General features: G+C 59.5%; 60 protein-coding genes. 33 read left to right on the top strand and 27 right to left on the bottom strand.

Annotated elements, in window-relative coordinates; all coding sequences use genetic code 11:
- Positions 1-112 precede the first annotated feature (112 nt).
- Complete coding sequence (locus tag L1075_RS12935) at positions 113-436, top strand: ArsR/SmtB family transcription factor (RefSeq protein ID WP_075369236.1); 324 nt, start codon at positions 113-115, stop codon at positions 434-436.
- 17 nt (positions 437-453) lie between these two features.
- On the opposite strand, the gene sohB is transcribed toward L1075_RS12935, so the two are convergent.
- The gene (sohB, locus tag L1075_RS12930; RefSeq protein ID WP_246942219.1) at positions 454-1,506 is read right to left on the bottom strand and encodes a protease SohB; all 1,053 of its coding nucleotides are present in this window, start codon (positions 1,504-1,506) and stop codon (positions 454-456) included.
- 100 nt (positions 1,507-1,606) lie between these two features.
- Between sohB and L1075_RS12925 the strand changes: the two genes are divergently transcribed.
- Positions 1,607-1,924, top strand: a complete 318-nt coding sequence (locus L1075_RS12925) for an SCP2 sterol-binding domain-containing protein (RefSeq protein WP_040241261.1) — start codon at positions 1,607-1,609, stop codon at positions 1,922-1,924.
- Between the two features lie 27 nt (positions 1,925-1,951).
- Here the strand turns inward: L1075_RS12925 and nudC are convergent, their stop codons facing one another.
- Genes nudC through L1075_RS12905 form a run of 4 tightly spaced genes read right to left on the bottom strand, consistent with a single transcriptional unit; the run spans position 1,952 to position 4,792 of the window.
- Complete coding sequence (gene nudC / locus L1075_RS12920; RefSeq protein ID WP_040241264.1) at positions 1,952-2,746, bottom strand: NAD(+) diphosphatase; 795 nt, start codon at positions 2,744-2,746, stop codon at positions 1,952-1,954.
- Positions 2,743-3,498 (bottom strand): DNA polymerase III subunit epsilon, encoded by a 756-nt coding sequence (dnaQ, locus tag L1075_RS12915; protein ID WP_040241266.1) that lies wholly within the window; start codon positions 3,496-3,498, stop codon positions 2,743-2,745. Before dnaQ ends, nudC begins: the two co-directional genes overlap by 4 nt.
- Before the next feature lie 3 nt (positions 3,499-3,501).
- The gene (gene rnhA / locus L1075_RS12910; RefSeq protein ID WP_246942235.1) at positions 3,502-3,969 is read right to left on the bottom strand and encodes a ribonuclease HI; all 468 of its coding nucleotides are present in this window, start codon (positions 3,967-3,969) and stop codon (positions 3,502-3,504) included.
- A 19-nt stretch (positions 3,970-3,988) separates the two neighbouring features.
- On the bottom strand, positions 3,989-4,792 hold the full coding sequence (locus tag L1075_RS12905) for a methyltransferase domain-containing protein (protein WP_040241269.1): 804 nt from the start codon (positions 4,790-4,792) through the stop codon (positions 3,989-3,991).
- Between the two features lie 106 nt (positions 4,793-4,898).
- Between L1075_RS12905 and gloB the strand changes: the two genes are divergently transcribed.
- The 6 genes from gloB (at position 4,899) to L1075_RS12875 (ending at position 12,753) form a co-directional block, all read left to right on the top strand.
- Positions 4,899-5,666 carry a hydroxyacylglutathione hydrolase gene (gloB, locus tag L1075_RS12900; RefSeq protein ID WP_246895017.1) on the top strand — a complete coding sequence of 256 codons (768 nt, stop codon included), beginning with the start codon at positions 4,899-4,901 and terminating at the stop codon, positions 5,664-5,666.
- A gap of 48 nt (positions 5,667-5,714) precedes the next feature.
- Positions 5,715-7,046 carry a LysM peptidoglycan-binding domain-containing protein gene (locus tag L1075_RS12895; RefSeq protein ID WP_246942217.1) on the top strand — a complete coding sequence of 444 codons (1,332 nt, stop codon included), beginning with the start codon at positions 5,715-5,717 and terminating at the stop codon, positions 7,044-7,046.
- A gap of 105 nt (positions 7,047-7,151) precedes the next feature.
- Entirely contained in the window at positions 7,152-8,987 is a 1,836-nt protein-coding gene (locus L1075_RS12890) for an extracellular solute-binding protein (RefSeq protein WP_246942215.1), read from the top strand.
- Positions 8,988-8,997: 10 nt separating this feature from the next.
- A complete protein-coding gene (locus L1075_RS12885; protein WP_246942213.1) occupies positions 8,998-10,065 on the top strand; it encodes a microcin C ABC transporter permease YejB in 1,068 nt (355 codons plus the stop codon).
- Positions 10,065-11,168, top strand: a complete 1,104-nt coding sequence (locus L1075_RS12880; protein WP_246942211.1) for an ABC transporter permease — start codon at positions 10,065-10,067, stop codon at positions 11,166-11,168. Before L1075_RS12885 ends, L1075_RS12880 begins: the two co-directional genes overlap by 1 nt.
- Positions 11,158-12,753, top strand: a complete 1,596-nt coding sequence (locus L1075_RS12875) for an ABC transporter ATP-binding protein (RefSeq protein ID WP_246942209.1) — start codon at positions 11,158-11,160, stop codon at positions 12,751-12,753. Before L1075_RS12880 ends, L1075_RS12875 begins: the two co-directional genes overlap by 11 nt.
- Before the next feature lie 75 nt (positions 12,754-12,828).
- On the opposite strand, the gene rsuA is transcribed toward L1075_RS12875, so the two are convergent.
- Positions 12,829-13,536 (bottom strand): 16S rRNA pseudouridine(516) synthase RsuA, encoded by a 708-nt coding sequence (gene rsuA, locus L1075_RS12870; protein ID WP_246942207.1) that lies wholly within the window; start codon positions 13,534-13,536, stop codon positions 12,829-12,831.
- A 9-nt stretch (positions 13,537-13,545) separates the two neighbouring features.
- A complete protein-coding gene (locus L1075_RS12865) occupies positions 13,546-14,349 on the bottom strand; it encodes an amidohydrolase (RefSeq protein WP_246895012.1) in 804 nt (267 codons plus the stop codon).
- A gap of 121 nt (positions 14,350-14,470) precedes the next feature.
- Here L1075_RS12865 and rarD point away from each other — a divergent pair, with 121 nt between their 5' ends.
- A complete protein-coding gene (gene rarD / locus L1075_RS12860; RefSeq protein ID WP_246942205.1) occupies positions 14,471-15,418 on the top strand; it encodes an EamA family transporter RarD in 948 nt (315 codons plus the stop codon).
- A 94-nt stretch (positions 15,419-15,512) separates the two neighbouring features.
- On the top strand, positions 15,513-16,616 hold the full coding sequence (locus L1075_RS12855; RefSeq protein ID WP_246942203.1) for an NAD(P)/FAD-dependent oxidoreductase: 1,104 nt from the start codon (positions 15,513-15,515) through the stop codon (positions 16,614-16,616).
- Between the two features lie 103 nt (positions 16,617-16,719).
- On the opposite strand, the gene fliE is transcribed toward L1075_RS12855, so the two are convergent.
- Positions 16,720-17,043, bottom strand: coding sequence for a flagellar hook-basal body complex protein FliE (gene fliE, locus L1075_RS12850; RefSeq protein WP_178998800.1), 324 nt, complete (start codon positions 17,041-17,043; stop codon positions 16,720-16,722).
- Between the two features lie 280 nt (positions 17,044-17,323).
- Here fliE and fliF point away from each other — a divergent pair, with 280 nt between their 5' ends.
- From fliF to fliR, 14 genes are all read left to right on the top strand, one after another.
- Positions 17,324-18,412, top strand: a complete 1,089-nt coding sequence (gene fliF / locus L1075_RS12845) for a flagellar basal-body MS-ring/collar protein FliF (protein WP_246942201.1) — start codon at positions 17,324-17,326, stop codon at positions 18,410-18,412.
- Positions 18,321-19,127 carry a flagellar M-ring protein FliF C-terminal domain-containing protein gene (locus tag L1075_RS12840; RefSeq protein ID WP_246942233.1) on the top strand — a complete coding sequence of 269 codons (807 nt, stop codon included), beginning with the start codon at positions 18,321-18,323 and terminating at the stop codon, positions 19,125-19,127. The genes fliF and L1075_RS12840 overlap by 92 nt, the downstream gene beginning before the upstream one ends.
- The gene (gene fliG, locus L1075_RS12835) at positions 19,120-20,115 is read left to right on the top strand and encodes a flagellar motor switch protein FliG (protein ID WP_246942199.1); all 996 of its coding nucleotides are present in this window, start codon (positions 19,120-19,122) and stop codon (positions 20,113-20,115) included. The genes L1075_RS12840 and fliG overlap by 8 nt, the downstream gene beginning before the upstream one ends.
- Positions 20,108-20,878: a flagellar assembly protein FliH gene (locus L1075_RS12830; protein WP_246942197.1), complete on the top strand. Its 771-nt coding sequence runs from the start codon at positions 20,108-20,110 to the stop codon at positions 20,876-20,878. The genes fliG and L1075_RS12830 overlap by 8 nt, the downstream gene beginning before the upstream one ends.
- Positions 20,871-22,277, top strand: coding sequence for a flagellar protein export ATPase FliI (gene fliI, locus L1075_RS12825; protein WP_246895006.1), 1,407 nt, complete (start codon positions 20,871-20,873; stop codon positions 22,275-22,277). Before L1075_RS12830 ends, fliI begins: the two co-directional genes overlap by 8 nt.
- 34 nt (positions 22,278-22,311) lie before the next feature.
- Positions 22,312-22,809: a flagellar export protein FliJ gene (fliJ, locus tag L1075_RS12820; RefSeq protein WP_246895005.1), complete on the top strand. Its 498-nt coding sequence runs from the start codon at positions 22,312-22,314 to the stop codon at positions 22,807-22,809.
- A 12-nt stretch (positions 22,810-22,821) separates the two neighbouring features.
- Positions 22,822-24,204, top strand: a complete 1,383-nt coding sequence (locus L1075_RS12815; protein ID WP_246942195.1) for a flagellar hook-length control protein FliK — start codon at positions 22,822-22,824, stop codon at positions 24,202-24,204.
- A 156-nt stretch (positions 24,205-24,360) separates the two neighbouring features.
- A complete protein-coding gene (gene fliL / locus L1075_RS12810; protein WP_246942193.1) occupies positions 24,361-24,834 on the top strand; it encodes a flagellar basal body-associated protein FliL in 474 nt (157 codons plus the stop codon).
- Positions 24,835-24,840: 6 nt separating this feature from the next.
- A complete protein-coding gene (gene fliM, locus L1075_RS12805) occupies positions 24,841-25,857 on the top strand; it encodes a flagellar motor switch protein FliM (protein WP_246942191.1) in 1,017 nt (338 codons plus the stop codon).
- Positions 25,850-26,389, top strand: a complete 540-nt coding sequence (gene fliN / locus L1075_RS12800; protein WP_246942189.1) for a flagellar motor switch protein FliN — start codon at positions 25,850-25,852, stop codon at positions 26,387-26,389. Before fliM ends, fliN begins: the two co-directional genes overlap by 8 nt.
- On the top strand, positions 26,386-26,862 hold the full coding sequence (gene fliO, locus L1075_RS12795) for a flagellar biosynthetic protein FliO (RefSeq protein WP_246942187.1): 477 nt from the start codon (positions 26,386-26,388) through the stop codon (positions 26,860-26,862). Before fliN ends, fliO begins: the two co-directional genes overlap by 4 nt.
- A 38-nt stretch (positions 26,863-26,900) precedes the next feature.
- Positions 26,901-27,635: a flagellar type III secretion system pore protein FliP gene (gene fliP / locus L1075_RS12790; RefSeq protein ID WP_218921684.1), complete on the top strand. Its 735-nt coding sequence runs from the start codon at positions 26,901-26,903 to the stop codon at positions 27,633-27,635.
- A 64-nt stretch (positions 27,636-27,699) separates the two neighbouring features.
- On the top strand, positions 27,700-27,969 hold the full coding sequence (gene fliQ / locus L1075_RS12785; protein ID WP_040241314.1) for a flagellar biosynthesis protein FliQ: 270 nt from the start codon (positions 27,700-27,702) through the stop codon (positions 27,967-27,969).
- Positions 27,970-27,975: 6 nt separating this feature from the next.
- The gene (fliR, locus tag L1075_RS12780) at positions 27,976-28,761 is read left to right on the top strand and encodes a flagellar biosynthetic protein FliR (protein ID WP_246942185.1); all 786 of its coding nucleotides are present in this window, start codon (positions 27,976-27,978) and stop codon (positions 28,759-28,761) included.
- A gap of 92 nt (positions 28,762-28,853) precedes the next feature.
- Here fliR and flgL read toward each other — a convergent pair whose 3' ends face one another.
- The 11 genes from flgL to flgB all read right to left on the bottom strand — a co-directional run bounded on the left by flgL (position 28,854) and on the right by flgB (position 39,374).
- Positions 28,854-30,086, bottom strand: a complete 1,233-nt coding sequence (gene flgL, locus L1075_RS12775; RefSeq protein WP_246942183.1) for a flagellar hook-associated protein FlgL — start codon at positions 30,084-30,086, stop codon at positions 28,854-28,856.
- Positions 30,087-30,178: 92 nt separating this feature from the next.
- On the bottom strand, positions 30,179-31,828 hold the full coding sequence (flgK, locus tag L1075_RS12770; RefSeq protein ID WP_246942181.1) for a flagellar hook-associated protein FlgK: 1,650 nt from the start codon (positions 31,826-31,828) through the stop codon (positions 30,179-30,181).
- 119 nt (positions 31,829-31,947) lie between these two features.
- Entirely contained in the window at positions 31,948-33,036 is a 1,089-nt protein-coding gene (gene flgJ / locus L1075_RS12765; RefSeq protein WP_246942179.1) for a flagellar assembly peptidoglycan hydrolase FlgJ, read from the bottom strand.
- Positions 33,036-34,145: a flagellar basal body P-ring protein FlgI gene (locus L1075_RS12760; protein WP_098060054.1), complete on the bottom strand. Its 1,110-nt coding sequence runs from the start codon at positions 34,143-34,145 to the stop codon at positions 33,036-33,038. Before L1075_RS12760 ends, flgJ begins: the two co-directional genes overlap by 1 nt.
- 51 nt (positions 34,146-34,196) lie before the next feature.
- Complete coding sequence (locus L1075_RS12755; RefSeq protein ID WP_040241324.1) at positions 34,197-34,895, bottom strand: flagellar basal body L-ring protein FlgH; 699 nt, start codon at positions 34,893-34,895, stop codon at positions 34,197-34,199.
- 44 nt (positions 34,896-34,939) lie between these two features.
- The gene (gene flgG, locus L1075_RS12750; RefSeq protein WP_040241326.1) at positions 34,940-35,722 is read right to left on the bottom strand and encodes a flagellar basal-body rod protein FlgG; all 783 of its coding nucleotides are present in this window, start codon (positions 35,720-35,722) and stop codon (positions 34,940-34,942) included.
- A 55-nt stretch (positions 35,723-35,777) separates the two neighbouring features.
- A complete protein-coding gene (locus L1075_RS12745; protein ID WP_246942177.1) occupies positions 35,778-36,542 on the bottom strand; it encodes a flagellar basal body rod protein FlgF in 765 nt (254 codons plus the stop codon).
- Positions 36,543-36,605: 63 nt separating this feature from the next.
- Entirely contained in the window at positions 36,606-37,778 is a 1,173-nt protein-coding gene (locus L1075_RS12740; protein ID WP_246942175.1) for a flagellar hook protein FlgE, read from the bottom strand.
- Between the two features lie 37 nt (positions 37,779-37,815).
- Positions 37,816-38,523: a flagellar hook assembly protein FlgD gene (locus tag L1075_RS12735; RefSeq protein ID WP_246895667.1), complete on the bottom strand. Its 708-nt coding sequence runs from the start codon at positions 38,521-38,523 to the stop codon at positions 37,816-37,818.
- 11 nt (positions 38,524-38,534) lie between these two features.
- Positions 38,535-38,942 carry a flagellar basal body rod protein FlgC gene (gene flgC / locus L1075_RS12730; RefSeq protein ID WP_246895673.1) on the bottom strand — a complete coding sequence of 136 codons (408 nt, stop codon included), beginning with the start codon at positions 38,940-38,942 and terminating at the stop codon, positions 38,535-38,537.
- A gap of 9 nt (positions 38,943-38,951) precedes the next feature.
- The gene (gene flgB, locus L1075_RS12725) at positions 38,952-39,374 is read right to left on the bottom strand and encodes a flagellar basal body rod protein FlgB (RefSeq protein ID WP_246942173.1); all 423 of its coding nucleotides are present in this window, start codon (positions 39,372-39,374) and stop codon (positions 38,952-38,954) included.
- A 205-nt stretch (positions 39,375-39,579) separates the two neighbouring features.
- Here flgB and flgA point away from each other — a divergent pair, with 205 nt between their 5' ends.
- From flgA to L1075_RS12710, 3 genes are all read left to right on the top strand, one after another.
- Entirely contained in the window at positions 39,580-40,308 is a 729-nt protein-coding gene (gene flgA, locus L1075_RS12720) for a flagellar basal body P-ring formation chaperone FlgA (protein ID WP_052444944.1), read from the top strand.
- 138 nt (positions 40,309-40,446) lie between these two features.
- On the top strand, positions 40,447-40,737 hold the full coding sequence (gene flgM, locus L1075_RS12715) for a flagellar biosynthesis anti-sigma factor FlgM (protein ID WP_246942171.1): 291 nt from the start codon (positions 40,447-40,449) through the stop codon (positions 40,735-40,737).
- A gap of 65 nt (positions 40,738-40,802) precedes the next feature.
- Positions 40,803-41,255 carry a flagella synthesis protein FlgN gene (locus tag L1075_RS12710; RefSeq protein WP_246895664.1) on the top strand — a complete coding sequence of 151 codons (453 nt, stop codon included), beginning with the start codon at positions 40,803-40,805 and terminating at the stop codon, positions 41,253-41,255.
- A 665-nt stretch (positions 41,256-41,920) separates the two neighbouring features.
- Here the strand turns inward: L1075_RS12710 and L1075_RS12705 are convergent.
- The 6 genes from L1075_RS12705 to L1075_RS12680 form a co-directional block, all read right to left on the bottom strand.
- Positions 41,921-42,907 (bottom strand): adenosine deaminase, encoded by a 987-nt coding sequence (locus tag L1075_RS12705; protein WP_246942231.1) that lies wholly within the window; start codon positions 42,905-42,907, stop codon positions 41,921-41,923.
- A 210-nt stretch (positions 42,908-43,117) separates the two neighbouring features.
- On the bottom strand, positions 43,118-43,405 hold the full coding sequence (locus L1075_RS12700; RefSeq protein WP_217693993.1) for a HigA family addiction module antitoxin: 288 nt from the start codon (positions 43,403-43,405) through the stop codon (positions 43,118-43,120).
- Between the two features lie 188 nt (positions 43,406-43,593).
- A complete protein-coding gene (locus tag L1075_RS12695) occupies positions 43,594-44,895 on the bottom strand; it encodes a CsgG/HfaB family protein (RefSeq protein WP_246942169.1) in 1,302 nt (433 codons plus the stop codon).
- The gene (locus L1075_RS12690) at positions 44,895-46,382 is read right to left on the bottom strand and encodes a DUF6844 domain-containing protein (protein ID WP_246942168.1); all 1,488 of its coding nucleotides are present in this window, start codon (positions 46,380-46,382) and stop codon (positions 44,895-44,897) included. Before L1075_RS12690 ends, L1075_RS12695 begins: the two co-directional genes overlap by 1 nt.
- Before the next feature lie 13 nt (positions 46,383-46,395).
- A complete protein-coding gene (locus L1075_RS12685) occupies positions 46,396-48,078 on the bottom strand; it encodes a hypothetical protein (protein WP_246942166.1) in 1,683 nt (560 codons plus the stop codon).
- Between the two features lie 48 nt (positions 48,079-48,126).
- Entirely contained in the window at positions 48,127-49,188 is a 1,062-nt protein-coding gene (locus L1075_RS12680; protein ID WP_040241365.1) for an RNA-guided endonuclease InsQ/TnpB family protein, read from the bottom strand.
- Positions 49,189-49,209: 21 nt separating this feature from the next.
- Between L1075_RS12680 and tnpA the strand changes: the two genes are divergently transcribed.
- On the top strand, positions 49,210-49,626 hold the full coding sequence (gene tnpA / locus L1075_RS12675; protein WP_040241367.1) for an IS200/IS605 family transposase: 417 nt from the start codon (positions 49,210-49,212) through the stop codon (positions 49,624-49,626).
- 256 nt (positions 49,627-49,882) lie between these two features.
- On the top strand, positions 49,883-50,827 hold the full coding sequence (locus tag L1075_RS12670; protein ID WP_246942164.1) for an Rpn family recombination-promoting nuclease/putative transposase: 945 nt from the start codon (positions 49,883-49,885) through the stop codon (positions 50,825-50,827).
- 127 nt (positions 50,828-50,954) lie between these two features.
- Here L1075_RS12670 and L1075_RS12665 read toward each other — a convergent pair whose 3' ends face one another.
- Positions 50,955-51,188, bottom strand: coding sequence for a DUF2835 family protein (locus tag L1075_RS12665; RefSeq protein WP_040241370.1), 234 nt, complete (start codon positions 51,186-51,188; stop codon positions 50,955-50,957).
- A 209-nt stretch (positions 51,189-51,397) separates the two neighbouring features.
- Between L1075_RS12665 and L1075_RS12660 the strand changes: the two genes are divergently transcribed.
- The 4 genes from L1075_RS12660 to L1075_RS12645 all read left to right on the top strand — a co-directional run bounded on the left by L1075_RS12660 (position 51,398) and on the right by L1075_RS12645 (position 56,311).
- The gene (locus L1075_RS12660; RefSeq protein ID WP_246942162.1) at positions 51,398-52,489 is read left to right on the top strand and encodes a FliC/FljB family flagellin; all 1,092 of its coding nucleotides are present in this window, start codon (positions 51,398-51,400) and stop codon (positions 52,487-52,489) included.
- Between the two features lie 168 nt (positions 52,490-52,657).
- Positions 52,658-53,617 carry a hypothetical protein gene (locus L1075_RS12655; protein WP_246942160.1) on the top strand — a complete coding sequence of 320 codons (960 nt, stop codon included), beginning with the start codon at positions 52,658-52,660 and terminating at the stop codon, positions 53,615-53,617.
- Complete coding sequence (locus L1075_RS12650) at positions 53,610-54,800, top strand: tetratricopeptide repeat protein (RefSeq protein WP_246942158.1); 1,191 nt, start codon at positions 53,610-53,612, stop codon at positions 54,798-54,800. Before L1075_RS12655 ends, L1075_RS12650 begins: the two co-directional genes overlap by 8 nt.
- Before the next feature lie 29 nt (positions 54,801-54,829).
- Positions 54,830-56,311 carry an HAD-IIA family hydrolase gene (locus tag L1075_RS12645; RefSeq protein WP_246942156.1) on the top strand — a complete coding sequence of 494 codons (1,482 nt, stop codon included), beginning with the start codon at positions 54,830-54,832 and terminating at the stop codon, positions 56,309-56,311.
- A gap of 151 nt (positions 56,312-56,462) precedes the next feature.
- Here the strand turns inward: L1075_RS12645 and L1075_RS12640 are convergent.
- Positions 56,463-56,721 (bottom strand): integrase core domain-containing protein (locus tag L1075_RS12640; RefSeq protein WP_246942154.1); only part of this gene is annotated, 259 nt, incomplete at its 5' end.

The raw sequence follows: 56,721 nt of genomic DNA, 5'->3' as shown, positions 1-56,721 counted from the left end.
AGGTGAAAGGATACGCCGGACATAGACGGTCATTCGACACACGAGCATCCCTTTGCCGCGGGGCGCCTATCCCTCGCCCCTCGGCAGCCAATCCCAACGTAGGAGAGACAATATGCGCCCGCTCCAGCCTGCCTCCGCCCTGATCGACGCTGGTTACAGCGCCATCGACAAAGGCACGACGCTACTCAAGGCCATGGCCAACGAAAACCGCCTGCGCATCCTGTGCCTGCTCGACAACGCCGAGCTTTCGGTCACCGAACTAAATCGCAAGCTCAACCTCAGCCAGTCGGCGCTTTCGCAGCACCTGGCCATCCTGCGTCGTGAGAACCTGGTGGTCACACGCCGTGCCTCGCAGACCATCTACTATTCACTGGCAGGCGACGAGGCCCGCACTGTGATCGATTCACTGGTCGCGCTCTACGGCAAATCCCGCTGATAGGCCCTGGCAGCGGCTCAGCGCCGCTGCCAACCGCTAGCTTCCAAGCGCTCCATGACGCTATCCCCCAGACGCTCGATCCCCATCGAGGCCCCCACGCCGACACGCTGCAACAGCGAATGGTGCGGTTCCAGCCTCACATGTAGAACCTGCGCCTCCTTCATGCGCACCGCAAGATAACCGTCGCTAGTGGCGATCTCATCGATCAAGCCATCCTCGAGGGCCTGACGGCCATACCAGATTTCGCCGGTCGCCACCTTGTCGACGTCCAGCGCCGGACGCCGCTCGCCAACGTAGCGCTTGAAGAGATCGTGCGTTTCCTGCAAATCGTCAAGAAACTTGGCGCGTCCTTCGTCGGTATTTTCCCCGAGCACGGTCAAGGTCCGCTTGTAACGCCCCGCCGTGAGCAGCTCGACATCGATATCGTGTTTCTTGAGCAGGCGATGCACGTTGGGCACCTGCGCGACGACCCCGATCGATCCAATGACAGCGAACGGCGCCGCAATCAAACGATGCGCGCAGCACGCCATCATGTACCCCCCGCTGGCGGCGACCTTATCGACACACACAGTAAGATGCGCCCCGGCATCGCGCAGCCGGTCGAGTTGTGCAGCGGCAAGCCCATAGGCATGCACCAAGCCGCCGCCCGAGGTAAGACGCACGACCACTTCATCCTCGGCCTGCAATTCACCCAACAACAGTGAAACCTGCTCCGCCAGCTGCGGGGTACGCGATGCCTTGAGATCGCCATCGAAGTCGAGCACCCACACTCGCGATGGCACCTCGTCAGGTGCATCATCCTTTCCTTTGCGGCGTGCCTTTTCCTGCTTGCGCAACGCTTTTTGTGCACGGCGCCGCCGAGCGGGCGGCATCCCGGCCAGGCGCAGCGATTCACGCCGCTGCCGTTGGCGCTCATTCAATGCCACCACGCGCAAACGGTTATCATCGCCTTGCTGCCCACTGGCACGCTGCTTAATAGACACCACCAACACGATCAGCACACCCAGGGCGATCACCAGTGTCGCCAGCTTGGCGGCAAACAAGGCGTATTCCGCTATCCATTCAATCACGTCGCTACCTCATGCTTGGATGACAATCAATCCAGCTCTTGTATGAAACATTTGTTTGAAATAGGCTGGAGCTTCCATTAACACCATAGAGTGACCGATCATGGCCGACGCCAGCACCGTCATCGAAAAACTTCAGTCGCGCTTCGATCCTGCCGCCGCCCGGGGCATGAATGATATCTTCCAGTTCCACATCAGCGATGCCGATGACTACTACCTGCATATTCAGGACGGCACCTTGGACGTTCAGCAAGGCGAACACGACGACCCTTCCGTCAGCCTGACCACCGACACCGAGACTCTGAAAGGCGTGATGAGCGGCGAAATCAATGGCATGCAAGCCTTCATGAGCGGCAAGCTCAAGGCCGCCGGCAATGTCATGCTGGCCAGCAAGCTCACCAGCCTGTTCCCCAGCGGCTGACCCGCTCTTTTCTTTCGTCGTTACACCTCAGCGCATCGCCACCGCGCTGAGGTGCGTCTCGATCAACTGACGCGAAATCGAATGACTAGGGGGCAGTTCTGGCAAATGGCGTGGTGTGAACCAAGCGGCATCGGCAATCTCTACGCCATCGATGCGAATGCGTCGGCTAGCTGCCTCAGCAAAAAAACCCAGCATCAGTGAATGCGGAAACGGCCATGACTGGCTGCGAAAGAAGCTGACCCGCCCGATCTCGACCCCGACTTCCTCATGGACTTCACGCCGCACCGCGTTCTCGGCGGTTTCTCCCGGCTCTATGAACCCTGCCAGGGTGGAATAACGCCGGGCGGGAAAACGCGCGTTGCGCGCCAGCAACAGGTCTCGCCCATGGGTCACCAAAGTGATGATGCACGGCGAGATGCGCGGATAGCTGCGATGGCCGCACGCCTTGCACTGCATGGCAAACTCGTGCGATAGACGCTGCATCGGCGTTCCGCAGCGGCCGCAAAAGCGATGGTCACGCGCCCAGGCGTTGACTTGCAGCGCCGTGGCCAGCAGATCGCCCTGTGCGGCGGGCAAGCGCGCCAGCCAGTCACGCGCCGGGGGCCAGCCTGCCTCGCCGCTCTCATGCGCCATCGCGACTGGCAAGCCCTGCCACATTCCTAGCGGCATGGCTTGTTCCGGCCAAGCGCCGGGCGACTGTAGAATGCCCCCCTCTTCACCTGGGGCGATACCCGATTCGCCGAAACGAATCCAATATCCCCAGCGCGGCGTATCTGCGCCGGGCAGCTCCCTCACGAATGTCGGTGTCGAAGTGATCGTCATGACGACCCCTGCGACGCCTCGTCCAACGCGTCCCAATGACACTCACCCGCCGCCTGGCGAATGCCGTCGAGCTTGGCTCTATGCGCATTCAATTCCGCCTCGCTGGGCCGCGTCACCGCTAAAGTTACGCCTTCCCGCGCCACGCGGCGAATGCCGCTGACACTATTCGCTCCCTCCGCGTCATCGCCCCCTTCAACGCCGGCGAGTGAAAGCGCCGTTTGCCCCCCGGTCATCGCCAGGTAGACATCGGACAGGATTTCCGCATCGAGCAAGGCGCCGTGGAGTACTCGGCGGCCATTATCGATGGCGTAACGCTTGCACAGCGCGTCCAGGCTATTGCGCTGCCCTGGATGCAACTTACGCGCCATGGCGAGCGTATCGAGCACGCCGCAGTGCTCCGCGACCGGGCCCAGCCGCGGCCCACCACGTTTATTCTGCAGCAGGCCGAATTCATGATCGATGAAGCCGACGTCGAACGCTGCGTTGTGAATTACCAGTTCGCCGCCGCGAATGTATTCCCAGAAAGCATCGGCAACATCCGCGAACACGGGTTCGTCGGCAACGCGCTCATTGGTGATACCGTGTATTGCTACGGCCTCGGGATCGATATCGCGCTCGGGATTGATGTATTGGTGAAAGTTATTACCGGTCAACCGGCGATTGACTACCTCCACCGCCCCAATCTCGATCAGACGATGCCCATCCTTGGGATCGATGCCGGTCGTTTCGGTGTCCAGTACGATCTGACGCATTGCTTACTCTTCTCCTGCCATGGCCCGCCGCTGAGCCGCCTGTACATCGTCGGTGGCGGCGTTGGCGAGCGTATCGGCCAGTTCGTTACCTTCGTGGCCACTGTGTCCTTTTACCCAGCGCCATTCGATGCGATGACGCTGGGCTTCCTCAAGTAGTTCACGCCATAATTCGGCGTTTTTGACCGGCTTCTTGGCGGCGGTCTTCCAGCCACGCTTGATCCAGCCATGGACCCACTGGGTAATACCCTTTCTCAGATACTCGGAATCGGTCCATAGCGCCACCTCGCAGGGACGCGTCAAGATTCGTAGCGCCTGAATCGCGGCCATCAGTTCCATGCGATTGTTGGTGGTCTCGGCCTCGCCGCCATTAAGGGTTTTCTCGTGCTGGCCATAACGCAGCACCGCGCCCCAACCACCGGGCCCGGGATTACCGCGACAGGCGCCGTCGGTATAAATGGTCACGTGAGGCATATCGCCCACGGTGGGAGTATCAGTCAACCTCGGCCATCCTATCGTCGTGGGCGTGCGTGGCGCGGCCCGAGCGCCCGCCGTGATCGCGATGAAGCGCGGCGGGGCCGAGCCAGTTGCCCGCCATTGAATCGCGGCGCAGCAAGGTGCGCACCGGCTGTACGGGGATCTGCTTACGCCGGGCGACGATCAGATAACATCCCCCAAAGGGAAGATTATAGCGGCGCCCCAGCGTTTCGAGTCCCAAGTTGTGTATATGCCCGCCAGGCAGGCGAAAGCCGCAGTAGTCTACGCGGTCGATCTCGAAATCGACAAACGCCAGCCACTCCCGCAACCGGCCGCTGCGCCGCCATCGCCCCTTGCAGGGCCAACGACGCCGACTGGCGGGGGATAAATGCCCCAGGGCATCGGCGCCGAAGGGATTCCAGCCCATCACCACCAGCATGCCATCATCGCGCGTGACCCGTGCCGCCTCACGCACCAAGTGGTGTGCGTTGGGCATTACCTCCAACAGGTGGTGCACCAGCACGAGATCGAGGCTTTCATCGGGAAGCGGCAAGGTGCTTGGATCGCACACCAAGGTGGCATCATCCTGAGCCAAGGCGCGTGTCGGCGCCCAACTCATCGCATGGCGAATCGGGCACATGTCGGTCAGCCGCGACGCCATGCCGAGTTGCAAGCTGTGAGACCCGAAGCGCGACTCGCAGAGTGGTCCCAGGCAGGCACGCTGTGCCTGCCATAATGCAACGCCACCCTCGGAGCCCCAGAAGCGGCGCCCCTCGCGGACGGCCTGCGCCAACGTCATTGTCATATGCGAATTTGACACGACGGCCCATTCCCCCCCAAGGTTGTCGCATTTTACGCTGCCGTCCGCCATCGCGCATGGCGTGACGCTAGGCGTGTTTCCGACGTTTGCCGAGGTCTAGCGTATTATGTTGACCGTGATTCCAATTCCCGCGTTCCAGGATAACTATATCTGGCTGCTCCGCCAGGATGCCAGCGATAAGGTGGCGATCGTCGATCCCGGCGACGCGCAACCCGTCATCGAATACCTGGAACGCGAAAACTTGAACTTGGTGGCGATTTTGGTCACCCACCATCATCACGATCACACGGGCGGCATCGAAACACTGGTCAAACGTTACGCGCCACGCGTAATCGGCCCCGACAACGCGGCCATCCCTGCCGTTGAAGAAGTCGTTGGCGACGATGACGAATGCCGCGTGCAGGGACGGCGCTTCGAAGTCTTAGCAGTCCCCGGGCACACGCTCGACCATATCGCCTTCTACGCCCCCGGAACGCCAGGACTGCTGTTTTGCGGCGACGTGATGTTCTCGGCCGGTTGCGGGCGCTTGTTCGAAGGCGAGCCCGAGCAGATGCAGCGCTCGCTTGAGCGTCTCGCTGCATTGCCCGACGACACCATGGTGTTCGCGGGACACGAATATACGCTGGCCAACCTGCGCTTCTCTCAGGCTGCCGAGCCCGACAACCCCACGCGGGACGCCTACCTCGAGGAGTGCGAAAAAGCACGCCGGCTGGAGCGGCCCACGCTGCCCACCAACATCGGCTCCGAGCGCCAGATCAATCCCTTCTTGCGCATCGACCAACCCGGCCTGCTCAAGGCAGTAGCCGAACAAGGCAATGCCGACGACGCCAGTAGCGCCTTTGCCACGTTGCGCGCATGGAAAGACCGCTTCTAGCAACACCATGCCCAGTTGATGTCACCGCCCTAGAGAGGTTCGCTTCCCATGCACGTTCGATCGATCCGCCGCCAAGCTTTGGGCTTGGCGGGAGGTCTTTTTCTGATCCCCCTGTCACTACCCGCGCTAGCGGACAGTGGCTCACCGACCGGCGACGACACGGCTGCATCGGCGCACCATGCGACCTTCTGGCAAGCGCTAGAGCTTCAAAGCGCCACGCAAGCCGATGCCTGGGCGCGCCTTAAAAGCGGCTTCGGATTGCCCCACGACATTGAGAATCCGCGCGTCAAAGACTGGCTCGACTACTTTTCCGAGCATCCCGAATACGTCTCGTCCGTCGCCCAAAACGCGCGCCCCTGGCTACGCTGGGTCACCCGTCAGCTCGAAGCGCGCGACATGCCCACCGAGCTGGCACTGCTGCCATTCATCGAAAGCGCTTACGATCCTACCGCCGCCCATCCCGGCGGCGCCTCAGGACTCTGGCAATTCATGCCGGGCACTGGCGAGGCCATGGGCCTGACCGACACATGGTGGTATGACGGCCGTCGCGATGTCGTCGCCTCGACAGCCGCCGCTCTGGATTATCTGCAGACACTCGCCGACCAATGGTATGAGGGTAATCTCGAACTTGCCCTGGCGGCTTACAATGCTGGCGCGGGGACGGTCAACCGCGCACGTGAGCGGGCCGCCGCCCAAGGCAAGCCCATCGATTACTGGCATCTCTCGCTGCCCAGTCAAACCATGGACTATGTGCCCAAGCTGCTGGCGTTGGCCGCGGTGGTTTCCGATCCGCAGCGCTACGCGGTCACTTTACCCGACATTCCCGATCGCCCCGCCATTGCCCAAGTAAAAACCAAGGGCCAACTCGCGCTGACCGATGCCGCGCAGCTCGCCGGCGTTAGTGAAGCACGACTGCGCAAACTCAACCCGGCCTTTCGTCGCGAGGCGACACGCCCCGATCAAAACGCCAAATTGGTGATTCCCGCCGACAGCCGCAAGCGCTTTCTCGCCAAGCTCGACACGCTGCCTGCCGAGAAACGTCAGACCAAGGCGCATTACGTGGTCAAACGTGGCGACACCCTTTCCGGCATCGCCGCGCGTCATGACATTCCCATCAGCGTGCTACGTCAGCAGAACGCGATCAGCGGCGATTCATTGCGCATCGGGCAATCGCTGATGGTCCCAACCACCGGCCATTCCCCTAGCATGGCCAGTCACGACACCACACGCGAAGTGCGCGTCAAGCCGGGTGATAGCCTGTCGCGTATCGCGGCGCGCCATGACGTCAGCGTCGGCGATCTAGCACGCTGGAACCAGCTCGATCAAAGCGATTATCTACAACCCGGCCAACGTCTGACCTTGCGTCAGGCCGCTCGCTGAGCGCATTGAGCGATGCCCCTACTCAGCGCGACACCGCTAGGGTAGGCTAGCAAGCGGGCCGGTGCTTCACCGGCCCCTGCGCATCTTGCTTCAAGGAATCGGTTGATGCCCTCGTTCGTTCTCACCTTGCTGTTGGGTTCTTGCCTATGGGCGACCAGCCTCGCGGCACTGGCCGAGCCAGTCGCAGACGTGCCAACCGTCGCGGGGATCTCGCTCTACGACGCACCCGCCCTGCCCGATGATTTCTCGCATTTGCCCTACGCCAATCCGGATGCCCCCAAGGGTGGCGAAATGCGGCGCGCCGCACAGGGTAGCTTCGATTCGACCAACCCTTTCATCATCCAAGGCAACCCAGCCGACGGTCTGAACCACGTCTACGATACCTTGATGGAAGCCAGCGCCGATGAGCCCTTCACCATGTATGGGCTACTGGCAGGCGGCATCCGCCTCGATCCCGACCGCCACTGGATGGAAATCGATCTACGCTCGCAAGCACGCTTCCACGACGGCCACCCCGTGACGGCGGAAGACGTCGTGTTCAGCTTTCGCCTGCTACGCGACGAGGGGCAGCCGTTCTATCGCGCCTACTACGCCGATGTCGACAAGATCGAAGCGCTGGATGACGACACCGTGCGCTTCGAATTCAGCGATAACAATTCGCGTGAGTTGCCATTGATCCTCGGCCAGCTTCCGGTGCTACCCAAACACTATTGGGACTCGCGCGACTTCGCTGCGCCGACGCTGGACAAGCCGTTGGGGTCCGGCCCTTATGCGGTCGAGAGCCTCTCGCCAGGGCGCCGCATCGTCTATCAACGTGTCGAAGATTACTGGGGGCGCGACCTGCCCATCAACCGTGGGCGGCACAATATCGACCGTCTGGTCTACGACTACTATCGGGATCAGACCGTGGCGCTGGAGGCCTTCAAGGCCGGCAATCTCGATTTACGCCGAGAAAGCAGCGCCAAGAACTGGGCCACCGCTTACGACACCCCCGCTCGAGAGGAAGGCTTCATCAAACGCATGGTCGTCCCCGACGCTCAGCCCGCCGGCATGCAAGCCTTCGTCATGAACCTGCGGCGCGAGAAATTCCAGGACCGCCGCGTTCGCGAAGCGTTGACGCTGGCCACCGACTTCGACTGGCTCAACGAGCATCTTTTTTACGGCGCCTATGAGGAAACCGATAGCTACTTCGAAAGCTCCGAAATGGAAGCCAGCGGCCTACCCAGCGATGCCGAACGCGAGCTACTCGCGCCCTATCGCGATCGCCTGCCTCAGGATGTCTTCGACACGCCCCTCCCTGCTCCCCGGCCCGAAGGGCTGCGAGCACGCCTGAAAAAAGCGCTGGGACTGCTTCGCGACGCCGGGTATGAGGTTCGCGATGGGACGCTGGTCAACCGCAAGACCCAACAGCCGCTGCGCCTCGAATTCCTGCTCTACGATACTCAGTTCGAACGCGTGACCCTGCCGCTGATTCAAAACCTCGAGCGTCTCGGCATCGAGGCCAACCTGCGCGTGGTCGACGTCAATCAGTTCCTGACGCGCCAGCGCAACTTCGATTTCGACCTGATTCTCGGCAGTTTTCCACAGTCCGCCAATCCAGGTAACGAACAGCGCGAATTCTGGACCAGCGACTACGCCGACGCGCCACGCAGCCGCAACTTGATCGGCCTGCAGAACCCCGCCATCGACGGTCTGGTCGATAGTCTGATTCGTGCCGGCAGTCGGCAGGCACTGGACACCGCCGCGCGCGCCCTCGACCGAGTACTGCGCTGGGGTTTCTACGTCATTCCCCAATGGCACCTCGATGGCACTCGCGTGGCACTATGGGACAAGTTCGGCTATCCCCAGCCCTTCCCCGAATACACCTTCGATCTATCGAGCTGGTGGGTCGATCCACAGCGCGCGTCCCGGATAGAGCAACGCCAACGCGGCGAACGCTAAGGACAACATCGTGGCTAATTACATCCTACGCCGCCTGATGCTGATGATCCCCACCCTGCTGGGCATCTTGCTGCTCAACTTCATTATCGTGCAGGTGGCGCCGGGCGGTCCTATCGATCAGATGCTGGCTCGCTTCGAGGGCATGGACAGCAATGCCAGCACGCGCCTGGAAGGCGGCGGCGAGACAACCGGTGGCGATACCCGCAACGCACGCGGCATCGACCCACGCCTCGAAGCAGAACTGGAAAAGCAATTCGGTTTCGACAAGCCGCCTGTGGAACGGTTTTTCGGCATGCTGGCCGACTACGCCACCTTCGATCTCGGCGATAGCTTCTTTCGCGGGCGACCGGTGATCGACCTGATCGTTGAACGCCTGCCGGTGTCGATCTCGCTGGGACTCTGGACGACGTTGTTGGTGTATTCGATTTCGATACCACTCGGCATACGCAAGGCCCTGCGCCACGGCTCGCGCTTCGATGTCTGGACCTCGGGACTGATCATCGTAGGCTACGCCGTGCCGGGGTTCTTGTTCGCCATCTTCCTGATCGTGGTATTCGCCGGCGGCAGCTATCTGGACTGGTTTCCTCTGCGCGGGCTGACCTCGCCCGACTTCGCCGACCTTTCCTGGTGGGGCAAGATCCAGGATTATTTCTGGCACATCGCGCTGCCCGTGCTGGCCTCGGCCATCGGCAGTTTCGCCACGCTCACCATGCTGACCAAGAACAGCTTCCTCGACGAAATCCATAAACAATACGTGCTCACCGCACGCGCCAAGGGCGCCAGTGAGCACCGTGTGCTCTACGGGCACGTGTTCCGCAACGCCATGCTGATCATCATCGCAGGGCTCCCCTCAGCGCTGGTGGGCATTTTCTTTACCGGGTCGCTGTTGATCGAGGTGATCTTCTCGCTCGACGGCCTTGGATTACTTGGTTTCGAAGCCGTCATGCAGCGCGATTATCCGGTCATTTTCGGCACTCTGTATCTCTACACCTTGATCGGACTGGTGCTCAAGCTGATCTCGGATCTCACCTATGTGTGGGTCGACCCTCGCATCGACTTCGCGGCGCGGGAGGCATGATGACACTTCGCAAGCGCGCGCAACCGTCTCCCATCGCCCGCCGCCGCTGGCAGATCTTTCGCGGCAACCGGCGCGCCTGGTGGTCGTTGTGGGCCTTCGTCCTGCTGCTGATCGTCAGCCTGGGCGCGGAACTGGTCGCCAACGACAAGCCCATCGTCATGCACTACCAGGGCCAGTGGTACGCCCCGGTGGTATTCGATTACCCTGAAACCGAGTTCGGCGGTTTTCTCCCCACGACAGCCGACTACCGCGACCCTGTCGTCCGGGAAAGCATCTCCTCGCAGGGTTGGATGCTATGGCCCCCCGTGCCCTTCTCCTACGATACGCTGGATCGCGAGCTGACGGGGCCTGCACCCTCGCCGCCCTCGGTACGCCACTGGTTGGGAACCGACGACCACGGCCGCGACGTCTTCGCCCGTGTACTCTATGGCTTTCGTCTGTCGGTGGTCTTCGCCGTGGTGCTAACGGTGGGCTCCATGGCGCTCGGCGTCCTGTTCGGCGGCGTACAGGGCTATTTCGGTGGCAAGGTCGATTTGATCGGCCAGCGCATCATCGAGATTTGGTCGGGTATGCCAGTGCTATTCCTGCTGATCATCCTCGCCAGCCTGGTGCAGCCCAACCTGTGGTGGTTACTGGGCATCATGCTGCTGTTTTCCTGGCTGGGGTTGGTCGACATCGTGCGCGCCGAATTCCTGCGCGCGCGTAATCTCGAGTACGTGCGCGCGGCACGCGCCATGGGATTGCCCTCGCGCCTGATCATGTGGCGCCATGTGCTGCCCAATGCCATGGTCGCCACCCTGACCTTCATCCCGTTTCTGTTCACCGGGGCGATCACCACGCTCACCGCGCTGGATTTCCTGGGCTTCGGCCTACCGCCAGGCTCACCCTCGTTGGGCGAACTCGTCGCCCAGGGCAAGAACAACCTGCAGGCGCCCTGGCTTGGCATCACGGCCTTCCTGAGTCTTGGCATCATGCTTTCGCTGCTGGTCTTCATCGGCGAAGGGCTACGTGATGCCTTCGATCCGCGCCACGTTCCCAGCACCACCACATCGACTACCGCCGATACCGATGACCTACCCGGGAGAACCGCGCATGGCCAATGACGACGTCGTATTCGAACTCGATGCCCTGCGCATCGCCTTCGGCGACATGCGCGTCGTCGAGGGCCTGTCACTCACCATACGCCGTGGCGAAACCGCCGCGTTGGTCGGCGAATCGGGCTCCGGCAAGTCGGTATCCGCTCTCGGCGCGCTCGACCTGTTGCCGCCCAGCGCCAAGGTCGACGGCACGCGCCGGCTCCTGGGAGAATCGCTCGACGGTCTCCCAAAGGCGCGCTGGAATGCGCTGCGCGGCGGGCAGGTCGGCTTCGTGTTCCAGGAGCCCACGACCTCGCTCAACCCCTTGCACACGGTCGGCAAACAACTCGGCGAAACCTTGCGCCTACATCAAGGATTGCGTGGTCGCGCCGCCCGCCAGCGCGCCCGGGAACTGCTGGTGGAAGTACAACTGCCGCGCCCCGACGAAATGCTCGAGGCGCACCCTCACCAGCTCTCGGGTGGACAACGCCAACGCGTGGTGATCGCCATGGCCATTGCCAACGCACCGCAGCTTCTCATTGCCGATGAACCGACCACGGCGCTGGACGTCACCGTGCAGCAGGAAATTCTGGCCTTGCTGGCACGGTTACGCGACGCCAATGGCATGGCCATGCTGTTCATCACCCACGATCTCAATCTGGTGCGCCGGCATGCCGACAGCGTGCATGTCATGCAGCATGGACGGCTCGTCGAAAGTGGCAGCGTCACACGCGTCTTCGACGCCCCTCACGCGGCCTATACCCAACACCTGCTCGCCGCCAACCCCGATGGCCATGCCGCGCCGTTGCCGGCGGCACGCAAGATGCTGCTCGAAGCACGCCGCCTCGGCGTCTCCTTCACGCGGAGCAAGTCCTGGTTCGGGCGCCGTCCCGCCCCCTTCGTGGCCGTCCAACCGTTGGATATCACCCTGGCGTGCGGCGAAACCCTGGGCCTGGTCGGGGAATCCGGCTCCGGTAAGACCACCCTGGCATTAGCGCTTCTACGCCTGACCGCCGCCGACGGCGAGATTCTCTTCGATGGTGAGCGCCTGGATACATTACGCGGCAACGCGCTACGCCGCCGTCGGCGGCGTTTTCAAGTCGTCTTCCAGGATCCTTACGGCTCGCTCTCGCCACGCATGCCGGTCATGGATATCGTCAGCGAAGGGCTACGCTTCCATCACCCAGCTCTCAGCGACGAGGAGATCGAGCAGCGCGTCACCACCACCCTTGAAGAAGTTGGCCTGCCGGCGAATTGCGCAGCGCGCTATCCGCATGAGTTCTCGGGCGGCCAACGCCAGCGTATCGCCGTGGCGCGCGCCATCATTCTCGAACCCGATCTACTCGTACTAGACGAACCGACTTCAGCGCTCGACCGCAGCGTGCAGAAGCAGCTCATCAGCTTGCTGCGCGGCCTTCAGGCACGACGCGGGCTGAGTTATCTGTTCATCAGTCATGACCTCGCCGTGGTGCGCGCCATGGCGCACCGAATCGTGGTGCTCAAAGATGGTGAGATCGTCGAGCAAGGCGACTGCGAGACGCTACTCAGGCAGCCTCGAGAAGCATATACCAAGCGCCTTCTCGAGGCCTCTGGATTGCATTTCGGCACCTGACGAACTTTTTCAGAGGCCAGTTATGGGCTTGTCAGGTTAAGACGCGATAAGCGCATAACAAGATAACGGTATAAACTAGATGGAAGCGATTTCCGCCTCGGTAAGTTCCCGCCACTCTCCCGGCGCTAGCGCTGAGTCGAGGACGATATCGCCGATTCGTTCACGATGCAGCGCCACGACCTCGTTACCCAACGCCGCGAACATGCGCTTGATCTGATGGTAGCGGCCTTCTTGGATGACCAGGCGCGCCTGAACGAGTTCGCCTTCGTCCGGCGCCGACAGACGTTCGAGGTGCGCAGGCAATGTTGGCTTATCTTCCCTTTCCAGCATCAACCCCGCTGCCAGGAGGTCTTCCGCCCCGTCCATCAGTGGCTGGGCCAGCGTCACGAGGTAATGCTTGTCGCAGCGCCGTTTGGGGGATGTCAGTCGATGCGACCATTGGCCGTCCTCGGTGATCAACACGAGCCCGGTGGTGTCCACATCCAGGCGCCCTGCGATGTGCAGGCGCTCGCGCTTGGTGACATCCAGCAGTTCTACCACCGAGGGGTAGCGCCCCGGCCGTGTCGTGCACTCATAGCCCGTGGGCTTGTTGAGCATCAGGTACCGCACGCCCACCAAGGCCAATGGGGCCCCCATCCAGCGTACGTCTTGTTTGTCATCGAGTTTGAAGGCGGCATTTTTGATCACTTCGCCATCCACTTCGACCTCGCCGCGGTGCAGGGCTTTCTTGGCTAGCGAGCGCGTCAGCTCGGTACTTTCACTTAAAAAACGGTCGAGACGCATGCAGGAAATTCACTCCTCGACCTGGAAGCGATCGGCGTCCATCCAGGCCGGAAATTTGTCACGGAATGTACTCAGCGCCTGGCGATCCAGGTGGCCGGTACGCATGAAGGGTACGTCGCGCGGTTCGTCGATCAAGGGCTCACCCTTGAAGTCGACGAGCATCGAGTCGCCCGCGAACGCCAGCCCCTTGGCGTCTTCCCCCACACGGTTGACGCCGATCACATAGCAGAGGTTTTCGACGGCACGTGCCTGTAGCAGGGTCCGCCAAGGTTGACGGCGAGGCGCGGGCCAGTTGGCGACGCACAGCAACGCATCATACTCGAAATGTTCGCCCGGTGCGGGCTGCTGGCGCAGCCATACGGGAAACCGAAGGTCGTAGCAGACACTCAACAGGATTCGAAATCCCTTGAGCTCGACAATGACGCGCTCGCTGCCCATGCCATAGCGCTCGTGCTCGCCGGCCATGCGGAACAGGTGGCGCTTGTCGTAATACGTGATATCGCCATCCGGGCGCGCCCAGACGAGACGGTTGAAGTACTCTCCGTCTTCGACAACGGCCACGCTGCCGGTCACCACACAGCCACGCTGGCGGGCTTGTTCGACCATCCAGCCAACGGTGGCGCTCTGCGCCATGGGTTCGGCCATCTCGCGGGAGTTCATGGTGAACCCCGTGGCGAACATTTCCGGCAGCACGATCAAGTCCGTATCCTCGGACGAGAGCGTGCCCAGGCGCTCCTCGAGCAAGCGGCAATTGGCTTGGGGGTCTTCCCAGCGCAGGTCAGCCTGCACCAGCGTCGTACGCAATTCGCTCATCACATACCTCCCGGATTGAAGATTCAGTCTGAAGGCCAGCTCAGGGCAGCGGCAAGCCCCTTTCGTCCATGTTAGATTAGCGTTCGCCTGTTCGGCATCATCGCCCCACGTTGAGGTCCCCATGGCCCAAGAGAATGCCAGAGAAAGCGCCACGCAAGACACGTCTTCCGCATCGAAGACCGCCGCCGATAAAGACGCTGCCAAGGGCGTTGCATTCGGCGTGATCGCCTATACGCTATGGGGCTGCTTTCCACTTTTTTTCGCGCTTTTCGATGGTGTGCCCGCTTGGGAAATCCTGACCCACCGCATCCTCTGGGCGTGTCTGTTTCTGGTCCTCGTAGTCACCCTCCTGGGGCGCTGGCAACCCGTCAGGAGCGCCTTGCGCGCGCCACGCCTGCTAGTGCGGGTACTCGGCTGCGCCTTGCTCATCGGCTTCAACTGGGGGCTCTACATCTACGCCGTGGAGACCCACCACGTCCTCCAGGCCAGCCTCGGTTATTTCATGACGCCGCTGATCAACGTGGCGCTGGGCATGCTGGTATTGCGCGAGCGCATGTCACGCCTCCAGGGCGCCGCAGTGGCCATCGCCGTCGTCGCCATCGGCATTCAACTGGTGGGTCTCGGCGGCCTACCCTGGATCAGCATTTGTCTTGCTCTAAGCTTCGGCACCTATGGTCTGTTGCGCAAGCAAGTCAGCCTGGATGGGCTCTCGGGGCTGTTCGTCGAGACACTGATACTCTTGCCCCTCGGCTTACTTGCCGTGGCTTGGTTCGAGATGGCCGGTATATCCCATTTTGGTGGCACCGCCCACAACACCCTGCTATTGATCGCGAGCGGCGCCCTAACGGCCCTGCCGTTGCTGGCCTTCGCCGGGGCCGCGCGTCGTCTACGTCTGTCGACAGTGGGATTCTTGATGTACATCAACCCCACTCTGCAATTCTTGATCGCACTGCTGATCTTTCGCGAGCCATTAGGCACGCTGCAACTCATCACCTTCGTGCTCATCTGGTTCGGGCTGGCGCTGTATTCGCTTTCCGCTTGGCAAGGCAGGTACGCTGGCGCCAAGTAAGACAAGCGTCACGGCACCGACATCGTCTAGAGTGAGTGCATGACCGCCACGACGTGTCGCGCGGCGGCCGACTGGCCCGAGGAAACACGCCTTCATGACGACGCACCTGGTGCTGGTGGGTGCCGGTCACGCGCACCTCCACTTGCTGAAACATGCTACTGCATTACGTCGCGCCGGCTATCGCATCACACTCGTAGCCCCCACGCGCTTCTGGTATTCGGGCATGGCCGCACGACTACTCGGGGGCGCGCCGCGTGATGCCTGCAGCCTCGATATCGCCGCCCTCTCCGCACGCCATGGCATCGAGCATGTCACAGCGCCTTTCGTGGCACTCGACGTGCACACCAAGCATGTTTTCCTGGCTGACGGTCATCACATCGCATTCGACGTACTCTCACTCAATGTGGGCAGCGACGTCGTCCCGCCAACCCCGACCGGCTCGACCGTGCCTACCTGGGGCAACACACGTTACTGGCACGTCAAACCCATCGAGCGCCTCGACGCACTACGCCAGCATGTACTCGATGCCGCTCAGCAGCGCCGAGTTTTGCATATGGTCGTGGTCGGCGGCGGGCCTTCCGGCGTGGAAATGGCCGCCAACCTAGCGGGGTTGAGCAAACGCCTAGGGGCCAACGACAACGATATTCGCCTTGTCACGCGCCACCCACGCCTCATACCCAACGCTCCAGACGCCGCGTCGCGATGGGCCAGCCGTCAGCTCTCGCGCCTGGGCGTCGACTGGCATCCCAACGTGGCGTTCGACGGCGGCGCCGGCTGGCTCGACAGCCTCGATGTTTCACCCGACGACATCGTCCTCGCCACGGGATTGCGCCCCGCGTACTGCGTCGCCGACCTGCCACTGGCGCTCGACGACAACGGCATCCGCATCAAGGCGACACTACAAAGTGAGGAACACGCGACGATCTTCGCCGTCGGCGACTGCGCCTCGCTGATCGATCGCAGCCTTCCCAAGCGCGGTATCGAAGGCGTCCGCCAAGGCCCCGTGCTACTGCAGAATCTGATTGCCTTGCAGAATGGCGCACCATTAAGCGACTACCATCCACCGGCAACGGCATTGGCCATCATCGACATGCACGACAAGGGATTGGCACTTTACGGAGAACACTGGCGAGGGGGTCGCTTGGCCTTGCGGCTCAAGCGCTATATCGATGCGCGCTTCTTGCAGCGTTACCGCTAGATAAGGTGTTGTAGCGTTATCGATAGGGAGGCAGCGACTCGCAGAAAAGCCAAGACGCGTCGCACCGCCGGGGATGACGGTGCCTGAATGACACGCTAATGCGTCACACCTGCATATTCATGACATCCTTATAGGCAGTAACCACGCGATCGCGTACCTGCTTGCCCATCTCGAAGGCGATGCTGCCCTTTTGCATATCGACCATTACATCGTTGAGCTCCACGCCCGGCGCCCCCGCCTCAAAAGCTTCTGCCTGCGCATTGGCGGTTTGTTGCAAATGATTGATACGTGAAATCGCGCTATGCAATTCGCCGGTAAAACCACCGCCGCCGACCGACGTATTGACCTGGCTCCCAGGCGTCTGGCTCGCCTGATTGGCCATGGACTGCATTTGCTGAAGCGCCTGTGAAATGGCAGGTGCACTCATGAATTTTCTCCGCCGATCGAACAGCTCTGGAATACGTTGCTGAACCTTATCAGCAACCTGGCCTGCCTCATATCTGCAATTGGGACCTAAAACATCGGCTTTTCCACCCTTTAGGGTTTTCTTAGCTACACATAATGGCGGTCATCAAACATACGTCTCGTGACGGTATCGATCGCACCGTCACGAGACGTCAAACGATGCGCAGAATTCTGGAGTTGGACACCCCCATGCTTGCCGCTGGACCTTTTCAGTGCCTACCCCGGCGTTGCCGGAGGATGACATGAGCACAGCAGCATCCTCCTCGACCGAGGCCAACCAAGGTACGTCAGGACAACGTCAAGGCAACGCCGCCACGGGCAACGCCCAATCGTTTGTCGATCGACTGCGCAGTAATCCGCGCGTACCGCTGATTATCGCCGCCGCCGCGTGTGTCGCGATCATCGCCGCGCTTTTGATGTGGGCAAGCTCCCCTGATTACCGCGTACTTTACTCGACGCTCACCCAAGAAGATGGCGGAAAGATCGTCGCCGAGCTCGACAGCATGGGGGTGCCCTACGAGTTCAGCGAAAACGGTCAGGCACTGCTGGTGCCTGCCGACCGGGTCAACAAGCTGCGCATGCAGCTCGCCGAACAAGGCCTGCCGGAAGCCTCCGGCGTGGGCTACGAACTGATGGACGAGCAGTCGTTCGGCATCAGTCAGTTCACCGAGCATGTCAACTACCAGCGCGCCCTCGAAGGCGAGCTGTCGCGCACCATCGAGGACCTGGGCCCCGTTTCCAAAGCCCGCGTCCATCTCGCCATGGCCAAACCTTCAGTCTTCGTACGCGAAAGCGAACCGGCCAGCGCCTCGGTGATGCTCGACCTGCAACGCGGTCGCGTCCTGGGTGAAGGCCAGGTACAGGCGATCATGCACATGGTCTCGAGCAGCGTCTCCGAGCTGGCCACCGGCGATGTCGCCGTGGTCGACCAGGCGGGACGGCTACTCTCCCCGGCTAGCGATGGCAACGACGCGCTCAGCGGCACACAGCTGGATTACGTATCCCGCGTCGAGCGCAACTATGCCGAGCGCATCGAATCGATCCTGGCGCCCATCCTTGGCGCGCGGAACGTCAAGGCCGAAGTCTCCGCTCAGCTCGACTTCTCCAAGCGCGAAGGCACCAGCGAAACCTATTCCCCCAACCAACCGCCCAACGAAGCCGCCGTACGCAGCGAGCAATCGAGCATCACCTATAGCGGCGATTCCGACCTGGCCATGGGGATTCCTGGCGCGTTGAGCAATCAGCCTCCGGGAACGGCCGCCTCCCCCATCAACGCCCCCCCAGGAGGACGACGCGGGCGATGGCGAAGGCGACGACGCACAAGACGATAACGCTCAGGCCGAAGATGGCGACGCCGCCGCAACCCAGGCAAACGCCACCCTGGGGCGTACAAGCCGCGACAACACCATTAATTACGAGGTCGATCACCAGGTCGAACACGTGCAGCATCAGACCGGTGCCATCGAACGCCTCAATGCCGCCATCGTGGTCAACTACCGCGACGGTGTCGACGAGGACGGCAACCCGACGCGCGTGCCCTTGAGCGACGACGAAATCGCTAGCATCCGCAGCCTCGTACAACAGGCCATGGGCTTCTCGGAAGCACGTGGCGACCAGCTCGAGGTCGTCAACTCGCCCTTCGAAGATACCGACGAGCAGCGCCCCGAATCTCCATGGTGGGAATCCACCTTGCTGTGGTCGCTGGCCGCCACGTTGGGCAAATACCTGCTGATCGGCCTCGTCGCCCTATTCCTGTGGTTCAAGGTGCTGCGTCCGCTGGTTCAACGCCAGACCGAGCGCCCCGCCTTTACACCCGCCACGCCGAACGCCGCTGGCGCTGGTGCGGGCGGCGGTACCGACGCCTACGCGACTACTCAAGCCGAGACCGCTGGCGCCGAGGCAGAACCGCCGGCGCCGCCACAGAAGCGCCGCGAGCGGCGCTCGGCCAGTTATGAGCAAAACCTCCGAGACGTACGTGAGATCGCGCAGGAAGACCCGCGTCTCGTCGCCATGATCGTCAGAGGGTGGATGGGTTCCCATGACTAAGATGAGTGGCGCTCGCCGAAGCGCAATTCTGCTGCTCTCGTTGGACGAGGACAGCGCCGCCGAGGTCTTCAAGTACCTCAGCAACAAAGAGGTCCAGGAAATCAGCCTGGAGATGGCCTCCTTGAGCCAAATCTCGCACGAGGACATGGAAGAGGCCCTGCGCGAATTCCATGACGAGATAGACCAGTTCTCCGCCGTCAACCTGCACAGCAGCGAGCACATACGCACCGTGCTCACCAAGGCATTGGGCAGCGAGCGCGCCAATAGCGTGATCGAGGACATCCTCGAGACGACCGGCTCCGCCTCGGGCATCGACGCGCTGAACTTGATGGAAAGCACGACCGTGGCGGAGCTGATTCGCGATGAGCACCCGCAGATCATCGCCACCATCGTCATCCATCTCGACCGCAACCTGGCCGCCGACGTGCTCGAGCAGCTGGATGAGAAGCTGCGCAACGATGTCGTGCTGCGTATCGCCACCTTCAGCGGCGTGCAGCCAGCGGCATTGCAAGAGCTCACCGAAGTACTCGGCAGCATGCTCGACGGCCAGAACGTCAAGCGCAGCAAGATGGGGGGCGCGAGAACCGCCGCCGAGATCCTCAACCTGATGAACTCGTCTCAGGAAGAGCTGGTCATCGATGCCGTACGGGCGCACAACGACGACCTGGCACAGCGCATCATCGACGAGATGTTCCTGTTCGAGAATCTACTGGGTATCGACAACCGCGGTATTCAGCTCATCCTCAAGGAAGTCGATACCAACTCGCTGGTGGTGGCCCTCAAGGGGGCGCAGGAAGCCCTGGTCGACAAGATCACCCAGAACATGTCGCAACGTGCGGCCACCCTGCTGCGGGAAGATCTCGAAGCCCGCGGCCCGGTACGCGTGTCACAGGTGGAGGCCGAGCAGAAAGCGGTTCTCCAGATCGTTCGCCGCCTTGCCGACAACGGCGAGATCGTGCTGAGCGGAGGCGACGACAGTTATGTCTGACAAGCCGCTATCCGATGCCGTCATCCATACGCCCGACGAGCAACGCTGGCGCCCCTGGCGCATGGACGAGCTACCGCGTTCCGGTGGCGATGGCAGCGATCAGCTCGACCGTGCGCGACGCTTCGAACAACGCCGGCGAGAACAGCGTCAGCGTCTCATCGAAGAACGCCAGGCACTGCACCACAAGACCCGCGAAAGCGCCTATCGCGAAGGCTACGACGCCGGTTTCGAAGAAGGCCGTCAGGCCGGTTACGAAAAGGGGCTCCAAGAGGGTCGCGAGACAGGCGACCAGGAGGCCAAGCGCCAGCTCGACGACGCCCTCGCCCCGCTCGCTCGACTGGCCGGCGAGTTCCGCACCGCGCTGGATACAATGGACACCCAGCTCGCCGATCAACTCGTCGAACTGGCCATGCTTACCGGCAAGCATCTAGCCGATGAAGCATTGGTCGCCACGCCCGAACATGTCGTAACGCTCGTGCGCCAGCTACTCCACGAGGAGCCCGTGCTCGACGGCTCCACTCAGTTATGGCTACATCCCGACGACCTTGCTCTTGTCAACGACCATGTCGGCAACGAGCTCGAAGCGGCCCACTGGACGCTGCACGAAGATGCCTCGCTGCAACGTGGCGGTTGCCGTGCCGAAAGCGCCACCGGCGGGCTCGATGCCACGCTCGAGACTCGCTGGCAAACCGCGTTGAATCAACGTCGCCAGCGCCACGTCGCGCCTGCATCGACAACGGGGCCGGAGGCCAGTGATGACTGAGACGCACCTTGCCGACACGCACAACGAGACCTCCCACGGCGCCCATTGGGAGCGCGCCCTGGGTAAGGTCGCGCAGCGTATCGAGGGGCTGGATTCACGCCGCCCCTACGGCAAGATCGTGCGTGCCACCGGCCTGGTGCTCGAAGCGACCGGCCTGCGCCTGCCCCTGGGCAGTGCGTGCCTGGTGGAACTCGCCCAGCATGGACATACCGACTATGCCGAAGCCGAAGTGGTCGGCTTTGCCGGCGATCGGCTGTTCCTCATGCCACTTGGTGACACCCAAGGCTTGGTGCCAGGGGCACGTGTGCTGACGCTGGGCAGCAATCAGCGCGATGCCGCCAGCGCGCGCCGTTTTCCTCTCGGCGATGCACTCCTCGGACGCGTGCTGGACGGTAACGGCCGCGCGCTCGATGGCAAGGGCTCACTGGAAAACGCGCCCCATGCGCCTTTGAACACGCGCCCCATCAATCCGCTTGACCGGGCTCCCATCGAGTCCGTCATCGATGTCGGCATTCGCGCTATCAACGGCCTGTTGAGCGTCGGTCGTGGGCAACGCATGGGACTTTTCGCAGGCTCGGGGGTCGGCAAGAGTGTGTTGCTCGGCATGATGTCGCGCTACACCCAAGCCGATGTCATCGTCGTCGGTCTGATCGGCGAGCGTGGCCGCGAGGTCAAGGACTTCATCGAAAACATCCTTGGCACTGAGGGACGCGAGCGCGCCGTAGTCGTCGCTGCGCCTGCCGACGTCTCGCCGCTGCAGCGCTTGCAAGGCGCCGCCTACGCCACACGCATCGCCGAAGGCTTCCGCGACGAAGGGCGTAACGTCCTGTTGATCATGGACTCCCTGACACGTTACGCCATGGCCATGCGCGAGATCGCCCTCGCCGTGGGCGAACCACCCGCCACCAAAGGCTATCCGCCATCCGTCTTCGCGCGCTTACCCGGGCTCGTCGAGCGTGCCGGCAACGGCAAACCCGGCGGCGGATCGATCACCGCCTTCTATACCGTGCTGACCGAAGGCGACGATCAGCAGGATCCCATCGCCGATGCCGCACGCGCCATTCTCGATGGCCACGTCGTGCTCTCGCGGGATCTCGCAGAAAGCGGGCACTACCCCGCCATCGATATCGAAGCCTCGATCAGCCGCGCGATGACCGAAATCACCGAGGGCGCTCACCAGCGCCGAGCGAACCGCTTCAAGCAGCTTTTCTCGCGTTATCAACGCAATCGCGACCTGATCAGCGTCGGTGCTTACGCTGCGGGGCACGACCCGCAGCTCGACCGCGCCGTCGCGCTTTATCCGCGTCTCGAAGGTTTCCTCCAGCAGGGAATCTACGAACAAGCCGATGTCACTGCGACGCTGGACGCCCTGGCATCGCTATTTCCGGAGACGCGCTGATGTCATTCACTCTGCCTCGCGGTAAGGAGCTCTCATGAACGCACGCTCTCCGCTATCCACGCTCAAGGAACTGGCGCAGGAAACCTGCGACCAGGCGGCACAGTCGGTGGGGCATTCCCGTCGCAGTCTGCAGGAAACGCAACAGCGCCTGGACCAGCTCTTGAACTATCGACACGAGTATCGTCAGCGCCTCGATAAGAACATGGAAAAGGGCATCGAGCCCGCCAACTGGCACAATTACCAACAGTTTTTGGCCTCCCTCGATCAGGCCATCGCCAGCCAGCGCAAGGTGCTCAACGACCAACAACGCCAGCTCGATCGCCAGCAACAAGCGTGGCAAGGCGAGCGACGCAAGCTCAACACTTACGATACGCTGGTGTCACGCCGCGAACAGGTCGAACAGAAACGCGCCACACGGCGTGAGCAGCAGCTCTTCGATGAGATGTCGGCGCGCATGTCGCGTCGCCAAAAAAACGATCGTGGCCTCGACGTCACCTCGACGAACACCACGCATTCCAATAACCGCTTTTGACGAGGCATGCTCATGGATATTGCCCTGCTCACCAACCTTCAAGGCGGTAATCAAGCCTCCGCGACCAACCTTGGCAACGCGGGTGAGACGCGTGGCGGCAAGAATGCCGACGACAGCGCCTCACCGTTTGCGAGCCTCCTGGGCAAGGCGCGTGGCGGCTCGGATGCCAAGACCGATGCTGGTACCGAGTTACTGTCAAAAGACACCGCAAGCCAGGACGGCAACGACCTCGTCACGGCGCTCAACGAGCTGATGCAAGACAGCGATGACGCCAAGCTGCTCAGCGACTGGCTCGAAAGCGGGGACCCCAGCCAGCTAGAGGCCCTGACGCAACGACTGGCGGAGATACAGCAAGCATTGGGCGGCGATGCGCAACAGGGCGATTCGAAGCTCGCCGATGACGCTATGGCGGCACTACTTGCCGCGCAGCTGCCGATGAACGCTGCGGCCACTGGCACTGCTCAATCTCAGGGCAGTGCCGGCATGCTTGCCAGCCAAAGTGGCGATCTTTCGCTCAACGACATCCAGCAACGCATGCTGCTCATTCAGCAATCCTCCAGCGGCATGCAGGACGCCGCGGGCGATGCCCTCTCGCGCCAAGACCTCATGGCACGGCTGACCAATGCCACCACGAATGCGGGTACAGGCCAAGACACGCAGTCCCTCGCCCAACTGATGCAGAATGCACAGAGCGCCTCGTCACAAGGCAATGGCCAGGTCTCCCCGACGGCGGCCTTCAGTGCCACCCTCGTGCAACAGGCGCAGGCCGTCGCCGATGCACAACGTGGCGACACGCTGACCGGCCAGCAGGGCCTCGAGCGACAGGGCAGTGACTCATCGCTGTTCACCAATCTGGGCCACAACGCCGCCTCGGGTAATGCCACTTCCAGTGCCGCCGCCAATGCCAGTTCTGCGGCCAGCGCCGCCGGTGCATCCGCCACCGCAACACTCACGCCTCAGGTCGGCATGGCCGAATGGGGACAGTCACTCGGCCAGCAGGTCGTGCGCATGGCACAGCGCGGTGACCAACAAGTCGAATTGCGGCTGCACCCCGCTGAACTCGGTCCATTGAGCGTCTCACTCAAGATGGGCGATCAGCAACAGGCCAACCTGCAGTTCTTCTCCGCTCATGGTGCCGTGCGTCATGCCCTTGAAGCAGCGATCCCGCAATTGCGCGAAGCCCTTGCCGATAGCGGGATCTCCCTGGGCGAGACCTCCGTCGGTGAGCAGGATCAGTTCCAGCAGCAATCCGGCGAGCAACAAGGCCAACCCGGCTCTCGCGGTGACGCCCAAGGGGGACTGTTCGCTGCCGGTGACGCGAACGCTGACATGCCGAGTCTAACCGAGACGCCACTGCAATATATCGCGTCTTCGGGAATTAGCCTTTATGCCTGAGCCTAGCTGCCGATAACACGTGAGAGGCGTTCGTCGATGGACGTCTCGACAAAGCCCGAAGTGGCGTGCGTGAAGCTTTCTATTCGAGCAATCGAATAGCGCTTCCTATCGCCATACTCGGCCCACTCATCTACGCCGAAGCGAATGACATAAACGATGGCCAAAACCAACAAGCGCGGCAAGTCTCTATGGCTAATAGGACTCCTGATTGTCCTGTTCTCGGTCGGCAGCTCCATTGGTGTCTACCTGCTCATGGACTCGCGCCAGGAGGCATCGGCCAACGAGGAGCCGAGCGAGCCCGAGGAAGCACCAGCGCCGATTTTCGTCAAGATCGAACCGTTCACGGTCAACCTGCAAGATGACGAATACAGCGACCGTCTGCTCTATGTCGGACTCTCATTGAAGGTGGGCGACGACAAGACGAAAGAGGTTCTCGAGCAATACATGCCGGAGGTACGCAGTCGCTTGCTGATGCTGCTATCCAGCCAAGAAGCCGGGTCTCTCATCGAGCCACAGGGCAAGCAACACCTTGCCAATCAGATTCTGACGCTGTTCGACGAGCCGTTGGCCGAGCCGCAGCCGCCATTGGACGTCACCGGCGTGCTATTTTCCGAATTCATTGTGCAATAAGACGACATGTCCCAAGACGATCTGCTCTCGCAGGAAGAGATCGACGCGCTCCTAAAGGGCGTGAGCGGTGACGAGGATAGCGCGAACGAAGACGATGCTTCGCGCCAGGGAAAGGTGCGTCCGTTCGATCCCGCCAAGCAGCATCGCATTATACGCGAGCGGCTCCATGCGCTGGACATCATCAACGAACGCTTCGCCCGCCAGTTTCGCGTGGCGCTTTTCAACCTGATGCGGCGTAGCGCCGACATCACCGTGGAAAGCGTTCGCTATCAAAGCTATAGCGAATTCTCGCGCAACCTCCCGGTGCCCACGAACCTCAACCTGATCACCATGAAACCTTTGCGTGGCTCGGCGCTGGTGGTATTTCCGCCCAGCCTGGTCTTTATGGTGGTCGACAACTTGTTCGGCGGCGATGGACGCTTCCTCACCAAATCCGAGGGACGTGAGTTCACGCGCACCGAACAGCGCATCATCCACCGCATGCTCAAGCTGGCGCTGGATGGCTACAGCGAATCGTGGAAATCGGTCTATCCCCTGGATATCGAATACACACGCTCGGAACTGCAGGTGAAGTTCGCCAACATCACCAACTCGCCCAACGAGATCGTCGTCAACAGCACCTTCCGCGTTGAGGTCGGCAATCTCTCCAGCGAGTTCAACATCTGCATTCCCTACCCGATGATCGAGCCGATCCGCGACACGCTTGCCAGCCCTCTGCACGACACGCATCCCGACGAGGAGCAGCAGTGGGAGGCGCGTATGGCCCACGAGATTCGCCACTCGGACGTGGAGCTGACCGCCGATTTCGTCGACATTCCCTTGCGTCTGCGGGACATCACCGAGCTGTCGGTGGGTGACATCATCCCCATCGAATTGCCCGAGGCGGTGAATGTCAGCGTCGACGGTATTCCCGTGATGACGTGCGATTACGGCAGCCAAAAATCCCAACGCGCATTGCGCGTTCGGCACCTCATCGAACACGGCTCGAGCCAAGTTGCAGCGAAGGATCCGAAAGATGACTGATTCCAAGAACCCCGATCAGAAAGGCACCGAGGACGAGTGGGCCGACGCCATGGCAGAGCAAGATGCGTCCAAGGACACCGATGTGTCACAGGACACTGATGAAAGCGCCGCCGACGCGGAAGAAGACCTGTGGGCGGCAGCAATGGCCGAGCAGCAGTCGACCGAAGAAGAAAGCGCCGAAATCACATCGGGCGACAACGCATCACGCGCGCAAAACGCCGATCATGAAGTGTTCAAGCAGCTCGACGAGGGAGCAGCCGGCACGACGCCGCGCGATCTCGAGCTGATCATGGATATCCCGGTCAAACTCAGCGTGGAGCTAGGGCGTACGCGCATCACCATCAAGCAATTGCTCGAGCTCGCCCAGGGCTCGGTGATCGAGCTGGATGGCCTGGCCGGCGAACCCATGGACATTCTCATCAACGGCTATCTGATCGCGCAGGGGGAAGTCGTGGTCGTGGATGACAAGTACGGCATCCGTATCACCGAAATCATCACCCCCTCGGAACGCGTCAAAAAGCTGAACAAATGAGTGTCGCCGATAGCGCACGCGAGGCGGCCGTCTCGCTCGACGGTGGCGGTGACGCCGCCATGGGAATGGCTTGGGTAGGCAAGACCACCCTTTCTCTGGCGTTGATCGTCGCCATCATATTGCTATGTGCCTGGCTGCTGCGCCGACTGACACCGGGGCGTCTGCGCGCGTCCCAACACGTCAAAGTGGTGTCCAACACCGCCATCGGCCAACGCGAGCGCGTCACCGTCGTCGAGATCGACGGACGCTGGCTGGTACTGGGCGTCGGCGGCAACCAAGTCACATTGCTCAAGGATATGCCGGCCGCCAAGGCGAGCGACACACCGGAACCGACGTCCCCGGCATCGCTTAGCGGTAGCTTTGCCCAACGCTTTCGCCAAGCGCTGGCGCAGAATATCGGACGCAAATCGCCGGACTCATCCTCCTCGCGACCTCAGGACGGGGCTACTGCGGACAAGGAATCCGATCGATGAACGTCGCTGCCATGCTCAATCGGATAGACGTCGCCGTCATGCTGCGTCGTGGCCTGGCATTGCTGTTACTTGTCTGGCCCGCGCTGGGCTGGGGGCAGGAAATTCCGGGCATTGTCACCGAACCCACCGGCGACGGCGGTCAACGCTGGTCGTTGAGCCTGCAGACGTTGCTCCTGCTCAGCTCGCTGGCCTTCTTGCCCGCGCTGCTCCTGGGCATGACCTGCTTTACTCGCATCATCATCGTGTTGAGCCTGCTGCGTACCGCCATCGGCACCCAATCGACGCCGCCCAACCAGGTACTGCTGGGCCTGGCGTTGTTCATGACGTTTTTCATCATGTCGCCGGTCATCGACCGCGTGCATGAACAGGCTTGGGTGCCTTTCTCCGAGGACCAGATCAGCCTCGAACAAGCCATGAAGCAAGGCAGTCAGCCGTTTCGCGAGTTCATGTTCGCCCAGACGCGCGAAACCGACCTGGCGCTCTTCGCGCGCATGGCCGACGCCGATGAAATGCAGGGCCCCGAAGATGTCCCGATGCGCCTGCTGGTGCCTGCCTTCATGACCAGCGAACTCAAGACCGCGTTCCAGATCGGTTTCAGTATCTTCATTCCGTTTCTGATCATCGACCTGGTGGTCGCCAGTGTGTTGATGGCACTGGGGATGATGATGGTGCCACCGGCGACGATTTCTCTGCCCTTCAAGCTCATGCTATTCGTGCTCGTCGACGGCTGGAATTTGCTCATCGGCTCGCTGGCCCAAAGCTTCTATATGTAGGCCGATATACGGCATGAGCGTACACCGACGACGCCCTTGCCACCGATATTAAGGAGACGCTGCCATGACCCCCGAAATGGTCATGGGACTGGCGTACCAGGGCATGAAAGTCACGCTGATGCTCGCCGGTCCCCTACTGATGACGGCCCTGTTGATCGGCCTGTTGGTCAGCTTGTTTCAAGCGGCCACGCAGATCAACGAGATGACCTTGACCTTCATCCCCAAGATACTGGGCGTTTTCGGCGCCTTGGTCGTGGCAGGCCCGTGGCTGATCCAAACGATCGTCGACTTTACCCGCGAGCTATTTCAGAACCTACCCACGATGGTCAGCTAGACACCCATGGTTCAGGTAACGTTCGACCAATTGCATGAATGGCTGACGCTATTCTTTTGGCCGTTCGTGCGCATCCTGGCCTTCCTCTCGGCGACCCCGATCTGGAACCAGCACGGCGTACCGCGCCAGGTGTCGATCGTTCTAGGGGCACTGCTGGCGGTCGTCATCGCACCGACGCTACCCCCCATGCCCGACACGCCGATCTTCTCGGTGGCGGCGTTCGGCATTCTGATTCAAGAAATGCTGATCGGCGTCGCCATGGGAATGGTCATGCGCGTGACCATTGCAGTGGTGCAGGCCGCTGGCGAATTCATCGGTCTGCAGATGGGGCTGGCGTTTGCGACCTTCTTCACGCCGGGCGTGGGCAACAGCATGGTGCTGTCGCGCATCTTTCAGATGATCACTCTGCTCATGTTCCTGGCGCTCAACGGGCATTTGATGACGCTGGAGATACTCGCCAACTCTTTTCAGACCCTGCCAATCGGTGGCCCCAGAGTAGATGGCAGCGCTGGCGAACTCATCGCCTACTGGGGAAGTGAAATTTTCAAGTCCGGTGTGCTGCTGGCATTGCCTTTGATCGTTTCGCTACTGATCATCAACCTGACGCTTGGGGTGCTCAACCGCGCCTCGCCGCAGTTGTCGATCTTCTCGATAGGTTTCCCCATGACCCTGACCACCGGCCTCGTGCTGCTAATGACACTAATGCCGGACCTGCTGCGCTTTCTGGAGATCGTCTTCAGCGACAGTCTGCATATGATGCAGGAGGTGGTGCAGCGTCTAGCGGGTGGCTAGCTAGGGTTTGAACACCCTACTAAACGTAAAACGCCACGTCCGCAAGGACGTGGCGTTTTGCTCTCGCACGGTCTATGGCGTTCGACCGGTGCCTAGTTCAGATACTGAAACAAGGACATCTGCTGAATATCGGCGAACGACTTCTGTGACGCCTGCAGCCCTACCTGGCTGAGCATATAATCGGAGATCGCCGAATTGTAATCCAGATCGACTAGATCGGAGCGCGTCTGCTCATAGGCAATCTCACGGTTGCCACCGACATCGTCCAAGGCGTCCAACTCGTTCATGCGCGCGCCGACCGAAGCCCGTGTGGTCAGCACATTATCCAGCGAGGCATCCAACTTGCGGCTCGCGGTAGACAGAGTGTTGTCCAGTGCCGCCTGATCGGCGTCGGTCTCGACAGGCTGGCGCAAGGCGTTGATGGTATCACCGATGGTCTTGAACAGGCTGGCCTGCTGCTCATTCATATCGCCACCCGGTGTGACGGTCAACGAATCACCGTCTTCCGGCTTGCCTTCCAAGGTCAGTCGTACGCCATTCGATGTAATGGACTTACCCTCTTCGTAGGGGACGTCAACAGTATTGCCATCATCGTCGTACGCTTCATAGGTAATGTCATCACCATCGACACTGAAATTAATGGTGAAGGCTTCCCCATATCTATCTGCCTGGGGATCCACGACATCCGGCCCAGAGAAAGTCATGTTCCCCGTGTTGTCTTCACCGGCTTCGGCGATATATTCGCTTCCCGACGAGAACTTCATGAACACGTCGGAACCCGTATCACTGGTGTTCATCGAGCGCTCGGCATCGATCTTCTGTTTCTTGACGCCCTGATCGCCTTCATAGCTTATGGTATCGACGCCGTCGCCGCCATCAGTCCGCGAGAAGGCCTTGGCATTATCCTGATAACCGCTGAACAAGTAGGTGCCATTACCATCGGTGGTGTTGCCAAGCCCGATCAGCGTTTCATAGGCACCTTCGAGATCGGAGGCCAGCGACTCGCGGTCGGCGTCGCTCAAGGTACCGTTACCGGCTTGCACGACCAGTGACTTGGCCGAACCGATGGCATCGCTGACGCTATTAAGGACGCTCTCCTCTTGGCTAAGAGAGTTACGTGCACTCGTTCGACTACTTTCCTGCTGCTCATTGACGGCCAAAGACTGCGACACCCCCACCGCCCGCGAAGCTGCGCGCGGGTCGTCGGAAGGATTCACCACACTTTTCCAAGAGGCGATCTGCTGACCAACCTGCGTGAAATCGGCTTGCTGACGATTCATCGCCGAAACGCCTTGCTCGTACATCGTCACGGTGCTGATACGCATTTTTCTTACCTCGTCACCACGCTGTGCTCACCCAGCGTCGTATTGTCTTTGGAAACGAAATCCAACATTACTGCGCCGCTCGATCAGCGACATCAACGCAACTGCAGAACCGAATCGAGAACCTGGGAGCCCACGTCGATGACCCGCGCATTGGCCTGGTAATACTGCTGGTAACGGACCAGGTTGGCGTACTCTTCATCAAGGTTCACACCGGACTCGGACTGCTGATACTCGCGCAGTTGCTCGGTAAGCCCCGATTGCGCGTCCAGATTGACCTGCGTGATGTTGGTGGTATTACCCACGTCATTGACCAGGGAGGCGTAGGCGTCACTGACCGACGATGTTCCGCCGACGATCTTCTCGCTCTGCAAGTCGAGCAGCGCCAATGCGTTTTCGTTGTTGCCGCTCCCGACTTCGCCGTTGCTATCGTCACCATCCCCACTGCTCGAGGCGGCGATCTCCGAGCCTTCGCTGATCGCCACTTCGAAGTCCTGCGCGGCGGTGCGCGTGGGCTGTAGCATAAAGGTATCGCCTTCCTCCGGCGTACCGGTCACATTCAGGGCGACACCATCCACTGTCATCTCACCGGTATCCGGGTCCGGCAGCGTGCCGGTCTTGCCATCGGAAAGCCGCTCGTATTCGTACACACCGTCATCTTCGGTGGCGGTAATACGGTAATCGCTCGAGGTCAGCTTATTGACGTCGCCATATTCGGCAGTGATCTCGCCGTTACCGTCATTCTCGCTATTGCTCATCACGCGCGGCGAGCCAACATTGAAAAAGGCCTCGCCATCCTCACCGTTGAGATCGACACCTTGCTCATGCACGGCGTTGAATTCCGACCCCAACACCGCCGTCATGCGGCCCAGTTGGTTCTGCACGCTGTCCAGCGTTTCGCTGCGGAATGACAACAAGCCGCCCAGTTCGCCGTTCTCGAAGGCGCTATCATCGATCTGGTTGACGTTGCCCGCCGCGTCGCGATAACCGATCACCGTGCGCGACGGGTCTTCGCTGGAAGACACCGCTTCGAGGTCATAGCTCCGCGTGCCTGACACCAGCGGCTGGCCATTTTCCAGGTTGATGTTGTAGGTATCGCCATCCTGAACGTTCAGGTCCGCGCCCACTAATTCATTGAGATCGGACACCAGCTTGTCGCGCTTGTCGAGCAGCGTGTTGGGCTCTTCACCGGACTTGGCGCGCGCCTGGGTGATCTGGTCATTGAGCGAGGCGATCTGCGTAGCAGTGTTGTTGATGTCCGTCACCGTCCCTTCGAGCTGACCATTGAGGCTACTGCGCATGTCGCCTAGGTAAGAGTCGAAAGAACGAAACTGCGCCGCCATGGACGACGCCGTACCCAACACTCCTTCGCGGGCCGCGGGATCGGATGCCGCGCCGGAAAGATCGTCCAGGCTGGAGAAAAAGTCCTGCATCAGGGGCGCTAGCCCCGCATCGCTATCGGCCAGCAGGTTGTCGATCTGCGACACCTGGCTCTGATAGCTTTCCAGGGCGCTTGTCTGGCTGTTGGCGTCGTTGTACTGCTCGGTGATGTAGCTATTGAATTGGCGCTGCACTTCGTCGACCGAAACCCCGGTGCCCGTCGAGCCATTGCTATAACTTTCCCCGAGAATCGGCAACTGACGATTGTAGCCTTCGGTGTAGACGTTGCTCAGGTTGTTGCTGGTCGTCGACAACGCTGTCTGGGCCGCACTTAGGCCGCTCAGGCCGATCGAGAAAATGCTCATGACACGTTTTCCTGGCTAGGGGTACCGGGCCCTATCGAAGATGGCCGGCACGACGAATAGTGATTACTTGTTGTATCGGCAAGACCGCGCACGACTTGAGGAAAAATCCATGCGGAGGCTCAGAAAATGCCCGTGGGCATGCGCGACACGCCATAGGGATCGGCATTGTCAGCTTCTGCGTCGGCGCCAAAGGGCTCGGTGGCACGGGCCAACGTTGAGCCGCTCGCGAGGCCTTCATCGATCTGCGCCATCACATCGATCACCTTATCGGCGTAGTTCGGGTCGGTGGCATAGCCGCCGGACTGCAATGCGCGCGCCGCGTTTTCCGGTGTCGATGCGGTGACCACGCCGGCGTAACGCGGGTTGTTACCAATCAACTGGGCGTAATCCTTGAAGGCAGCCTCGAAGGAGTCGTAGACGCGGAAATCATCGCTTTGCTGGCGAGCCCGGCCATCGACATACTCCGTGGTCATGATACTCGTATCATCCCCGTCCCAGCCGTCGCTAGCCTTGATACCGAAGAGATTATGGCTGTTGCCGCCATCACGGGTGGGGATCTCACGCTCACCCCAGCCGGTTTCCAAAGCCGCTTGCGCCAGAATCAAGGACGCCGGCACGCCGCTCTCCTGGGCGGCCGCCTCGGCAGGCTCACGCAAGCGCGACAGGAATTCTTCGACATGCGGCGCCGCACGCGTCTCGCCCGTATTGGTTGCCGCCACCGATGGCCGTGTCTCACGACTTTCCGCCACTTCCGGCATCGTCGATCTTGCAGACGAGGTATCGGATGCCTGCGTCACAGCGTCATCCTTTGTATCTTTGGATACGACCGGATCGCTCAATACGCGCGGCGTGCCACGCGGGATACCGGCAATCAGATCGCTGCGCGTCACGTCGTCATCGCGACCGACAATGCCTCGACCCTGCAATTGCTCGACTAGCATGTCCGAGAGCCCAATGTCCCCCGAGAGCTTCTGTGCCCATTGCTTATCGAGCATCGAGGTATAGGTATCGGTCTCATTGCTGCTGAGCAGGTCGGACTGCGGAATCGCATCGCGCATGCTCTTGAGCATCATCTGCAGGAACACCGCCTCGAACTGATCCGCCGCCTGGGAAAGTCCCTTCTCGGGTGAATTGCTGGCCGTGTGCTTGAGCCGCGACAACGACTGCACATCGAGGGCGAACTGATTGCTGAGTCCATCGACACTCATCAGATGATCTCCAGTTCCGCGTTGAGCGCGCCCGCGGACTTCAACGCCTGCAGAATCGACATCAGATCCTGGGGTGAAGCGCCCAGCGCGTTGAGGGCATTGACGACATCCATGAGTTCGGCGCTGGTATTGACCATTTGCAGCGCCCCGCCTTCTTGCTGGATGGAAATGTCCGCATCCGGCACCACCACCGTATCGCCGTCGCTCAGGGGATTGGGCTGACTGACCTGAGGCGTGGAATCGATGGTCACCGAGAGATTGCCGTGCGCCACCGCCGCCCGGTCCAGCGTCACCTCACGATTGAGGACCACCGAGCCAGTACGCGAATTGACGATGACTTTGGCCGGGCCTGCATTGGGCGTAACGTCCAGGTTCTGGATGCGCGCCATGAAATTGACCCGCGAGTTGCTATCGCTAGGCGATTTCAAACGGATCAAGCGGCCATCCATCGCCGCGGCCACAGGCTCACCGAAGTCCTGGTTGATGGCCTCGACGACGCGCTGCGCCGTCGTGAAGTCAGACTCATTGAGGTAAAGGTCCAGCGTCCCATCACCGCGCCCCAAGCGCAGGGCCACTTCCTGCTCGACCGTGGCCCCACCGGGAATACGCCCGGCCGCCGTGTGGTTGACCTGAACACTATTGCCGGCCTGCTGAGCGCCCACGCCACCGACCAGCAAGTTGCCCTGTGCCATCGCGTAGACGTTGCCATCCACCCCACGCAGCGGCGTCATCAGTAGCGTGCCGCCACGCAAGCTGTCGGCGTTACCCATCGAGGAAACGGTGATATCCATTTCCTGGCCCTGACGCGCGAAGGGAGGCAACTGCGCCGTCACCATGACCGCGGCCACGTTACGCAACTGCATGTTGGTGCCTTCGGGAATACTCACGCCCAACTGCGACAGCATATTGATCAACGTCTGGCCCGTGAACGGCGTCTGCGTCGTCTGGTCACCCGTGCCGTCCAACCCCACGACCAGGCCATAACCCACCAACTGGTTCTCGCGCACCCCGGCGAAACTCGCCAGGTCACGAATGCGCTCGGCCTGTGCGGGAGCGGCGCAGACACCACACAACAACAGCACGCCCATCCAGCGCAGCAAACTTCTCATGGCGTATCTCATCCTCATCAGAAAGGCGTACTCATCAGAAAGGCGCACTCATCAGAAAGGCGCAATGTTCAGCCAGAGACGCTGGAGCCAACCCATGTGCTGCGCCTCGTTGATGTAGCCGTCACCCACGTATTCGATGCGTGCGTCGGCCACTTGCCCCGAGGGAACGGTATTCTGCGTCGTCACCGAGCGAGGGTCGACAACCCCAGAGAAGCGGATGTACTCGGTGCCCTGATTGATGGCGATACGCTTTTCCCCACGGATACTGAGATTCCCGTTAGGCAGAATATCCACCACCGTCGCTGTCAGGGTGCCGGTGAACGTATTGCTGGCACTCGCGCCGCCAGTACCCTCGAAGTCGTTTTCGCCCGAGACATCCATACCGTTATCCTCGAGGAAGCTCATCAGGTCGGGAATCGTCTCCAGATCCAACCCCATGCTGCCCTCGCGGTTGGCATTGGCCGAAGAATCCTTGCTGGCGCTGACATCTTCATTGATCGTAATCGTGATGATGTCGCCGATCTGACGCGGACGCCGATCCTGAAAGAGCGGCTGATACCCATAGCGCGCCTGATAGATCGCCCCGTTGGGCTGCGACATGGGCGATTCGGGATAGGTCACCGGGCCGGTATCGGGCACTACCGACTCATGCGGCAACTGCGCACAGCCGCTCATGATCAACAGCACGAGCAGGCATAGCACGCGCACCGACAGGCCCAACCCACTGCGTCCAGACATCAGTGCGCCCATGCTCTTCCCTCTTTCTACGTCCACTCCGGTCACGACGCGACTCCTCACAGCTGCGTCAGGCGCGACAGCATCTGATCGGACGTTTCCACCGCTTTGCTGTTGATTTCGTAGGCACGCTGGGTCTCGATCATGCTGACCATCTCCTCCACCACATTGACGTTGGAGGTTTCGACGTAGCCTTGATACAACCGGCCCGCGCCTTCCATGCCGGGAATCAAATCATTGCGCGGCCCGGAAGCATCGGTTTCCTGATAAAGGTTCTCGCCCATGCTCTGCAGGCCGGCGGGGTTGATGAACTTGGACACCATGAGCTGGCCCACTTCCTGCGACGCGGTATCGCCGGGCTGGGTCACGGAGACCACGCCATCCTGAGAAACCGACACCGACAGCGCGTTTTCCGGGATCACGATGGGCGGATCGAGCGGATAACCGCCGGCGGTGACCATCTGGCCGGTCTCATCGATCTGGAAACTGCCATCACGGGTATACGAAGTGCCACCATCGGGCATCTGTACCGCGAAGAAACCGTCGCCATTGATGGCCAGGTCCTTGGAATTATCGGTGTTCTGCAAGCCGCCCTGGGTATGCAAACGCTCGGTGGCGACCGGGCGCACCCCGGTCCCTACTTGCAAGCCGGAAGGCAGCGTATCTACCGCCGAGGCCTGCGCACCGGGCTGACGCACGTTCTGATAGAGCAGGTCCTCGAACACCGGCCGCGAGCGCTTGAAGCCATTGGTCGACACGTTGGAGAGGTTGTTGGAAATGACATCGAGCTTGACCTGTTGGGATTCAAGCCCCGTCTTGGCCGTCCACAGCGATCTAATCATGACTCTTACCTGTTAGAGGGCACCGCGGGGCGATGCCGGAAATTCGTTAGCGCGATTAGGCTTGAATCGACAACAAGCTATTGGCGCGTTGTGCGTTCTGGTCGGCGCTCTCGATCACCTTCATCTGCATGTCGTAGCGACGCGCGCCGTCGATCATGGCGACCATGGCATCGGTGGCGCTAACGTTACTGCCTTCCAGCACGCCGGATTGCAGACGCGCATCCTCGTTCTGAGGTTGCGGTGCCGCTATGTCGGCATCTTCTCCCGGCGGCAGGCGGAACCAGCCATCGTCGCCACGCGTCAATGCCTGCTGGTCCGGCGTGACCAGCTTCAAACGCCCCACCTGCGCGATTTCATCGGGGTTGGCACCGGCCTCGATCACGCTGATCGAACCATCCGAGCCAATCGAGAAATCCGCATCCGGCGGCACCACGACCGGGGCATTGTTGTCGCCCATGACGGGTTCGCCCTTGACGGTCAACATGCCATCCGCATTGACCTGCAGATCGCCACGCTTCGTGTAGGCCTCGCCGCCTTGCGGATCCTGAATGGCAAGGAAGGCATCTTCCTGCATGGCGACATCCAGACGCCGCCCCGTCGCATTCATATTGCCCGGTGAAAAATCCGTGCCCGGCGTCGTCGCCGCTACCGTGGTACGTGTCGCCAGACGGCCGTCGCCTTCCACCGGCACCGCGCGCATCGCGTCGAGTTCAGCGCGAAACCCCGGTGTCGAGACGTTGGAAAGATTGTGACTGACCACCGCCTGCTGATTCATCGATTGGCTGGCGCCGCTACCGGCGGTATAGATAATCCGATCCATGCTGATCGTCCTGCTCGACTCACAACGAATGAAGCCGGCCGAAACGGCCGGCCGGCTTAGGCGTTAACGCAAGTTGGTGACCGTTTCCAGAATATCGGACTGGGTCTGGATGGCGTTGTTGTTGGCCTGGAAGTTGCGCTGGGCGATGATCATGTCGACCAGCTCCTGCGTCAGGTCCACGTTGGAGGCTTCCACCGTGCCCGACTCCAGGCTCCCGATCTGCCCGGTACCGGCCTGGCCCAGCAATGCCGCGCCAGACTCCTGGGTCGCCGTCCACAGGTTGTCGCCCTCCGGCGTCAGCCCGGCAGGATTGCGGAAGTTGGCCATACCGATGGTGCCGACTTCGCCACTATTGCCATTGGAGTAGTTGGCCAGGATCTCACCGTTCTCGGTGATATCCACGCCCACGAAGGTGCCCGAGGCATTACCGTCCTGAGCAAAAGTTCTCAGCTCAAACTCAGCGCCATACTGGGTAGTTCCCGCCAAATCAACTTCGAAATCAAAGGGATTAGCTGATCCATTCCCTAAATCACCAAAGTCAAAGTTGAAAGCTGTCTGATCACCATCAGGGATCTGCCCATTGGTATTAAAGCTGATAGTTTCCCCCGTGCCAGCAGCCATCTCACCATCGAGCGCAGCTCGCACGTTCCACGTATTAGCCCCTGTCTTGGAGTAGTAAAGGCTCATATCGTGCGCGACACCCAATGAGTCGTACACGGTGCCGGCATTGGTAACGTAAGAGTAAGAGTCGCTATCATCTTGAGAAAAAGGGACCGTAGCACGGTCAATTTCGTCTGCTTCGGCATTCAAGTTAAATTGCGTGTCGACCCCAACCGTCTCTTGAGCCCCCTGACTAAACTCCGTTACCTGCAGCGGCTCGCCTTGCTGGTCCGTCAGGCGCGCGCCCTGGGCATTCTCGAAGTAACCGTCGGCGCTCATGGTGAGCTGGCCATTGCGCGAATACGCCATTTGCTCGTTCTGCGAAAACTGGAAGAAGCCATCGCCGGCGATGGCCAAGTCGAGGCTACGCCCGGTGGTTTCGAGACTGCCGGTACCGAAGTTCTGCACCGTGTCCGCGACGCGCGTCCCCAACCCTTGGCTGTTGGCGTAGATATCGGCGAACTGTACCGAGGAACTTTTGTAGCCCACGGTCTGCGAGTTGGCAATGTTATTGCCGATGGTGTCCAACTGCGACGAGGCCGCGTTGACCCCGCTCAATGATTGTGAAAAGCCCATTTTCCCTTCCCCGCGTTAATTTGGATTCAAATCGTGATCAAAGAATCTGACGTATGTCTTCTAAGGCGACACTATCGGAGGTGCCCAAATCGAGGGTCGGACCGTTCTCACCCGAGGTCACGCCTTGTACCAAGGCATAATTGAGCGGTGTGACGGGAACCTCTTCGCCGCCGACCTTGGCCGTCATCTCGACGTTATAGGCGCCCTCGGCCACGGCATTGCCATCCAGGCCCGTGCCCGGCCAGTCGAAGGCCTGCACGCCCGCCGGTACGTTTTCCTCGACACTCTTATGGACGACCTGGCCAGAGCCATTGGTGATGGTAATCTCGAGCTCATCGGCGCCCGTGGCCAGCTCGGCGCCCAGCGGGGTGGCCACGACGCTACCATCTTCGCCTTCACCCACGCGCACGGTGCTGCCCGGCACCATCACGCCCTGGCCGATCAGCGACGAAGCCTGCAGCGTTTTGCCGGCATCGATCTGATTGTTGATCTCACCCAGCGAGTCGTTGAGTTCCTGAATACCGCTGACGGTGTTGATCTGTGCCAACTGCGCCGTCATGTCCGAATTGTCCATCGGCTTCGTCGGATCTTGGTTTTGCAGCTGAGTGATCAACAGCGTCATGAAGCGTTCGTTGAGATCTCCCGAAGACTCCGTGCCGGTAGTACGCGTTTCATTCGCGGCGTTGGCATTGGGCGTACCGTTGATCGAGGCAAGCGTATTGCTGCCGATAACCGAACTAGCCATTTTTCTCTCCGTTAACCTTGTCCGATGGTGAGCGTCTGACTCATCAGCGACTTACTGGTATTCATGACCTCGACGTTGGCCTGGTAGGAACGCGACGCCGCGATCATGTCGACCATTTCATCGACCGGGTTGACGTTCGGCATGGCCACGTAGCCCTCTTCATTCGCCAAGGGATGCTCGGGGCGATACTCCATACGCGGTGGTGAATCGTCCTCGACCACCTCGGTCGCGCGCACGCCGCCCACCTCGCTGCCGCCCTGAGACTGCGCCTGAAACATGACGTGCTTGGCGCGATAGGGCTCGCCATCGGGGCCGGCCACACTATCGGCGTTAGCCATGTTGCTGGCGGTGGCATTCATGCGCTGTGACTGCGCACTCATCGCCGAGGAGGAAATATCGAAAATGCTGAACATGGACATAGCGATCATTTACCTTTCAGGCTGCATGGCACCTTTGATGCCCTGGATTTTGCTAGTCAAAATCGTCGTATTGGCCTGATAGCGCAGCGCGTTGTCGGCGAACGCGGCGCGCTCGCGATCCATATCAACGGTGTTGCCATCCAGGCTCGGCTGCTCGGGAACGCGGTACAGCAGATCGTGGACACCGCCACCGCCCGACGCCTGCGCGGGTATGTGACGCGCGGAGGTCGTGGTAAGCGACAAGCCACCCTCCCGGCCGCTCCCTCCGGATTCCATGGCGCGGTCCAGTTCCGCCGAGAAGTCGAAATCACGTGCCTTGTAATTCGGCGTATCGGCATTGGCGATATTGTTGGCCAATACCTTCTGACGCTCGTGGCGAAGGCTAAGCGCCTCCTGGTGGTGATCCAGGTAGCCTGAAAGCTTGTCGATCATGCCCTGTGTCCCTGTCATCGCGTTCGTTTCGCGGTTCGTTCCCCTTCGCTAGACATGGGGAAATTTGCACGATGCAGAATAGCCGCGCCGCCGTCACTGCAAACGACTAAACAAGCCGACATTTGAGCGCCATTTCCACCTTTGCCTGACGCTGACTCCCACTAGAATCAGGTCATCGACCTCGGCACTCATTCAGGCTCACTCAATGCAGCGCATCCTCAACGCAATTCGGGCATTCAGTCTCGCGCGGCGACCCAGGCTCGTGGCGGTCGGGCTCGTGCTGGGCCTGCTTGCAATAGCGGCAACGCCCACAGCGTTGGCTGCGTCGGATGACGCCATCGCCCAGGTCACCCGACACTTCCTGATGAGTCAGGCCGCGTCCCTGGGAGACGATGTCGGCGTCGAGCTTAAAAGCGACACCTCGCGTCTTCCTGAATGCCGCTCGCCGCAGCCGTTCCTACCTCGCGATGGCGTCCCACAAGGCCGCGTCATGGTCGGCATACGTTGCAGCAACGATGAACAGGTGCGTTACGTGCAAGCGACCGTCTCGGCCAGCGTGCGCTTTTTAGTGGCAGCCACGGCCATCAAACGCGGTGAACAACTGAGCGCCGATATGCTCGACTGGGAACGCGCCGATGTCTCGCGCCGCCCTCGCAACGCGCTTGATGACCCGAGCCAGGCCATTGGCAAAGTCATCACCCAGCGGCTCACCAAAGGCATGGCGTTGCGCGGCGACAGGCTTCGCCAGCCCTATCTCGTCCATCGCGGCGAATCCGTGACGCTCATCGCAGGCGGTGAGGACTTTACGGTGACGCGCGAAGGCGAGGCATTGAACAATGGCGGCAAAGGCGACTCGGTCCGCGCTCGCATGCCGGATGGGAAAGTACTTCGAGGCCAGGTGGATGCACGGGGAAGACTCGCGGTCCGTTACTGATAGACACGTCAACAGACGCTACAATACTGGCAGCGTGGCAGTGGCTCACCTCATTCAAAAAGGTGCGGTCAGTGCCCTACAGTTTTTATTAACGTGGCCGATAAAGGGTACAAGCCCGCGCTGCAAGAGAGCCCAATTGTGAAAATTTCCAACTTACATCCGCCGACTCAGGCCGCCCAGAGTGAGCAGAGTGACGCCGCCCAGCGTACACGCCGTGGCGATGACACCGCGCAAGCCGATTCGCCGGCCAGCATCACCACGCTGAGTCAGAGCAATGAAGCCGACACCAGCCAGGACATCGACACTGCTCGTGTCGACGAGATCCGCCAGGCCATCAGCGATGGTCAGATGGAACTCGACACCGGCAAGATCGCCGATGGCTTGATCGATAGTGTCCGCGATATGCTCGGCGACACGTCGGCCCGCTAATCTCGGTTCGACTACACGCCGGCCTGATACCCGGCACAAAACCAAAGGATGGATGGGACGCCATTATGTCGCTCGCCGAAACCCTGGACCGCCAACTCGACGCCATGCAGCGCTTCGTCACCTTGCTGCGCGAAGAGCGGCAATCCTTGTCCCAGGGCGAGGTCGATGGTCCCGAGCTGGAACGCCTCGCCGAGGCGAAGTCCCAAGTCGCCGCCGAGTTGGAAACGCTCGACGCCGAACGCCGCCGCCTGTTGCATGAACAAGGCCACGGCGAAAGCCGCCAAAGCGCCGAACGCGCCGCCACCGAGGTAGCGCGACAAGACAGCTGGCATCAGCTGCGCAGTACCGGTGAAGAGGCGCGTCAGCTCAACCGCATCAACGGCTTGCTGGCCATGAACCGCATGGAACAGAACCAGCGCATGCTCAACTTCCTGAAAGAAGCCGCTGGCAGCACGATGTACGAAGCCGATGGACGCTCACGGCACAAAGGCCTCAACCGCATCAGCTCGCGGGTATAACACGCGCATCGACTCAGCCTATTGTCCAAGCACGCCCCTCTTCAAACGCTGTAGCAGCCTCTCCCCTCGCCTTGCATACAGGCATGAGAAACCTACCGAAATGAACCATACTAATGGCATGCTCAACGCCCCAGGGGAGTCATGCCATGGACCTCATCGCCGTTGCTCTCAGCCTGCTACTGATCCGTCTTGCGCTACCCACTGACGCCCCAACGCCCGCGCGCGCTCAAATGCCACCATTGCATCGGCCGCGACATACCACGCACTACCAGCGCCGACCGCCCACGCCACCACCACGTTGTCTTCACCGCTGCAATACAGCTACTTACAAGGATTAACGTAGATTAATGGCACTAATTCATCGCTATGGTAAAGCCTATATCCGGGTAATATACGCAGTGAGACGAAGCTGCATCCCAATGGCCTCATCTCTGCGTACAAAGCTTTGCCCCATCCATTTGGATGGGGCTTTTTTCGGTTCATCGCACTTTGCTGGGAAATGCGGCACAGATCATCGCGAACAAGTTCGCTCCCACAACCCCCTGCCGGTTAGCTTGTCCTTGTGGGAGGGAATTTATTCCCGATAGCGGTGAGCATGGTGGGGCCTTACCGTTTCACGCTGGTCTGCGAAGAACCTTTTCGTTAAAGACGTTTGTTATTAGAAATCAAGCCAGCCGTTCCAGCAGCGCCTCGCGCCTTTCTTCAGCCATGAAAGCGGCTTGCAAAGCGTTGCGAGTCATATCGATGAAGTCGTCCCGCGTCCAGCCGAAGGCCTCGTGACAGGCGACGTAGTTATCCAGCATCCCGCCGCCGAAATAGGCGGGATCGTCGGAATTGAGGGTAACGTTGAGCCCCGCCTCACGCAGAGCGGGCAGCGGATGTTCGGCTAGCGAGTCGGTTACCTTGAGCTTGACATTGGAAAGCGGACACACGGTCAACGGTATGCGGGCGTCGCTCAATCGTGCGACCAGTTCGGGGTCTTCCAGGCAGCGTACACCGTGATCGATTCGGCATACCTCGAGCGCCTCCCAGGCTTCGCGGATATACGCGGCAGGCCCCTCTTCCCCAGCATGCGCCACGCCGGGAATGCCCAGCGCCCGCGCCCGCGCGAACACCTCGGCGAAACGCCCCGGCGGATGATCGCGCTCGGCGCTATCGAGCCCCACCGCGTCGATCGCCGAGTGCCAAGGCGTCGCCTGCTCGAACACCTCCAGCGCTTCGGCGGGGTCACGGTCACGCAGAAAGCTCATGATCAGTGCCGAGGAAATCCCGTAACGCGACTCGGCCTCGCGGCATGCCGCCAGCAACCCCTCAAACGGCGCCTCGAGCGGCACGCCGCGCACCAAATGCGCCTGCGGGTCGAACGACAGCTCGACATGCGCCACACCGTCTTCCCGCGCGCGGGCAAAATACGCCATCGCCAGATCATAGAAATCATCCTGCGTATGCAACACGCCCATGCCCTGATAATACAAACCGAGGAACGACGGCAGATCCTCAAAATCGTACGCCGCGCGCACCGCCTCCACAGAGTCGTACGGCAGCGTTACGCCATTGCGCTCCGCCAGAGCGAACATCAGCTCCGGCTCCAGCGTGCCTTCGATATGCAGATGCAGCTCCGCCTTGGGCAGTGCGCGCAGCCACGTCGTCATCGCCGTCTCGCTCGTCGTCATCGCGTCTTCCACCTCATGCTGTCCGTTCGGTCAAGGATGCATCAAGGATTAGCTGGATGCCAATGACACCATTCATGGCTGACGGCACCTCATCACCTGAAACGACGCTCTGCTAAGAGCCGACAGACGACACTCGCCTAGGCGTTGGCAAGACCGCTTAAATGTCTAGCTTCACGCCTACCCCGCGACTTACGCGGTCTGAGCGAATCTTTCGATGTGGTTTTTTTCTTTCGCTTTCGCCTCGGCGAGATCATGGGCGGCCTGCATGCGCAGCCAATGCGCCGCCTCACCGATCCCGCCAGACTCAAGGCGAACGGCGAAATCTGGAGAAATGGCAGCGTGCTCGTTCAATACTCGAGACACCGAGTTGCGAGACATGCCCAACTTTTCCGCTAGCTCGGTCACACTCATATTCAGGGCCGGAACGATACGACGCCGCAGCATCCTACCCGGGTGCGGAGGGTTCTTCATCGACATGGCATAAGCCTCATATTCAGTTACAGCCGTTAGTATTAGATATCAATATCAGCAATTCTTAACAAGTGCACGTTGGCATATGTTTCGAAGGCGGCCTACATGTTCCATTACGACAATCCTTATGCCTGGCATAAAAAAACCGAGGCAATGCCTCGGTTTAAGTACTGCTGATGATCGTTCGTTCCCGCTCAGCACGGGTCCATCGGCAGGCACACTCGTTCACGCGTACCGCGCTGGGCCGCGCGCTCCGACTCTCTTGCTTCCTTTCCAGTGGCGGTGCGGCGTAGCACTTGGCCATCACCTTCGACTTGGCCGTTGATGATGCGTGCATATGCGATCTTATCCGTGACCCGGGTGATCTCGACGTCCGCCGTCCAGTTCTCGCGCGGGCCCAGACTTTCGCCGTGATAAGGATCGGTGTAACGCTTGCCGATGTCGAACACGCCGAAGCGCTGCCCGGCCTGGACGATGGCGCCGCCCTGGTTGAGCACGATCTCATCGCCTCTGCTTTCCACGACACGCAGCGGGTAGATCACGTTCAACGCGCGGAAGGTCAGCTCGCTCCCCAAGGCATCGAACACCTGCTGCGTGAAGTCCCCCGAACTCGACGCGATGCCCAGATCATCCAGCGAGACATTCAGCGTCTCGCTCCACATGACTTGGCCTGTCGCCGGCACGACGACCCGCGCTTCCAGCGTCGCAGCGCCGGTGGCTTCTTGAGAAGGTTCGCCGGAAACCGGGTTGGTCACCGTTTTCAGCGCCATGTCCATGCCCGTCAGGCGGCTCGTGACCAAATAGTCCGCGCCCAGGTTGCGTCCCAACATGGCTTTTTGCTCAAGCGGGACTTGCCCCGAGGCCACGAAACGCTGCTCGGCCGCGATGGCGTCGCGCATGTCACGATCCAGCACGGAGAAGCGCCGCGAGCCGACGAACGCCCGCACCAGAGACTGCGTCAGTCGCCGCGACGCATCTCCCGGCGCCAGGCGCTCACCGGTCAGACGCAACCGGTCCGCGTCGATCTCCACCGGGTAAACGGCCAAGCGCTGGCGATTGGACTGCGCCGCCGAGCCGGGCGCACGGTAGACCGGCACCTTCACACGAAGATGCGCCATTTGCCCGCCACCCATGGCCGGCGACACGCCCAGCACCTCATAGCCGCTGATCAGCCCCTGGCTTTCCACGCGGGTGCCGCTGTCGTAGCGCGACGACTGCTCGACGGTAGTCGAATGCCCCTGCTCGTCACGCACCGAGGTACGCTGCATGGAGCGACGAATCTCGCGGCTGGCGTCGACTTTAGCGCCGTGCACCTGACGCACGGCCTCGCCCAAGGCATTGAAAATCGCCTCGTCACGCGTGGCCCCCGTTGATTTCGCCTCAACCTGGCGTATCTCGACGCCGCCCCACGCCGGCGCGGCAAGCATCGCCCACGCCAGCGCGCCAGCGACGATCAGCAGCCACACGCGCCATGCGCTTCTCTGTGCGTGCGCCATTACCATTCCCCGAACGAGCCAGTGGAACGCGAACTCTCGGGCGTCGTCGTACTATCTTCCGAAGACGCGCCAGACGTGGACGCCGCGCCATCGCTACCCGGGTTGTTACGTGCTTCCATGCGCGCCTCGGCACTCGCCGCCGTGCCCGGCGACCAGTATTTGACGTAACCCAGATACGGATGCCCGGTCTGCGGATCGGGAGTGCTCCATTGGCCGATGGTCTGCACGCCTTTCAAGTTGGCCTGCGATTCCGAACGCATGACATTGCGCACCATGCGGCCGATGCCTTCTTGGGTCAGAATGCGCGACGTGCCATCGCCACGCGTTTCACGCACCTGCTCGCGTAGCTTGCGCTTGCTGCTTTCCTTCTGGCCCTGCACTGTCATCGTCGCGAACTGCGCCAGCCAGCCATCCGCCATCAGCTTGGCGCTCTGGCGTGCTGCCTCCATCTCGGCGTTGATCTCGTACTCTTGCATGGTGCCGCGCACCAGCGCTGGCGCACTCATGCCAAACGACATCAACCCAAAACGCCCCTCCTTGACCACCGGCTGAACGCCGAACAGCCCCAGCATCGGCGTGCCGGCATCCAGCATGGGGCGCAAATCCTCCATCACCGAAGCCACCGGCAACGCCTGGGCCGGCGCGCCGCCGCCGTTACGCAGCTGGCGACCCAACTCGCTGAAGCGGGGCGACTGCACCACGACGATACTCACCGAGCCGTTGTTCACCGGGCCATCGCCCCCGGTTTCTTCCACCAACCCGAACACGCCGACGCCCGAGAGCTGACCCATTGCCTGCCAGGTCGTGCTGGTCACGAACTCGTCATACAGCAGTTGCTTGCGCTCGGCGATATTGAGCTGAGGTAGCTGACTGGCATCGCCGCCCAGCTCCTCGATGACCTTGTTGAGTGCCTGTACCGAGCTCTCGGCCAGGCGACTCGCCACGGCCTCGCCCAAGGCATCCAGGCCGGTGGTATCTTTGACTTCCTCGGGCAGGCCATCTTTCATGAAGCGGTCCGCCATGGTCTTGCCGACGTTCACGGCATCCTGCGAGACCAGCTCCCCCATCGCCTTGAGGAAGGCTTCTTCGGTGGCGATCAAGCGCGCCTGGCTAAATTCGATGGTCGACGGATCCGCCGCGATGCTCTCCGTCGCCACGACTAGATTGCCACCACTCGGATTGCCTGCATGCGGCCCTTGCTGCCAGCCCCGCTGCTCGAGAAAACGCTGGATCAACTCGCCGCTGTTCGACACCTCTTTCACCGCCATGAACGGCGATGGCGACTCTTCCTGTGAAGCGGGGGCGGAGGAATCTGGGGCGGAAGAATCTGAGGTCGAGGGTGTCGTGTTGGACGCCGCATCAGAACCGGCATCGCCCGACTGCGCGAACGCGCTCATCGGCGCCAGCGCCAGGCAGGCCAAACCAATGGCGGCGACAAGCGGCTTGTACGACCCTTTATACGGTGACGTAGACGACAACATGCTCATGAGAAGGCTCCTTTTACCATGCCACCGAGGCATCGGAGCCCCGCTTGATGACTTGCGTTTCGTTTTCCCACAGCGCTAAGCCGCTACTCAGGTCGGTCAATGTCAGCTGCATGTAATACTCCACCTGCTGCTCATCCGCCACGCGGCGATTGCGCTGGAGAATCTTGCCGGAAAGACTCAGGTCCGGCGCTTGCAAGGTGCCCTTCTTTTCTACTCCGCGCTGGTCGAACTCCTCGGAATCCCGCAATGTGCGCGTGAGCTGGTTCATCTCATCCTCGGGCCCGTCGATGCCCACCGCCGTGGTCGTCACCACACGGCCGGAGCGCAGCAACTGCACGCGAATCTTCTTCACCAGTTGGTCGGTATCCAGACGCTGCATGGTGTCATTGACGATGCGGCTCACCACCAGCACATAACGCCCGCCCGGCAGGTTCAGATCACCCAGCGGCCCCGACGGTGTCTCGAGCGTCAACTCGCCCGAGGCAGGCCGCGCGAAACGCGCCACTTCCCAATGATCCGGTGTCGCCTGCCAGCTACGCAGGTCGGCTTGCGTGGTCATCGCCGTGAGCACCGCCGAGCCAAGCTGGCCAGCCACGCCCAGGCGTTCGGTCGCCTCGTTCTGCATCAGCGCCTTCACCACCGCCGAGGCTACCGAGCGCCCCAGAATGGCGGGAAAGCGTGACTGCATTTCGGTCTGTACGACCTTGCCCATCGAGGCGAACGTCTCGGGGGCGTAACGCTGCCCCTGGGCATCGACCAACGACAGCGCATCGCCCACCGCGTGGCGATCGGCATAGTCGGGCAAGGCGATGCCTGTATAGGCGGGTGCTTGGGTATTGCCATGAAAAAGCAGCAACGGCACATCGAGGCGCTTTTCCTCGGCGACCGGGCCCAGGCCATTTTCATAGACCACCCAGACCCGCTGCCCCATGCGCTCACGGCTTGTCTCGCCACTGCCAATCGCCTGCGCTAGTTCGGCATCCGCGGCGAGCGGCTCACTCTCAGGGGACATCGCCGCCACGCGCGAAAGCGAGGTCGCGGCGCGGTCGATGTCACCGCTTTCACCACTGGCGAGGAAGTACAAGCCATGCAGATAGGTGGCCGAGGGCACGATGAATTCAGGGTAAACACCCCACTGCGAGGGGGCCCCGTATTGCTGGGCGACGCTCTCATGCAGCGCGTCGCTATCGAGGCTTTGCTGAATGGCTTGCTGCTCGCGGTTAGCATCGGCTTCCGCTTGCTCCTTGAGCGCCGCCTTTTGCTCGGCGATCTCCTCAGCAAAAGCAGCCACCGCCCGCCGCGTGCGATCATCGGCACGGTTGAACTCAACCCGCGCACTGGCATCGTTACCTAGCTGCAAGAACGCCAGGCCTTTATAGGTATTCACCAGCACCGCCTCGGCAAGCATCGGCCGGTAATCTCGCTGGGCATCATTGACCAGCACCGCCAAGGCGTTCTCCGCCCCCTTCTCGGCCAAGTTGTCGGTGTCGTTGAGCTTCATGCCCGCTTCGGCCTGATCGTAGAGATCGATGGCCATTTGCGGCTCCCCCGCCAGGCGATAGGCCTCCGCCTGGTGCAGTAGCTCCAGTACCTGCTCTTCCTTGTCGGGCTCGCCGGGCATCAAGGAAGACGGCGCCATCGCCTCGATCGCTGCCTGATAATCCCCCGCCACATAAGACGTATTGAACGCCTCCATCTGATTGCGATGCTTGTACGAGGCGCACCCCTTGACGTCCTCCCCGCCCTAAAGGACGGGGATTCCAACTTCTTGAGGGCAACGTCCTGCCCCGAGACTGAGGATATTCCGGGCCGCGTTAACGTCCCGGTCGTGTAGCGCACCACACTCCACGCACATCCAGTCTCTTACTCGCAGCCCATTTACACCCTGTGGCCCACTGAGCGAGCCGCACGATGAACAGGTACGGGTGGTGTATGCCTCGCGAACCTCTCGAAAGACGATGCTTGCGTGATCGCACTTGTATTCCAACATCGTCTTCAGTTGGCCCCATCCGGCATCCAATACCGACTTGGCCATGCGGGTCTTCGCGAGCTTGGTGGGCGAGACATCGCCCACCACTATTTCGCCGTGCTGGTCGACCAGCCGGCGGGAGAACTTATGTAGCGCATCCTTGCGCCGATTCTTAATCTTGGCGTGGATCGCCTTCACACGCCGCTTGTTGCGTGCCCGTTGAGCCGTGGTCAGCTTGTCTTCAAGATCATGGTAGAAGCGGCCACTCTTTAGCCGCTTGCCATCACTACAGGTCGCCACGTCCTTCAGGCCCAAGTCGATTCCGACAGCCCCTTGGCCGACGGACGGCTGTACATCGACCTCGACCACTACATTGAAATACCAGCGACCGCGCGCGTCTTCGCTGAAGCTGCCGGAACGGAACGCATACTTCGACAGGCCGAAGCTGTCCCAAACCTTGAAGTAGCTGCCGTTGTGGAACACCTGACCGCTTTTCCACTTGGCTGCACCTGACTTGAAGGGTACCCAACCGAGCGAACGGCGCACGCCACGGGACTTCCTCCACGCCAAGCGGGACTTGCGAAACTGCTTGCGGCGGGTCGCGTACTCCCTGCCAACCTCCTGCACCGTATGGCTGTGAAGGCCAAGCTCCTTGGCGACTCCGTTGGTGTACTTTTGGATGTCGTACGCAGACAAGAAGACCCTTCGCTCTCGGATCGACCGCGAGCTTAGTTCGTTCACGTAGTTCCAGACGAAGTTCACGCTACGCGCCATGCGGTTAAGCTCGGCGGCGTGCTTATCCTTCACTCGAACCTTGAGGGTCTTGGTCTGTTTCATGACCTAGAATATACTTGGTCTATGGATAACCAACAACCCTACAGAACCGGCAGACACTGCGTTTTCATGCTCCACGCACACTTGGTCTTTGTTACCAAGTATAGGGGCAGGCTCTTTGGTGCCGAGCATCTTGAATCCCTTGAGGGGCTGTTCCGCCGCGTATGTACCGACTTCGAGGCGGAACTGGTGGAGTTCAACGGTGAAGATGATCACGTCCACCTGCTGGTGAATTACCCACCCAAGGTGGCGTTGTCTCGCTTAGTAAACAGCTTGAAAGGGGTATCTAGCCGAAGACTCAAGCTGATGCACCCTGAGCTAGTGAAACCGGCGTACCAGAAGAATGCCCTGTGGAGCCCGAGCTACTTCGCCGGGAGTGTTGGCGGTGCCCCGATCTCGGTGGTCCGCCAATATATCGAGCAGCAGAACTGCCCGCATTGAGGGCCGCTTTGCGGCCCGCGCTATCCTTCCCCGCACTAAAAGTACGGGGCATGCCGCGCATTCTGGTCATTTATTTCATCGCGACGCAAAGCCATGCGGCCTCGCATCGAGCGGCGGCGTAACGCACCGCCCCTATAAATGTCGGCAAAGGCTAATAAAACTTTACCTTTAGGGAGAGAAAAACGTCGGCGGTGACCTTGGGCAAGGCACATGCCCTGCCATGGTACGCTACGCCCAGAGGAGAAAGAGGATTGCCATGAACAACCAACACGATAGAAGCTACAAGCTCCTGTTCAGCGAGCCGAGAACCGTCCACGACCTTCTGACGGGCTTCGTCAAAGAGGAGTGGGTCGAACGCCTGGATTTCGACTCGCTGGAGAAAGTCAGCAGCACCTTCGTCACCGACGACCTCCGTGACCGCGAGGACGATGTGATCTGGCGCGTTCGCTTTGGCGACGAGTGGCTCTACGTCTATCTGCTGATCGAGTTCCAGAGCACCGTCGATCCGTTCATGTCGCTACGCATAATGACCTATGTCGGGTTGCTCTATCAGGACCTGGTCAAGCAGAACAAGCTGACCCGGCAAGGCAAACTACCGCCGGTGCTGCCCATCGTGCTCTATAATGGTGAAAGGCGCTGGAACGCGGCGCTCGACGTCGCCGAACTGGTCCAACCCGTACCCGGCGGCCTGGAACATTACCGGCCGACTCTCCCTTATCTGTTGCTGGACGAAGGGGCAATCGTTGCCAATGAGCAGTGGTCGGAAGAAACCCGGAATGTCGTCTCGGCCATCTTTCGGCTGGAACATCACAGGAGCCAGCAGGATGCCATCGACCTGATCGGATTGCTGGTACAATGGCTCCAGGCGCCGGAACAGACCCAGCTACGCCGGCACTTTGTCATCTGGATCCGGCGCGTGCTGCTACCCAGCTGGGTACCTGAAGACGAAGAGATCGAGTGGCAGGCGCTCGATGACTTAAGCGAGGTGCACAACATGCTAGCCGAACGTGCGAAGAAATGGCCCGAACAGTGGAAACAGCAAGGTCTTCAGCAAGGCCGTCAGGAAGGCCGCCAGGAAGGCCGACTGGAGACGGCTCGCAATCTGATTCGGGATACACAACTGACCGATGATGCCATTGCCAAGGCCGCGGATCTGGATATTGCCCAGGTTCGTGAACTGCGAGCCGAACTGAAGCATTGACCCGACCAGCGGCGCGTCGCTCTCCAAACATCGTGACACGGCGTTCTGAAGCGGAAAGCAGCCTTCGGGTTGCTTTCCGTGTTTTGAGGCATAGCCGTGTTGAGGTATAGCCGCGGTAGTTAGAAGATCACGCCTCCCAACGCCTTACCGCCACCATCGACATGAACTTGCCCTCCTCACTGAACGTCAATCGAAACACGCCGTGCGCGCCATCCGGCGTAACGATGCGGCGCAGTGCCGTGGCGGGAAAGCTCACCCGACGCCCATCCACGCTGGTGGCGATCACGGTTTGCATGGCGCCTTCGTAATGGTAGCGACACGTCTCAAGTGAAAGGTCGAGCATGATATCCAGCGAGGGCATGACGGGCGCAAGCTCCGGGTGAATGACCGGGTGAATGAAGAGGCGCTAAGTATACCCAGCCACGGCCCCTGAAAAAATTTGCAATTCACCCCTAAAGCAAATTCCCCCTGCGCCGATAAATGAGGTAACGGCCAACGGCGCCGTTGTGGCAAGCCCCGGAATTACCGACGGCAGGCCAATGGAGCCCAACAGAGAGGAAGGAACATCACATGTCAGTGATCAATACGAACATCACGGCCATGATCGGCCAGCAGAACCTGAGCCAGTCACAGAGCGCTCTCTCCACATCCATGGAGCGTCTGTCCTCGGGGTTGAAGATCAATAGCGCCGCTGACGATGCCGCCGGCCAGGCCATCGCCAACCGCATGAGCAGCCAGATCAACGGCCTCAGCCAGGCACAGAGCAACGCCAACGACGGCATCTCTGTCGCCCAGACCACCGAAGGCGCACTGAACCAGGTCAACGACAACCTGCAGCGTGTGCGTGAGCTGACGGTTCAGGCCGAAAACGGCACCAACAGCCAGGAAGATTTGAACTCCATCCAGGACGAGATCGACGCGCGCCTGGGCGAGATCGACCGTATCTCCGAAGAAACCAGCTTCAACGGCGTTGATGTTCTCGCCAAAAATCAGGAAATGGACATTCAGGTCGGTTCCGAGGATGGCCAGACTATCACCATGAACCTTAAGGAAGTCAACGCTGAGCAACTGGATCTCGGTGACTTCAATGTCAATGGTTATAGCGGCAGCCTCAGTAGCGCTGCAAGCGGCATCACCACCGCTCTTGGGGCAGAGTTGGCTTCAGGGAGTAGTACAGCAATCAGCTCTGCTACCTTTGACGGCCTGCCCTCCGGTTATTCCAGCGCCTCCCTCAGCGTTGATGAAAATGGTAGTTTCTTCATCGAAGGGACTGGTTCAACTGATGCCACTTACGCAGCCTCGGTCACAACCGAAACCAACGATGATGGCGAAATTACCAGCATGACAGTCACTGCTGAGAGCGAATTGCAGGGCAACGGGTCTAAGACAAGCAGCCCTCTAGGTGCACTCGATAGCGCAATCAGTGATGTTGATAGCCAGCGCTCCGAGCTGGGTGCCATGCAAAACCGCTTTGACTCGGCCATCACCAACCTGAGCACGACCGAGACCAACCTCTCTTCCGCACGCTCGCGCATTGAAGATGCCGACTATGCGGATGAAGTCTCCAACATGACGCGTAACCAGATTCTGCAGCAGGCCGGTACGTCTGTCTTGTCTCAGGCCAACCAGCTACCGCAGAACGCCCTGTCACTGCTGGGTTAATAGTTGGTTAGATGATGAGGGCTGCCTAATGGGCATCCCGTCCATCGAAAAGGCTCCCAAAAGGGGGCCTTTTTTTCGTAAGAGATTCTCTTGCGAGCCGATAGCCTAGAACACAAACCAGTATTGCAATTAGCATCCACAGTTAAAGCTAATATTATGGAGAAGCACATGCCCAATCCGAATGCAGGTGTTAACAACACCCAATTTGGGTGGAGGCTTGAAGGCAAGATCATTGCAATTGACAATGGCGGAAACTTACCTTGCTATAAGAATTTCATGCAGATCATGGAGTTTGGTGCTCTTGAGCTTATAGTACTAGACACGGCAAGCACGCTTCATGGAAAAAGTCAATTTTCGGATATTGATGGACTGCAGGTGTTTCCAAACACCACGCTCGGGGATGGCACTCCTAGCACTTTATTCGCATGCTTGGACTCGACGCTAAGCGGCACTCTTCCACCAGTTCTTAATAGCGACCTACCTGCCTCTCTTGCCCATAAAATCACAAAGCTCAGCGAACTACCCGTAAATACCATAGCGCTGGATAGTATCACTGGGGTGGAAAGCTTCGATTGGGTGTCATTGGATTGTTATAATGATATTGAAATAATTATCACTCATGGTAAGGAAAAACTAAAAAAAACCTTGTTGTGTAATATACAAATTCCTTTTACTTTTACACATGATGGGCAAACGAGCTGGACTCGCGCTAATGAGCTCATGGCTAGCTTTGGTTTACGCTTTCATTGCTTTTCTGGAACTCAAAAAGCAACACATATGGTCTCAGAGAAGCCCCTTGAAAAGGATCAAAGTACAAGAACGGTCACCTATGATGCTATTTTTGTACCTGATGCAGAAAGATCAAAGCACTTAACATCCAATGAAAGAGAAAAAATCGCTTTCCTTTTGGATACCGTCTTTGATATACATGACCTAACATATCAAGTATTAGAGGAAGGTTCTTCCGAAAGAGCAAAAAGCTATCTTTTATCGCGAGGATATATTAGCCAATTTGACGAAGAAGAAGGTGCTTTTGTCTTTACTTCTGAATACACACCACCACCTTGGGGGAGTGAGTTTAGCAAGGAACTAAGCATGCTACATGAGGGAGTTCAAAAAAATGTCTAAGAAAAAAGCATCTCAGCGGAAAGCTAACAAGGAAACAGGTGCGATTAATTCATACTTAAACCGAGCCCGCACCCTAAGCAAAGAAAATCAGCCTGAGACTGCCATTCAAGTCTACAAGCAAGCTATTGGTTTAAGCCCTAGCAACCCAACTCCTTACTTGGAAATTGGAAAGCTCCAAGTCAAAGGAAAACTATTAAAGGAAGGGATAGAAAACCTTGAAAAGGCAGTATATTTAAGCCCAAAAATGGCATCTGCTCTAGTTGAACTAGGGCAAGCTTACATGAAAAACAACGACCTTGAAAAGAGTTTATCAACACTCAAGGAAACGTTAGAAATAGCACCTAACAGCCCAGCGGTTCATGTCGCTTATGGAAGCATCAACCAAAGAATTGGAGAGCTACCTAAAGCTGTAGATTCATACAAAGAAGCCTTGCGGCTGAGGCTAAATTACCCCACAAAAAAGAAAGAGCATAGACTAAGAACAGACTTTGGAAAACAAAGCACGGAAGAGCTACTCTGGGACACCTTGTCTCTTCTAGCAAAATCTGGTGTTCATGCCTTTGCTTCGTATGGGACCCTGCTAGGCTTAGTACGTGATGGAGAGCTGCTGCCTTTCGATAAGGACTTGGACTTTGGTCTACCTCAATCCGAAATGGAAAATGCTTGTCAGTGCTTGGAACGCAATGGCTGGGTGCCGCTTGAGATAAACAACCTTATTAATCCAAGGGCTTTCTTCCATCCTGTAAAAAAAGTATCGCTAGATCTCTCGGGATTCGTCGTCGACCCCAAAACTGGTGATACTTTCACAGGCTTCTGGATGAGCAACATTCCTTACGAATGGAGTCGTAACACAAAATACATTGACATAGAACTATACAAAGATGAGTCACCAACAGGCCAACCCATATGGTCTTTGGTTAACCCGGAAGCTTGGTTAGAAGTCATTTATGGAGACTGGAAAACGCCAGATCCTTACTTCGATACCGTCATCGCAGCAAAAAACCTATGCGGTTTTTCATTGCTCACCCAGTGCTATGCTTATTCACGCGTTTTTTCTCACTGGGAAAAAGGTAACTTGAGGAAAGCTCTGGCCACGACCGAGCATTCTCAGCAGCATTTGCCGAACGATGAATTGCTCAACCAGGTCACGACTCATCTTAATGCCGCCTTACATGACAAATGAGTTTGACATCGAGTTATCAGGGGAAAGACATGATCGGAATAATCCTTGCTGCTGGTATTGGTTCGCGCTTACGGCCAATGACAAATGAAAAACCCAAATGCTTAGTAAAAAGCGCTGGTAAGCCGTTACTTGAGTATCAGCTAGATGCCTACCAGGAAGCTGGTATCAAGGAAATACTAATAATAATTGGTTACGAGGGGAAAGCCATAAAGGAGTATTGCAAGCATATAAAAGGCCTAACCATCAACTTCATAGAAAATTCCCACTATGAAGAAACAAACAATATGTACTCTTTATATTTGGCCAAAAAATATGCGGCTGGAAAAAGTTTTATTTTAAATAACGCCGACCTCTGCATTGATAAATGCATTGTAAGCAAGCTAGCTAATTTCAATAGCGCAAACGCCATTGCCATAGATTCCTCGCTGTATAACGAGGAGTCTATGAAAGTCAGCTTGTCGGCATGTGGCCAAATAAATGATATTTCTAAAGCCATAGGCCAAGAAAAATCCCATGGGTGCTCCATTGATTTTTATAAGTTTTCTGCCGAAGCCAGCAGTGTATTTTTTAAAAAAATAAGCCATATCATCGAAGAGCAAAAAAATCTTAAGGACTGGACTGAAGTCGCATTACAGTCGCTTCTCAACCAGAGTGCGTTGGAATTCCACCCTATTGATATCGCCGGCGATAGATGGGTCGAAATTGACAATTACAACGACTTGGCTCTAGCAGATAGACTTTTTTCAAATTTCGACGACAAAATCAAAGATATTAAAAATGTCTATTTCGACTTGGATGGCACAATTTATGTTGGCAGCAACCCTATATCGGGCGCGTCCGAAGCGATTCTAGCGCTAAAGGAAAAAGGCAAAAAAATATACTATCTATCCAACAACTCATCCAAAAACAAATCTGACTATGTTGATCGCTTAAAAGAACTGGGGGTAGACGCTTCCGAACAGGAAATCATCCTGTCAACTGACGGAGTTATTGAATTCCTAAAAAAAAACAAAGTAACTAAGATTTACGTCCTAGGGACGGAAAGCTTAGTCAATACTTTCAGAGAGCATGATTTCAACGTGGACACAGATAGCCCAGAATATGTAATAGTAGGTTATGACACTGAATTAACCTATGCAAAATTGGTCCAGGCATGCAAATACATCAATTCTGACGTCGACTATTTAGCTACACACTGTGATGCTTTTTGCCCTTCCGAGCATGGACCGATTCCTGATATCGGTTCCTTGGTTGACATGATTAAAACCACTACAAAAAAATGTCCTGTAAAGACTTTTGGAAAACCAAGCCCGGACATGATTAACTCTATAGAGGCTTCTAATAGTCTTATTGTAGGAGACAGGCTGCATACTGACATGTTGTTGGCCAGAAATATAGGATGTCGTGGCCTGTTAGTGCTAACTGGTGAAACATCTAGAGAATCACTAGATTCCTCTCCAATATTCCCTGATTTTGTTTTGAAAACAATAGCTGACATTTACCAGCATTGATTTATGCGTTGCCGTACCTTGACGCCGAAGGCTGAATAATCCGGCTCACGGTGCCAGATTGTAATGACCCCCTGGTTTCTGCACATCCTACGCCGGTAATGCGGGATGTGCTCGGGGCCACATTGTAATGACCCCCTGGTTTCTGCACACCCTACGCCGTTAATGCGGGGTGTGCTCGGGGTGCCACGTAGTCCAGAGACTGATGTGGCCGCTCTTCGTTGTAGTACCGGATCCAGCGATTGATCACGACCCTGGCTTGGCCCAGCGATTCGAAACGGTGAAGCCAGATGCACTCCTCCTTCAAGGAGCGGAAGAAGCGCTCCACGAGCCCGTTCTGTTCCGGTGTATATGGCGTCGTGAACTCCTGCGTGAGGCCACAGGCCTTTACCGTGCCCGTGTAGTGGCGGCTG

The sequence above is a fragment of the Chromohalobacter beijerinckii genome (assembly GCF_023061185.1).
In the GTDB taxonomy this organism is placed as follows: domain Bacteria; phylum Pseudomonadota; class Gammaproteobacteria; order Pseudomonadales; family Halomonadaceae; genus Chromohalobacter; species Chromohalobacter beijerinckii.
The sequence above is the reverse complement of the archived record's forward strand: the minus strand, read 5'-3'. Positions and strand labels throughout refer to the sequence as shown.

Coding starts and splice junctions, on each gene's coding strand:
- flgC (WP_246895673.1), bottom strand. CDS start 38,942: ATGTCCATGTTCAGCATTTTCGATATTTCCTCCTCGGCGATGAGTGCG.
- fliF (WP_246942201.1), top strand. CDS start 17,324: ATGAGCACAGCAGCATCCTCCTCGACCGAGGCCAACCAAGGTACGTCA.
- tnpA (WP_040241367.1), top strand. CDS start 49,210: ATGGATAACCAACAACCCTACAGAACCGGCAGACACTGCGTTTTCATG.
- L1075_RS12755 (WP_040241324.1), bottom strand. CDS start 34,895: ATGGGCGCACTGATGTCTGGACGCAGTGGGTTGGGCCTGTCGGTGCGC.
- nudC (WP_040241264.1), bottom strand. CDS start 2,746: ATGACGATCACTTCGACACCGACATTCGTGAGGGAGCTGCCCGGCGCA.
- L1075_RS12815 (WP_246942195.1), top strand. CDS start 22,822: ATGGATATTGCCCTGCTCACCAACCTTCAAGGCGGTAATCAAGCCTCC.
- L1075_RS12690 (WP_246942168.1), bottom strand. CDS start 46,382: ATGAGCATGTTGTCGTCTACGTCACCGTATAAAGGGTCGTACAAGCCG.
- L1075_RS12660 (WP_246942162.1), top strand. CDS start 51,398: ATGTCAGTGATCAATACGAACATCACGGCCATGATCGGCCAGCAGAAC.
- fliM (WP_246942191.1), top strand. CDS start 24,841: ATGTCCCAAGACGATCTGCTCTCGCAGGAAGAGATCGACGCGCTCCTA.
- flgJ (WP_246942179.1), bottom strand. CDS start 33,036: ATGAGTGTCGATGGACTCAGCAATCAGTTCGCCCTCGATGTGCAGTCG.
- L1075_RS12650 (WP_246942158.1), top strand. CDS start 53,610: ATGTCTAAGAAAAAAGCATCTCAGCGGAAAGCTAACAAGGAAACAGGT.
- L1075_RS12645 (WP_246942156.1), top strand. CDS start 54,830: ATGATCGGAATAATCCTTGCTGCTGGTATTGGTTCGCGCTTACGGCCA.
- fliL (WP_246942193.1), top strand. CDS start 24,361: ATGGCCAAAACCAACAAGCGCGGCAAGTCTCTATGGCTAATAGGACTC.
- fliI (WP_246895006.1), top strand. CDS start 20,871: ATGACTGAGACGCACCTTGCCGACACGCACAACGAGACCTCCCACGGC.
- L1075_RS12880 (WP_246942211.1), top strand. CDS start 10,065: ATGACACTTCGCAAGCGCGCGCAACCGTCTCCCATCGCCCGCCGCCGC.
- L1075_RS12655 (WP_246942160.1), top strand. CDS start 52,658: ATGCCCAATCCGAATGCAGGTGTTAACAACACCCAATTTGGGTGGAGG.
- flgB (WP_246942173.1), bottom strand. CDS start 39,374: ATGATCGACAAGCTTTCAGGCTACCTGGATCACCACCAGGAGGCGCTT.
- L1075_RS12890 (WP_246942215.1), top strand. CDS start 7,152: ATGCCCTCGTTCGTTCTCACCTTGCTGTTGGGTTCTTGCCTATGGGCG.
- fliR (WP_246942185.1), top strand. CDS start 27,976: ATGGTTCAGGTAACGTTCGACCAATTGCATGAATGGCTGACGCTATTC.
- dnaQ (WP_040241266.1), bottom strand. CDS start 3,498: ATGCGTCAGATCGTACTGGACACCGAAACGACCGGCATCGATCCCAAG.
- L1075_RS12855 (WP_246942203.1), top strand. CDS start 15,513: ATGACGACGCACCTGGTGCTGGTGGGTGCCGGTCACGCGCACCTCCAC.
- rarD (WP_246942205.1), top strand. CDS start 14,471: ATGGCCCAAGAGAATGCCAGAGAAAGCGCCACGCAAGACACGTCTTCC.
- L1075_RS12705 (WP_246942231.1), bottom strand. CDS start 42,907: ATGACGACGTGGCTGCGCGCACTGCCCAAGGCGGAGCTGCATCTGCAT.
- flgK (WP_246942181.1), bottom strand. CDS start 31,828: ATGAGCATTTTCTCGATCGGCCTGAGCGGCCTAAGTGCGGCCCAGACA.
- fliO (WP_246942187.1), top strand. CDS start 26,386: ATGAGTGTCGCCGATAGCGCACGCGAGGCGGCCGTCTCGCTCGACGGT.
- L1075_RS12700 (WP_217693993.1), bottom strand. CDS start 43,405: ATGTCGATGAAGAACCCTCCGCACCCGGGTAGGATGCTGCGGCGTCGT.
- gloB (WP_246895017.1), top strand. CDS start 4,899: ATGTTGACCGTGATTCCAATTCCCGCGTTCCAGGATAACTATATCTGG.
- L1075_RS12740 (WP_246942175.1), bottom strand. CDS start 37,778: ATGGGCTTTTCACAATCATTGAGCGGGGTCAACGCGGCCTCGTCGCAG.
- rnhA (WP_246942235.1), bottom strand. CDS start 3,969: ATGCCTCACGTGACCATTTATACCGACGGCGCCTGTCGCGGTAATCCC.
- fliP (WP_218921684.1), top strand. CDS start 26,901: ATGCTGCGTCGTGGCCTGGCATTGCTGTTACTTGTCTGGCCCGCGCTG.
- flgA (WP_052444944.1), top strand. CDS start 39,580: ATGCAGCGCATCCTCAACGCAATTCGGGCATTCAGTCTCGCGCGGCGA.
- L1075_RS12830 (WP_246942197.1), top strand. CDS start 20,108: ATGTCTGACAAGCCGCTATCCGATGCCGTCATCCATACGCCCGACGAG.
- L1075_RS12670 (WP_246942164.1), top strand. CDS start 49,883: ATGAACAACCAACACGATAGAAGCTACAAGCTCCTGTTCAGCGAGCCG.
- fliN (WP_246942189.1), top strand. CDS start 25,850: ATGACTGATTCCAAGAACCCCGATCAGAAAGGCACCGAGGACGAGTGG.
- L1075_RS12735 (WP_246895667.1), bottom strand. CDS start 38,523: ATGGCTAGTTCGGTTATCGGCAGCAATACGCTTGCCTCGATCAACGGT.
- L1075_RS12695 (WP_246942169.1), bottom strand. CDS start 44,895: ATGGCGCACGCACAGAGAAGCGCATGGCGCGTGTGGCTGCTGATCGTC.
- fliE (WP_178998800.1), bottom strand. CDS start 17,043: ATGAGTGCACCTGCCATTTCACAGGCGCTTCAGCAAATGCAGTCCATG.
- L1075_RS12665 (WP_040241370.1), bottom strand. CDS start 51,188: ATGCCCTCGCTGGATATCATGCTCGACCTTTCACTTGAGACGTGTCGC.
- fliG (WP_246942199.1), top strand. CDS start 19,120: ATGACTAAGATGAGTGGCGCTCGCCGAAGCGCAATTCTGCTGCTCTCG.
- fliQ (WP_040241314.1), top strand. CDS start 27,700: ATGACCCCCGAAATGGTCATGGGACTGGCGTACCAGGGCATGAAAGTC.
- fliJ (WP_246895005.1), top strand. CDS start 22,312: ATGAACGCACGCTCTCCGCTATCCACGCTCAAGGAACTGGCGCAGGAA.
- L1075_RS12895 (WP_246942217.1), top strand. CDS start 5,715: ATGCACGTTCGATCGATCCGCCGCCAAGCTTTGGGCTTGGCGGGAGGT.
- L1075_RS12865 (WP_246895012.1), bottom strand. CDS start 14,349: ATGAGCGAATTGCGTACGACGCTGGTGCAGGCTGACCTGCGCTGGGAA.
- L1075_RS12935 (WP_075369236.1), top strand. CDS start 113: ATGCGCCCGCTCCAGCCTGCCTCCGCCCTGATCGACGCTGGTTACAGC.
- L1075_RS12875 (WP_246942209.1), top strand. CDS start 11,158: ATGGCCAATGACGACGTCGTATTCGAACTCGATGCCCTGCGCATCGCC.
- rsuA (WP_246942207.1), bottom strand. CDS start 13,536: ATGCGTCTCGACCGTTTTTTAAGTGAAAGTACCGAGCTGACGCGCTCG.
- L1075_RS12760 (WP_098060054.1), bottom strand. CDS start 34,145: ATGAGAAGTTTGCTGCGCTGGATGGGCGTGCTGTTGTTGTGTGGTGTC.
- L1075_RS12925 (WP_040241261.1), top strand. CDS start 1,607: ATGGCCGACGCCAGCACCGTCATCGAAAAACTTCAGTCGCGCTTCGAT.
- flgL (WP_246942183.1), bottom strand. CDS start 30,086: ATGCGTATCAGCACCGTGACGATGTACGAGCAAGGCGTTTCGGCGATG.
- flgG (WP_040241326.1), bottom strand. CDS start 35,722: ATGATTAGATCGCTGTGGACGGCCAAGACGGGGCTTGAATCCCAACAG.
- L1075_RS12680 (WP_040241365.1), bottom strand. CDS start 49,188: ATGAAACAGACCAAGACCCTCAAGGTTCGAGTGAAGGATAAGCACGCC.
- L1075_RS12710 (WP_246895664.1), top strand. CDS start 40,803: ATGTCGCTCGCCGAAACCCTGGACCGCCAACTCGACGCCATGCAGCGC.
- L1075_RS12685 (WP_246942166.1), bottom strand. CDS start 48,078: ATGGAGGCGTTCAATACGTCTTATGTGGCGGGGGATTATCAGGCAGCG.
- L1075_RS12745 (WP_246942177.1), bottom strand. CDS start 36,542: ATGGATCGGATTATCTATACCGCCGGTAGCGGCGCCAGCCAATCGATG.